The organism is Burkholderia arboris, assembly GCF_038723655.1.
In the GTDB taxonomy this organism is placed as follows: domain Bacteria; phylum Pseudomonadota; class Gammaproteobacteria; order Burkholderiales; family Burkholderiaceae; genus Burkholderia; species Burkholderia arboris.
On record NZ_CP109821.1, the window covers coordinates 3,457,477 to 3,513,137 of the forward strand.

General features: G+C 67.9%; 55 protein-coding genes and 2 pseudogenes (2 of these 57 only partly in view). 26 read left to right on the forward strand and 31 right to left on the reverse strand.

Annotated elements, in window-relative coordinates; genetic code table 11:
* The 3 genes in view from glmS to OHZ10_RS16205 are tightly spaced (at most 49 nt apart) and all read left to right on the forward strand, a layout consistent with a single transcriptional unit that may run on beyond the window.
* Positions 1-473: the 3' portion of a glutamine--fructose-6-phosphate transaminase (isomerizing) gene (gene glmS, locus OHZ10_RS16195; protein WP_342703028.1), read on the forward strand. Its footprint begins 1,345 nt before the window's first position; the window shows 473 of its 1,818 coding nt (coding positions 1,346-1,818); its start codon lies off the left edge, out of view; its stop codon occupies positions 471-473.
* A 49-nt stretch (positions 474-522) separates the two neighbouring features.
* On the forward strand, positions 523-1,020 hold the full coding sequence (locus OHZ10_RS16200) for a hypothetical protein (RefSeq protein WP_256085333.1): 498 nt from the start codon (positions 523-525) through the stop codon (positions 1,018-1,020).
* The gene (locus tag OHZ10_RS16205) at positions 1,020-1,238 is read left to right on the forward strand and encodes a hypothetical protein (protein WP_059233009.1); all 219 of its coding nucleotides are present in this window, start codon (positions 1,020-1,022) and stop codon (positions 1,236-1,238) included. The genes OHZ10_RS16200 and OHZ10_RS16205 overlap by 1 nt, the downstream gene beginning before the upstream one ends.
* A gap of 78 nt (positions 1,239-1,316) precedes the next feature.
* Here the strand turns inward: OHZ10_RS16205 and OHZ10_RS16210 are convergent, their stop codons facing one another.
* Both OHZ10_RS16210 and OHZ10_RS16215 read right to left on the reverse strand, forming a co-directional pair.
* Positions 1,317-2,153 (reverse strand): FTR1 family iron permease, encoded by an 837-nt coding sequence (locus OHZ10_RS16210; protein ID WP_059233008.1) that lies wholly within the window; start codon positions 2,151-2,153, stop codon positions 1,317-1,319.
* Between the two features lie 12 nt (positions 2,154-2,165).
* Positions 2,166-2,498, reverse strand: a complete 333-nt coding sequence (locus OHZ10_RS16215; RefSeq protein WP_011353437.1) for a cupredoxin domain-containing protein — start codon at positions 2,496-2,498, stop codon at positions 2,166-2,168.
* Between the two features lie 330 nt (positions 2,499-2,828).
* Here OHZ10_RS16215 and OHZ10_RS16220 point away from each other — a divergent pair, with 330 nt between their 5' ends.
* On the forward strand, positions 2,829-3,029 hold the full coding sequence (locus OHZ10_RS16220; protein WP_059233007.1) for a heavy-metal-associated domain-containing protein: 201 nt from the start codon (positions 2,829-2,831) through the stop codon (positions 3,027-3,029).
* A gap of 58 nt (positions 3,030-3,087) precedes the next feature.
* Here the strand turns inward: OHZ10_RS16220 and OHZ10_RS16225 are convergent, their stop codons facing one another.
* Both OHZ10_RS16225 and OHZ10_RS16230 read right to left on the reverse strand, forming a co-directional pair.
* Entirely contained in the window at positions 3,088-4,578 is a 1,491-nt protein-coding gene (locus OHZ10_RS16225; RefSeq protein ID WP_174994730.1) for an aldehyde dehydrogenase, read from the reverse strand.
* An 88-nt stretch (positions 4,579-4,666) separates the two neighbouring features.
* Complete coding sequence (locus OHZ10_RS16230) at positions 4,667-5,218, reverse strand: cupin domain-containing protein (RefSeq protein WP_042976781.1); 552 nt, start codon at positions 5,216-5,218, stop codon at positions 4,667-4,669.
* 455 nt (positions 5,219-5,673) lie between these two features.
* Here OHZ10_RS16230 and OHZ10_RS16235 point away from each other — a divergent pair, with 455 nt between their 5' ends.
* From OHZ10_RS16235 to OHZ10_RS16285, 11 genes are all read left to right on the forward strand, one after another.
* Positions 5,674-5,856, forward strand: a complete 183-nt coding sequence (locus OHZ10_RS16235; protein ID WP_006488040.1) for a hypothetical protein — start codon at positions 5,674-5,676, stop codon at positions 5,854-5,856.
* 283 nt (positions 5,857-6,139) lie between these two features.
* The gene (locus OHZ10_RS16240; protein WP_059233005.1) at positions 6,140-6,925 is read left to right on the forward strand and encodes a gamma-glutamyl-gamma-aminobutyrate hydrolase family protein; all 786 of its coding nucleotides are present in this window, start codon (positions 6,140-6,142) and stop codon (positions 6,923-6,925) included.
* A 30-nt stretch (positions 6,926-6,955) separates the two neighbouring features.
* Positions 6,956-8,293, forward strand: coding sequence for a glutamine synthetase family protein (locus OHZ10_RS16245; protein ID WP_059233004.1), 1,338 nt, complete (start codon positions 6,956-6,958; stop codon positions 8,291-8,293).
* A 35-nt stretch (positions 8,294-8,328) separates the two neighbouring features.
* Positions 8,329-9,762, forward strand: a complete 1,434-nt coding sequence (locus OHZ10_RS16250) for an aspartate aminotransferase family protein (protein ID WP_342703035.1) — start codon at positions 8,329-8,331, stop codon at positions 9,760-9,762.
* Positions 9,763-9,824: 62 nt separating this feature from the next.
* A complete protein-coding gene (locus OHZ10_RS16255) occupies positions 9,825-10,940 on the forward strand; it encodes a polyamine ABC transporter substrate-binding protein (protein WP_059233002.1) in 1,116 nt (371 codons plus the stop codon).
* Positions 10,941-11,128: 188 nt separating this feature from the next.
* Entirely contained in the window at positions 11,129-12,283 is a 1,155-nt protein-coding gene (locus OHZ10_RS16260) for an ABC transporter ATP-binding protein (protein ID WP_059233001.1), read from the forward strand.
* Positions 12,284-12,293: 10 nt separating this feature from the next.
* Positions 12,294-13,280, forward strand: a complete 987-nt coding sequence (locus tag OHZ10_RS16265) for an ABC transporter permease subunit (protein ID WP_342703037.1) — start codon at positions 12,294-12,296, stop codon at positions 13,278-13,280.
* On the forward strand, positions 13,277-14,116 hold the full coding sequence (locus OHZ10_RS16270) for an ABC transporter permease subunit (protein ID WP_059232999.1): 840 nt from the start codon (positions 13,277-13,279) through the stop codon (positions 14,114-14,116). Before OHZ10_RS16265 ends, OHZ10_RS16270 begins: the two co-directional genes overlap by 4 nt.
* A gap of 116 nt (positions 14,117-14,232) precedes the next feature.
* A complete protein-coding gene (locus OHZ10_RS16275; RefSeq protein WP_059232998.1) occupies positions 14,233-15,819 on the forward strand; it encodes a DUF3138 family protein in 1,587 nt (528 codons plus the stop codon).
* Between the two features lie 98 nt (positions 15,820-15,917).
* Entirely contained in the window at positions 15,918-17,237 is a 1,320-nt protein-coding gene (locus OHZ10_RS16280) for an FAD-binding oxidoreductase (protein WP_342703042.1), read from the forward strand.
* 25 nt (positions 17,238-17,262) lie between these two features.
* On the forward strand, positions 17,263-18,564 hold the full coding sequence (locus tag OHZ10_RS16285; protein ID WP_059232996.1) for an NAD(P)/FAD-dependent oxidoreductase: 1,302 nt from the start codon (positions 17,263-17,265) through the stop codon (positions 18,562-18,564).
* A gap of 72 nt (positions 18,565-18,636) precedes the next feature.
* Here OHZ10_RS16285 and gor read toward each other — a convergent pair whose 3' ends face one another.
* From gor to OHZ10_RS16305, 4 genes are all read right to left on the reverse strand, one after another.
* Complete coding sequence (gene gor, locus OHZ10_RS16290; RefSeq protein WP_059232995.1) at positions 18,637-19,992, reverse strand: glutathione-disulfide reductase; 1,356 nt, start codon at positions 19,990-19,992, stop codon at positions 18,637-18,639.
* A 244-nt stretch (positions 19,993-20,236) separates the two neighbouring features.
* The gene (locus OHZ10_RS16295) at positions 20,237-20,461 is read right to left on the reverse strand and encodes a hypothetical protein (RefSeq protein WP_043185162.1); all 225 of its coding nucleotides are present in this window, start codon (positions 20,459-20,461) and stop codon (positions 20,237-20,239) included.
* Between the two features lie 373 nt (positions 20,462-20,834).
* Positions 20,835-21,956 (reverse strand): porin, encoded by a 1,122-nt coding sequence (locus OHZ10_RS16300; RefSeq protein ID WP_039369128.1) that lies wholly within the window; start codon positions 21,954-21,956, stop codon positions 20,835-20,837.
* Between the two features lie 347 nt (positions 21,957-22,303).
* A complete protein-coding gene (locus OHZ10_RS16305) occupies positions 22,304-23,020 on the reverse strand; it encodes a YoaK family protein (RefSeq protein ID WP_059232994.1) in 717 nt (238 codons plus the stop codon).
* A gap of 288 nt (positions 23,021-23,308) precedes the next feature.
* Between OHZ10_RS16305 and OHZ10_RS16310 the strand changes: the two genes are divergently transcribed.
* On the forward strand, positions 23,309-23,647 hold the full coding sequence (locus OHZ10_RS16310) for a hypothetical protein (protein ID WP_059232993.1): 339 nt from the start codon (positions 23,309-23,311) through the stop codon (positions 23,645-23,647).
* Between the two features lie 19 nt (positions 23,648-23,666).
* On the opposite strand, the gene OHZ10_RS16315 is transcribed toward OHZ10_RS16310, so the two are convergent.
* Positions 23,667-24,194 (reverse strand): chromate transporter, encoded by a 528-nt coding sequence (locus tag OHZ10_RS16315; RefSeq protein WP_006477572.1) that lies wholly within the window; start codon positions 24,192-24,194, stop codon positions 23,667-23,669.
* Positions 24,191-24,817: a chromate transporter gene (locus tag OHZ10_RS16320; protein ID WP_342703067.1), complete on the reverse strand. Its 627-nt coding sequence runs from the start codon at positions 24,815-24,817 to the stop codon at positions 24,191-24,193. The genes OHZ10_RS16315 and OHZ10_RS16320 overlap by 4 nt, the downstream gene beginning before the upstream one ends.
* A 96-nt stretch (positions 24,818-24,913) precedes the next feature.
* Between OHZ10_RS16320 and OHZ10_RS16325 the strand changes: the two genes are divergently transcribed.
* On the forward strand, positions 24,914-25,798 hold the full coding sequence (locus OHZ10_RS16325) for a transcriptional regulator GcvA (protein WP_059232991.1): 885 nt from the start codon (positions 24,914-24,916) through the stop codon (positions 25,796-25,798).
* A gap of 39 nt (positions 25,799-25,837) precedes the next feature.
* On the opposite strand, the gene OHZ10_RS16330 is transcribed toward OHZ10_RS16325, so the two are convergent.
* The 14 genes and pseudogenes from OHZ10_RS16330 to flgB form a co-directional block, all read right to left on the reverse strand.
* The gene (locus OHZ10_RS16330) at positions 25,838-27,145 is read right to left on the reverse strand and encodes a solute carrier family 23 protein (protein WP_059232990.1); all 1,308 of its coding nucleotides are present in this window, start codon (positions 27,143-27,145) and stop codon (positions 25,838-25,840) included.
* A gap of 260 nt (positions 27,146-27,405) precedes the next feature.
* Positions 27,406-28,641: a flagellar hook-associated protein FlgL gene (gene flgL, locus OHZ10_RS16335; RefSeq protein ID WP_059232989.1), complete on the reverse strand. Its 1,236-nt coding sequence runs from the start codon at positions 28,639-28,641 to the stop codon at positions 27,406-27,408.
* A gap of 17 nt (positions 28,642-28,658) precedes the next feature.
* Positions 28,659-29,051, reverse strand: a pseudogene (locus tag OHZ10_RS38640) (flagellar basal body rod C-terminal domain-containing protein); the annotation flags it as partial.
* Positions 29,052-29,225: 174 nt separating this feature from the next.
* Positions 29,226-30,590: pseudogene (flgK, locus tag OHZ10_RS16340) on the reverse strand (flagellar hook-associated protein FlgK); the annotation flags it as partial.
* Between the two features lie 194 nt (positions 30,591-30,784).
* Positions 30,785-31,540 (reverse strand): flagellar brake protein, encoded by a 756-nt coding sequence (locus OHZ10_RS16345; protein ID WP_059232987.1) that lies wholly within the window; start codon positions 31,538-31,540, stop codon positions 30,785-30,787.
* A 220-nt stretch (positions 31,541-31,760) separates the two neighbouring features.
* Positions 31,761-32,744, reverse strand: a complete 984-nt coding sequence (gene flgJ, locus OHZ10_RS16350; protein WP_059232986.1) for a flagellar assembly peptidoglycan hydrolase FlgJ — start codon at positions 32,742-32,744, stop codon at positions 31,761-31,763.
* The gene (locus OHZ10_RS16355; protein ID WP_233464381.1) at positions 32,745-33,929 is read right to left on the reverse strand and encodes a flagellar basal body P-ring protein FlgI; all 1,185 of its coding nucleotides are present in this window, start codon (positions 33,927-33,929) and stop codon (positions 32,745-32,747) included.
* 5 nt (positions 33,930-33,934) lie between these two features.
* Positions 33,935-34,624: a flagellar basal body L-ring protein FlgH gene (flgH, locus tag OHZ10_RS16360; protein WP_059232985.1), complete on the reverse strand. Its 690-nt coding sequence runs from the start codon at positions 34,622-34,624 to the stop codon at positions 33,935-33,937.
* A gap of 21 nt (positions 34,625-34,645) precedes the next feature.
* Positions 34,646-35,434, reverse strand: a complete 789-nt coding sequence (gene flgG / locus OHZ10_RS16365; RefSeq protein ID WP_059232984.1) for a flagellar basal-body rod protein FlgG — start codon at positions 35,432-35,434, stop codon at positions 34,646-34,648.
* 34 nt (positions 35,435-35,468) lie between these two features.
* The gene (flgF, locus tag OHZ10_RS16370; protein ID WP_059232983.1) at positions 35,469-36,227 is read right to left on the reverse strand and encodes a flagellar basal-body rod protein FlgF; all 759 of its coding nucleotides are present in this window, start codon (positions 36,225-36,227) and stop codon (positions 35,469-35,471) included.
* Between the two features lie 19 nt (positions 36,228-36,246).
* The gene (flgE, locus tag OHZ10_RS16375) at positions 36,247-37,488 is read right to left on the reverse strand and encodes a flagellar hook protein FlgE (protein WP_059232982.1); all 1,242 of its coding nucleotides are present in this window, start codon (positions 37,486-37,488) and stop codon (positions 36,247-36,249) included.
* Between the two features lie 27 nt (positions 37,489-37,515).
* Entirely contained in the window at positions 37,516-38,277 is a 762-nt protein-coding gene (locus OHZ10_RS16380; protein WP_059232981.1) for a flagellar hook assembly protein FlgD, read from the reverse strand.
* A 55-nt stretch (positions 38,278-38,332) separates the two neighbouring features.
* A complete protein-coding gene (gene flgC, locus OHZ10_RS16385) occupies positions 38,333-38,758 on the reverse strand; it encodes a flagellar basal body rod protein FlgC (RefSeq protein WP_034190310.1) in 426 nt (141 codons plus the stop codon).
* A 37-nt stretch (positions 38,759-38,795) separates the two neighbouring features.
* The gene (gene flgB / locus OHZ10_RS16390) at positions 38,796-39,284 is read right to left on the reverse strand and encodes a flagellar basal body rod protein FlgB (RefSeq protein WP_342703076.1); all 489 of its coding nucleotides are present in this window, start codon (positions 39,282-39,284) and stop codon (positions 38,796-38,798) included.
* A gap of 204 nt (positions 39,285-39,488) precedes the next feature.
* Here flgB and flgA point away from each other — a divergent pair, with 204 nt between their 5' ends.
* From flgA to OHZ10_RS16410, 4 genes are all read left to right on the forward strand, one after another.
* The gene (flgA, locus tag OHZ10_RS16395; protein WP_342703078.1) at positions 39,489-40,715 is read left to right on the forward strand and encodes a flagellar basal body P-ring formation chaperone FlgA; all 1,227 of its coding nucleotides are present in this window, start codon (positions 39,489-39,491) and stop codon (positions 40,713-40,715) included.
* A gap of 118 nt (positions 40,716-40,833) precedes the next feature.
* Positions 40,834-41,163 (forward strand): flagellar biosynthesis anti-sigma factor FlgM, encoded by a 330-nt coding sequence (gene flgM, locus OHZ10_RS16400; RefSeq protein WP_059232978.1) that lies wholly within the window; start codon positions 40,834-40,836, stop codon positions 41,161-41,163.
* A gap of 74 nt (positions 41,164-41,237) precedes the next feature.
* Positions 41,238-41,678 carry a flagella synthesis protein FlgN gene (locus tag OHZ10_RS16405; protein ID WP_059236580.1) on the forward strand — a complete coding sequence of 147 codons (441 nt, stop codon included), beginning with the start codon at positions 41,238-41,240 and terminating at the stop codon, positions 41,676-41,678.
* A 160-nt stretch (positions 41,679-41,838) separates the two neighbouring features.
* Positions 41,839-43,194: an SGNH/GDSL hydrolase family protein gene (locus tag OHZ10_RS16410; protein ID WP_059232977.1), complete on the forward strand. Its 1,356-nt coding sequence runs from the start codon at positions 41,839-41,841 to the stop codon at positions 43,192-43,194.
* Between the two features lie 19 nt (positions 43,195-43,213).
* On the opposite strand, the gene OHZ10_RS16415 is transcribed toward OHZ10_RS16410, so the two are convergent.
* Positions 43,214-45,064: a M24 family metallopeptidase gene (locus OHZ10_RS16415; RefSeq protein WP_059232976.1), complete on the reverse strand. Its 1,851-nt coding sequence runs from the start codon at positions 45,062-45,064 to the stop codon at positions 43,214-43,216.
* Between the two features lie 376 nt (positions 45,065-45,440).
* On the opposite strand from OHZ10_RS16415, the gene OHZ10_RS16420 reads away from it, so the two are divergent.
* The gene (locus OHZ10_RS16420) at positions 45,441-46,220 is read left to right on the forward strand and encodes a helix-turn-helix domain-containing protein (RefSeq protein WP_174994169.1); all 780 of its coding nucleotides are present in this window, start codon (positions 45,441-45,443) and stop codon (positions 46,218-46,220) included.
* A gap of 38 nt (positions 46,221-46,258) precedes the next feature.
* Here the strand turns inward: OHZ10_RS16420 and OHZ10_RS16425 are convergent, their stop codons facing one another.
* The 4 genes from OHZ10_RS16425 to OHZ10_RS16440 all read right to left on the reverse strand — a co-directional run bounded on the left by OHZ10_RS16425 (position 46,259) and on the right by OHZ10_RS16440 (position 51,180).
* Positions 46,259-47,500 (reverse strand): multifunctional CCA addition/repair protein, encoded by a 1,242-nt coding sequence (locus tag OHZ10_RS16425; RefSeq protein WP_059232974.1) that lies wholly within the window; start codon positions 47,498-47,500, stop codon positions 46,259-46,261.
* Positions 47,497-48,144, reverse strand: coding sequence for a glutathione S-transferase family protein (locus OHZ10_RS16430; RefSeq protein WP_059232973.1), 648 nt, complete (start codon positions 48,142-48,144; stop codon positions 47,497-47,499). The genes OHZ10_RS16425 and OHZ10_RS16430 overlap by 4 nt, the downstream gene beginning before the upstream one ends.
* 66 nt (positions 48,145-48,210) lie before the next feature.
* Positions 48,211-49,170: a complex I NDUFA9 subunit family protein gene (locus OHZ10_RS16435; RefSeq protein WP_174994168.1), complete on the reverse strand. Its 960-nt coding sequence runs from the start codon at positions 49,168-49,170 to the stop codon at positions 48,211-48,213.
* A gap of 57 nt (positions 49,171-49,227) precedes the next feature.
* Positions 49,228-51,180, reverse strand: coding sequence for a lytic transglycosylase domain-containing protein (locus OHZ10_RS16440; RefSeq protein WP_256085341.1), 1,953 nt, complete (start codon positions 51,178-51,180; stop codon positions 49,228-49,230).
* Positions 51,181-51,188: 8 nt separating this feature from the next.
* Between OHZ10_RS16440 and OHZ10_RS16445 the strand changes: the two genes are divergently transcribed.
* Positions 51,189-51,797 carry a 5-formyltetrahydrofolate cyclo-ligase gene (locus OHZ10_RS16445; RefSeq protein ID WP_059232970.1) on the forward strand — a complete coding sequence of 203 codons (609 nt, stop codon included), beginning with the start codon at positions 51,189-51,191 and terminating at the stop codon, positions 51,795-51,797.
* Positions 51,798-51,871: 74 nt separating this feature from the next.
* Here OHZ10_RS16445 and OHZ10_RS16450 read toward each other — a convergent pair whose 3' ends face one another.
* Positions 51,872-52,384, reverse strand: a complete 513-nt coding sequence (locus OHZ10_RS16450; protein WP_006483173.1) for a winged helix DNA-binding protein — start codon at positions 52,382-52,384, stop codon at positions 51,872-51,874.
* 148 nt (positions 52,385-52,532) lie between these two features.
* Here OHZ10_RS16450 and pxpB point away from each other — a divergent pair, with 148 nt between their 5' ends.
* From pxpB to pxpA, 3 genes are read left to right on the forward strand one after another with little or no spacing between them, the layout of a single operon-like run.
* Positions 52,533-53,189, forward strand: coding sequence for a 5-oxoprolinase subunit PxpB (gene pxpB / locus OHZ10_RS16455; RefSeq protein WP_342703092.1), 657 nt, complete (start codon positions 52,533-52,535; stop codon positions 53,187-53,189).
* Positions 53,186-54,253, forward strand: a complete 1,068-nt coding sequence (locus tag OHZ10_RS16460; RefSeq protein ID WP_059232968.1) for a biotin-dependent carboxyltransferase family protein — start codon at positions 53,186-53,188, stop codon at positions 54,251-54,253. The genes pxpB and OHZ10_RS16460 overlap by 4 nt, the downstream gene beginning before the upstream one ends.
* Before the next feature lie 56 nt (positions 54,254-54,309).
* Positions 54,310-55,074, forward strand: coding sequence for a 5-oxoprolinase subunit PxpA (gene pxpA, locus OHZ10_RS16465; RefSeq protein WP_034190296.1), 765 nt, complete (start codon positions 54,310-54,312; stop codon positions 55,072-55,074).
* Between the two features lie 557 nt (positions 55,075-55,631).
* Here pxpA and OHZ10_RS16470 read toward each other — a convergent pair.
* On the reverse strand, positions 55,632-55,661 hold the final stretch of the coding sequence (locus tag OHZ10_RS16470) for a TraB/GumN family protein (RefSeq protein ID WP_174994166.1). It continues 1,116 nt past the right edge of the window; the window shows 30 of its 1,146 coding nt (coding positions 1,117-1,146); its start codon lies off the right edge, out of view — the gene reads right to left on this strand; it ends in the stop codon at positions 55,632-55,634.

Genomic DNA, 55,661 nt, shown 5'->3' on the forward strand with positions numbered 1-55,661 from the left:
CGCAGATCATCGCGTGGTCGGAAGAATTCGCACGCAAGGAAAACGCGCTGTTCCTCGGCCGCGGGCTGCACTACCCGATCGCGCTCGAAGGCGCGCTGAAGCTGAAGGAGATCTCGTACATCCACGCCGAGGCCTATCCGGCCGGCGAACTGAAGCACGGGCCGCTCGCGCTCGTCACGGAAGCGATGCCGGTCGTCACGGTCGCGCCGAACGACACGCTGCTCGAGAAGCTGAAGTCGAACATGCAGGAAGTGCGCGCGCGCGGCGGCGAGCTGTACGTGTTCGCCGATGCCGATACGCAGATCGTCAACGACGACGGCCTGCACGTGATCCGGATGCCGGAGCACTACGGCCAGCTGTCGCCGATCCTGCACGTCGTGCCGCTGCAGCTGCTCGCGTATCACACCGCGTGTGCGCGCGGCACCGACGTCGACAAGCCGCGGAACCTCGCGAAATCGGTGACGGTGGAGTAAGGCGAAATGCCGGTCGGCGCGGCGCGCTGACAAGACAGACGGAGAGACAATGGTAAGACTGTTTGGATGTGGCTTGCTGGCGCTGACGTTCGCGTCGACTGGCTGGGCCGCCGAGCACTATGTCGAGGTCTGGAACCCGCCCGAGGCGCGGCATCCCGCGGCACGCACACCGGATGCCCGTACGCCGGATGCCCGTATGCCGGATGCCCGTATGCCGGCCCCGCACACGGGCGCCGACGTACGCACCGGCAAGGGCGCGGAGAAGCACGCGAGCGCCACGCCGAAAGCCGCCGCGAAACCGCACAAGCGCCGCGTCGCGCAGGCCGTGAAAGCCGGTTCGCATCGCCCGGCAGCCACCGCGACCGACACGCCGGCTGCACCGCGCCCGGTCGCGCAACCTGCGCCTGGCCGTCTCACGGTGATGCACCCTGCCGGCGCCGACGAGACGCACGCGCTAAGCTTCTCCAACATCCCGCGTCAATACACGCCGGACGGCAACGTGCTGCAGGTCGGCACGCACGGCCGCTCCGCGGAGGTGACTCGATAATGGAAGCGCAGACCTACCACGGCTACCAGATCTGGGGCCACGCGATCCTGCAGCAGGACGAGATCATGCAGCCGGAACGCTTCGCGGCAAGCGGCACGATCACGCAGAACAACCGGCTCGTGGAAGCGTCCGGCGTACTCGGCGTGTTCGACACCGAAGACGACGCGCGCAATGCGGGGCTCGAATGGGCCCGCGCGTGGATCGACAACCACAGTTGACCGAACCCGGTTGCACGCATCGCACATGAAAGAAGGGGCGTCCATGACGCCCCTTCTTTCATTCGAACCCGGGAAAACTCACGCAGCGGCGCGCGGCGGCCTCACCGTCTCCTGCGGCCGGCCGACGAGCCGTGCCAGCACGAGAATCGCCACCAGCGTCGCGACGTACGCGGCAATCTGGATGCCCGCAGGACGCGCGGTATAGCCGATCAGCGTATGCAGTGCCTTGCCGACGATGCTCGATTCCTTGAGCAGCCACGACGTATCCCAGACCGCATCGCCCCACGACGGCACGAGGCCCGCAGCCAGCAGGAAGCCGACGCACTGGCTCGCCATCCCCGCCGCGAGCAGCACGATCAGCGCGTTGGTCACGGAGAACAGGCGCTTCAACGGAATCTGCAGCAGGCCCGCATACATCGCATAGCCGAGCCCGGCGCCGCCGAGCACGCCGAGCAGCCCGCCGGCGATCATCTGCGGCGTCTGTCCCGGATCGCCCGCCGCGATCCCGTACAGGAACAGCACGGCCTCGGAACCCTCGCGCAGCACCGCGACGCCGACCACGATGGCCAGCCCCGTCAGCGGCCGGCTGCCGGCCGCCACCGCCCGGCCGACCTCACCCATGTGCAGCGCCATCTCGCGGCCGTGCCGGCTCATCCAGATGCAGTGCCACGCGAGCATCAGCGTCGCGACGAACATCACGCCCGCGTTGAAGACTTCCTGCCCCATGCCGGACGCCCATTGCGAGATCACGTCGGCGAACGCCGCGATCAGGCCGGCGCCGATCACGCCGCCGGCCAGCCCGCCGCTCACCCACCAGCCGCGTCGCGGCACGCCCTTCGTGGCGGCCATCACGATCGAGACCACCAGCGCGGCCTCGAGCACTTCACGAAAGACGATCAGGGCAGTAGACAGCATGTCGGTATCGGCTTACTTGACGGTCAGGTGCGTCTTCGACTGCGCTTCGTGATACTCGTCGTGGAATTCGTAAGTACCGGCCTTCAGCGGCCCGACCAGGATCTCGACCGACTTGCCGGCCGGCACGACCTTCTCCGCCTTGAAGTCGTCGCTCTCGAATTCCGCGGGCGTCGCGTCGAGGTTCTTCACGACGAATTTCACCTTCTTGCCGGCGGGAATCGTCACGCCGTCGGGCGAAAACTTGTGGTCCTTCAGGGTCAGGTTGACGACGTCGTCGGCAGCGAATGCGGACGTTGCCGATGCGCCCAGCAGGGCCAGCGCGAAGCCAAAAGCAAAACGATTCATGGTCGGAAACGGAGAACGGATCTTGAGGGGAATCGATACTAAGAGCGATTCGCATTTCCTCATTGAATGCCCGCGTTGCCGCTATGGGGATCGCGCTTCATACCGTTTCGCCGAGCGTTGTCCGGAAAGGCTTTTCCCGGCGCGCGACACGGCACGGCCGCGGTCAATCGGGCCAAACACCGACCGGCATGCGCGGCAGCGCGCCGATTCGTCCGATTACAGCCATACGCATCATCGGCCGCAAGGTATCCTGCACACAACGCTTGACCTTCCCACCATGGCAAACTTCATGCTGACGGTGTTCGTCAATCGTCAACTCAGGAGAACACGATGGAATTCGAAGTCCAGGACATGACCTGCGGCGGCTGCGCCAATGCGATCACGCGCGCGGTGACGGCCGCCGATCCCGCCGCGAAGCTCGACATCGACGTCGCGGCGAAGATCGTCAAGGTCGAATCGGCGCAAGGCGCGCAGCGCGTGCAGTCGATCATCGAAGCCGCCGGCTTCCACCCCGCGCTGCGCAGCGCATAACGCGCGCACGATGGCTGGCGCACCGCCGAACGGCGATGCGCCGGCGCCCGGCATCGCGTCAGCGCAGCCGGATCAGCGTCGACTTCAGCTCGGTGTACTTCTCGAGCGCGTGCAGCGACTTGTCGCGGCCGTTGCCCGACTGCTTGTAGCCGCCGAACGGGAAGTTCATGTCGCCGCCCTCGTCATAGCAGTTCACCCACACGGTGCCCGCACGCAGCCGGCGCGACACGTCGTGCGCGGTCGTCAGGTTCGACGTCCACACGGCCGCGGCCAGCCCGTATTCGGTGTCGTTCGCGATCCGCACGGCCTCGTCGACGTCGTCGAACACGATTACCGACAACACGGGCCCGAAGATCTCCTCGCGCGCGATCTTCGCATCGGGCTTCACCTCGAACACCGTCGGCTCGACGTAGAAGCCGCCCGTCTCCTGCTTCACGCGCGCACCGCCCGTGACGAGCCGGCCTTCGCTGCGTCCTGCGTCGATATAACCGAGCACGCGCTCGAGCTGGATGCCGTCGACGATCGCCCCCATCGACACCGACGGATCGAGCGGGTTGCCCGGCACGTATGCGCGTGCAGCCGCGACGAGCTTCTCGATGAACGCATCCTTGATGTCGCGATGCACGAGCAGCCGCGAGCCGGCCGTGCACATCTCGCCCATGTTGTAGAAGATCGCACCGGCCGCGGTCTGCGCCGCGCGGTCGAGGTCGGGGCAATCGGACAGCACGATGTTCGGCGACTTGCCGCCAAGCTCGAGCCACGCGCGCTTCAGGTTCGACTGCGCGGCGTACTGCATGATCAGCTTGCCGACGGCCGTCGAGCCCGTGAACGCGATGCAGTCGACGTCGCGATGCAGCGCGAGCAGCTTGCCCGGCTCGCCGGCGCCCGGCACGACGTTGAACACGCCGGCCGGGATACCGGCTTCGAACGCGAGCTGCGCGACGCGGATCGCGGTCAGCGGCGATTTCTCCGACGGCTTCAGCACGACGCTGTTGCCGGCCGCGAGCGCGGGACCGAATTTCCATGCGGCCATCAGGATCGGGAAGTTCCACGGCACGACGGCCGCCACCACGCCGACCGGCTCGCGCGTGACGAGCCCGACCAGATGATGGTCGGCCGGCGCGACCTCGCCGCCGACCTTGTCGATCGCTTCCGCAAACCATTCGACACAGTACGCGGCGCCCGGCACGTCGACCGTCGTCGTGTCGCCGATCGGCTTGCCGGCGTCGAGCGTCTCGAGCAGCGACAGCTCGTCGAGATGCTCGCGCATCAGCGCGGCCCAGCGCAGCAGCACGGCCTTGCGCGCGCGCGGATTCAGGCCGGCCCACACGCCTGCGTCGAATGCGCGGCGTGCGGCCGCGACGGCTGCGTTCACGTCCGCTTCGCCGCAGTCGGCGACCTTCGCCAGCACGCGGCCGTCGATCGGGCTCACGCAGTCGAACGTCTTGCCGCCGTGCGCGTCGCGCGACGCGCCGTCGATGAATGCGCGCCCTTCGATCTCGAGCGACGCCGCCTTGTCCTGCCAGTCAGCCAAAGTCAACTTGTTCATCAGGATGCCTCAATGTTGTGACATTCGCGATGCGGCACGCCGCGCGCGTCGCGCGCGGCCGGCCGTCAGCGAATGCGGTGACGCGCGGTCAGAAGGTCGCCGGCGAATTGGCCGAGACGACCTCGCAGATCAGATCCGCGCTGGGATTGCGAAAACGGTGCGGCAAACGGCTTTCGAAGTAGTAGCCGTCTCCGGGGTCGAGCAGCCACGTCGCGCCGTCGACGGTCAGCTCGAGCCGGCCCGACACGACGACACCGCCCTCGTGCCCCGCGTGCACGAGCATCTCGGGCCCCGTGTCGGCGTGCGGCTGATAGATCTCGCGCAGGATGCACATGTTGCGATCCTTCACGCTCGCGCCGACCAGATGAAACGCGAGCGTGTCGTTGCCGAGGTTCGGCATTTCGTCACGGCGCGACACGACCGAGCGCGATTCGACGAGCTCGAACGTGAAGAACTCCGCGAGGCTCATCGGGATGCATTCGAGCAACTTCTTCAGCGAGCCGACCGACGGGCTCACGCGCCCCTGTTCGATCAGCGAGATCGTGCCGTTGGTCACGCCGGCGCGCTTCGCGAGTTCGCGCTGCGACAGGCCATGCTTGTTGCGCACGAAGCGCAGGCGCTCGGCGACTTCGGTGGACATCGATTCGGTTTCGGACACGATAAGTGCGATGACAAAGTGAAACGACGCAGTGGACAGCCGTTGAATATTCTAATCACTTTATGCCGCAGATCAGCGGGGAAAACCCTGAAAGGCGTTCGAAATAATGAACACCAAGTCGATTATTCGTTTTACGAATCTTTTATACGCACTGCTCGGGAAACCCCTGATGCAGGACCGTTAAAAAACATTTGACGCCGTTTTTGGCTCGTATATGCTGGCTCTCAGGTCAGCGTCATCAGGCTTTCACAGGCATCGAAAAGCGTTATCGCAACGCAACAATTGATGCCCGTCAATGTAAGTGGCGCAGGACCGGCGCCTTGATTATTTTAAACGCCCAGTGCGTTGAAACGGTCGGGTGTTCAATACTTTCAACAACCCAGTCGAGTGTAATCGTGAGAGTCCGTGGCCCTCTGGTGAGGTGGGATCGAGGCGATGTGCGAAGTTTGCGCAGCGCCGTTCCCGCTTCCGACGGCAGTTGCGGCTGGCATAGTCCTCGCCTGCTTCACCTGTCGATCTACACCATCCTGTCCCGTCGTTCCGTTCGGCGCCACAACGCCGTTTCCGCACGCGCATTCGTCGCCGTCGATACCGACGAAGTGGCGTCGCTGCTGCCGTAGCGCCTCTCCTTTCTTCACGTCGTTCGTTTTGTTTGCCGATTCGCCAACCGCATCGTCCGTGCGGTGACGGAACGCGTTCGCGCATTCGTTGCCGCGTCGCGTATCGCAATGAAACGAACGACGGCCTGATCGTCGCGCGCAGCGCGGATCGCCACGCCATCCCGTTGCGCCCACTCACCAGCGGCCTTGCGCTTTGCGCCAGGCTGCGGGGTCGTGTCGTGCCTGCGTTTTGCCGCATTCATCCCGGCGCACGCCACATCCCTACGGATTACTGATTGACGTCATGGAAAGGAAACCTCTCGTCGGCCTCACCGCCGACCTCACCCAGATCGGCGCTCACGCGTCGCATACGGTCGGCGACAAGTACGTCGCCGCGATCGTCGACGGCGCGCATGCGCTCGCGATGGTGCTGCCCGCACTCGGCGAACGCCAGCCGGTCGACGACGTGCTCGACGCAGTCGACGGCCTGCTGTTTACCGGCAGCTATTCGAACGTCGAGCCGCACCGGTATGGCGGCGATCCGAGCGCGCCCGGCACGAAGCACGATCCGGCACGCGACGCGACGACGCTGCCGCTGCTGCGCGCGGCGATCGCTGCGGGCGTGCCCGTGCTCGCCGTCTGCCGCGGCTTCCAGGAGCTGAACGTCGTCTGCGGCGGCACGCTGCACCAGCACGTGCATGACGTGCCGGGCCTCGCCGACCACCGTGAGGACGACGACGCGCCGATGGACACGCAATACGGCCCCGCGCACGTCGTGCGGCTGACGCCCGGCGGCAAGCTGCACGCACTCGCCGGCGGCCGCGACGAAGTGCACGTGAACTCGCTGCACAAGCAGGGCATCGCGCAGCTCGGCTCCGGCCTCGCCGTCGAAGCCGTCGCACCGGACGGCCTGATCGAGGCCGTCAGCGTCGTCGACGCACCGGCGTTCGCACTCGCCGTGCAGTGGCACCCCGAATGGCGCCATGCGCAGGACCCGCTGTCGAGCGCGATCTTCCGCGCCTTCGGCGACGCCTGCCGCGCCCGCCGCACGGCCCGCACGCGCGCCACGGCCGCCGCCGCGCTCGCCTGAGCGCGCCGACCCAAACTAACGAGAACAGACATGCACGACATCGAAGACTTTCTGAAACAACACCGGATCACCGAAGTCGAGGCGATCATTCCCGACATGGCCGGCATCGCGCGCGGCAAGATCACGCCGCGCAACAAGTTCACGTCCGGCGAGTCGATGCGCCTGCCGCAGGCCGTGATGGTCCAGACCGTCACCGGCGAATATCCGGAAGACGGCTCGCTGACCGGCGTGACCGATCCCGACATGGTCTGCGTGCCCGACGCATCGACGATCCGCCTGATCCCGTGGGCCATCGACCCGACCGCGCAGGTGATCCACGACTGCGTGCACTTCGACGGCTCGCCGGTCGAGATCTCGCCGCGCTACGTGCTGCGCCGCGTGCTCGACCTGTACAAGGCGAAGGGCTGGAAGCCCGTCGTCGCGCCGGAACTCGAGTTCTATCTCGTCGACATGAACAAGGACCCGGACCTGCCGCTGCGTCCGCCGGTCGGCCGCACGGGCCGCCCCGAAACGGGCCGCCAGTCGTATTCGATCGAGGCCGTCAACGAGTTCGACCCGCTGTTCGAGGACATCTACGAGTACTGCGAAGCACAGAACCTCGACATCGACACGCTGATCCACGAAGTCGGCGCCGCGCAGATGGAGATCAACTTCATGCACGGCGACGCGCTGTCGCTGGCCGACCAGGTGTTCCTGTTCAAGCGCACGGTGCGCGAGGCCGCGCTGCGTCACAACATGTACGCGACGTTCATGGCCAAGCCGATGGAAGACGAGCCGGGTTCGGCGATGCACGTGCACCAGAGCATCGTCGACGAGGAAACGGGCCAGAACCTGTTCACGTCGCAGGAAACCGGCGGCGCGACGTCGATGTTCTACAACTACCTCGCGGGCCTGCAGAAGTACACGCCGGCGCTGATGCCGATCTTCGCGCCGTACATCAACTCGTACCGCCGCCTGTCGCGCTTCATGGCCGCGCCGATCAACGTGCAGTGGGGCTACGACAACCGCACGGTCGGCTTCCGCATCCCGCACTCGGGCCCGGCGGCACGCCGCATCGAGAACCGCATCCCGGGCGTCGACTGCAACCCGTACCTCGCGCTCGCCGCGACGCTCGCGGCCGGCTACCTCGGCATGACGCAACGCCTCGAGCCGACCGAGCCGCTCGTCAGCGACGGCTACGACCTGCCGTACCAGCTGCCGCGCAACCTCGAGGAAGGACTGACGCTGATGGCCGCATGCGAACCGCTCGGCGAGATCCTCGGCCACAAGTTCCTGAAGGCGTATTTCGCGCTGAAGGAAACCGAATACGAAGCGTTCTTCCGCGTGATCAGCTCGTGGGAACGCCGCCATCTGCTGCTGCACGTCTGAGCGCGCACAACCGAATACGGAATCACGGAGGAAACATGACTTACCGCAACGAATCTGCCTGGATCCAGCCGGCCGCGCCGGCCGCCGCGCCGCGCGCGACGCAGGCACGCTCGACCGCCGAATACCGCGCGCTCGACGCCGCGCACCACATCCACCCGTTCTCGGACATGGGCGCGCTGAACCGCGCGGGCAGCCGCGTGATCGTGAAGGCCGACGGCGTCTACCTGTGGGATTCGGACGGCAACAAGGTGATCGACGGGATGGCCGGTCTCTGGTGCGTGAACGTCGGCTACGGCCGCAAGGAACTCGCCGACGCCGCATACCGCCAGCTGCAGGAACTGCCGTTCTACAACACGTTCTTCAAGACCACGCACCCGCCGGTGATCGAGCTGTCGGCGATGCTCGCGGAAGTGACGCCGGCCGGCTTCAACCACTTCTTCTACTGCAACAGCGGCTCGGAAGGCAACGACACCGTGCTGCGCCTCGTGCACCGGTACTGGCGCGTGCAGGGCAAGCCGCAGAAGAAGTACGTGATCTCGCGCAAGAACGGCTACCACGGCTCGACGATCGCGGGCGGCACGCTCGGCGGGATGGGCTACATGCACGAGCAGATGCCGTCGAAGGTCGAGCACATCGTGCACATCGACCAGCCGTATTTCTTCGGCGAAGCGCAGCCGGGCGAAACGCCGGAAGCGTTCGGTCTCGCGCGTGCGCAGCAGCTCGAAGCGAAGATTCTCGAACTCGGCGCGGAGAACGTTGCCGCATTCATCGGCGAGCCGTTCCAGGGCGCGGGCGGCGTGATCTTCCCGCCGTCGACCTACTGGCCGGAAATCCAGCGGATCTGCCGCAAGTACGACATCCTGCTCGTTGCCGACGAAGTGATCGGCGGCTTCGGCCGCACCGGCGAATGGTTCGCACACCAGCACTTCGGCTTCGAGCCGGACCTGATCACGATGGCGAAGGGCCTCACGTCGGGCTACGTGCCGATGGGGGCGGTCGGCATTCACGAGCGCGTCGCGCGGCCGATCATCGACAACGGCGAATTCAATCATGGCCTCACGTACTCGGGCCACCCGGTGGCAGCGGCCGTCGCGGTCGCGAACCTGAAGCTGCTGCGCGACGAAGGCATCGTCGAGCGCGTGAAGAACGACACGGGCCCGTACTTCCAGGCGTTGATGCGCGAGACCTTCGCGCGTCACCCGATCATCGGCGAGGTGCATGGCCACGGCCTCGTCGCGAGCCTGCAGCTCGCCGAATCGCCGGCCGATCGCCGCCGCTTCGCGAACGGTGGCGACGTCGGCACGATCTGCCGCGACTTCTGCTTCAACGGCAACCTGATCATGCGTGCCACCGGCGACCGGATGCTGCTGTCGCCGCCGCTCGTGATCACGCGCCAGGAAATCGATGAACTCGTGTCGAAGGCGAAGAAAGCCGTCGATGCAACCGCCCAGCAACTGGGTATTTCGTAACGGTTTTGCCTACAGGCGTGCGGCGGGCGCCGCACGCCGCCATAACCCAAGGGAATTCCACCATGCGTGCCTGCTTTCTTCGCCAAGCCTGTTCTGTTGCCGCCCTTGCCGCCGCGGCAGCGTTCACGTCGGTCGCCAGCCCGTCGGCGCATGCCGACGAGCTGAATGTCTACAACTGGTCCGATTACATCGCACCTGACACGATCCCGAACTTCCAGAAGCAGACGGGTATCCACGTCAAGTACGACAACTACGACAGCGACGACACGCTTCAGGCGAAGCTGCTTGCCGGCAGTTCGGGTTACGACATCGTCGTGCCGACGTCGAACTACATGGCCAAGCAGATCCAGGCCGGCGTGTACCAGAAGCTCGACAAGTCGAAGATTCCGAACCTCGCGAACCTCGACCCGCTGCTGATGAAGATGATCGCCGATGCCGATCCGGGCAACCAGTACGGCGTCCCCTGGGCCTACGGCACGGACGGCATCGGCTACAACGCGCAGGCAGTGAAGAAGGCGCTCGGCGACAAGGCACCGGTCGACAGCTGGGCGCTGGTGTTCGACCCGGCCAACATGGAAAAGCTGAAGGGATGCGGCGTGTCGTTCCTCGACCAGGCCGTCGACGTGTTCGCCGCGACGCTGCAATACATGGGCAAGAACCCGAACAGCACCAACCCCGGCGACTACCAGGCAGCATTCGAAGTCCTGAAGAAAGTCCGCCCGTACATTACCCAGTTCAACTCGTCCGGCTACATCAACGACCTCGCGAACAACGACGTGTGCGTTGCGCTCGGCTGGTCGGGTGACGTCGGCATCGCGCACCGCCGCTCGTCCGAAGCGAAGCGTTCGTACGACATCAAGTTCGCGAATCCGAAGGAAGGCGGCCTGCTCTGGTTCGACGTGATGGTGATCCCGAAGGATGCACCGCACCCGGAAGCCGCCATGAAATGGATCAACTACGTCTCCGATCCGAAGGTCAACGCGGCGATCACCAACACGGTGTTCTATCCGACCGCGAACAAGGCCGCGCACCCGTTCGTCACGCCGTCCGTCGCACAGGACCCGACCGTCTACCCGCCGGAAGACGTGCTGAAGAAGATGGTGCTGATGAAGCCGATGCCGGCCGACATCCTGCGCCTCGAGAACCGTCTGTGGGCCCAGCTGAAGACGGGCCACTGACCGTCATGCATCACGGCGGCGCAGGCATCGCGGTACGCCTGCCCGCCTGAGATCCGCGGACCTCCGTCCGCCCGCGCGCACCGCGCGCCCTGTTCCATCCGGCACGAGCCGTTGTCCGTGAGTCGCATTGCGCGCCTCGCGCGGGGACGCTCACGCCTGCAATCCGTGAAGAACGAATGGTGACTCCCATGCAATCGATACCCTCTTCCGCTGCTGCACGACAGACCCAACCGGCCGCCGTGGCCCGTCCGCAAAACGACGCGTTCGTACGCATCGAAAACGTCGTGAAGAAATTCGGCGACAGCACGGCCGTCGACAACGTGAACCTGACGATCGCGAAGAACGAACTGTTCGCGCTGCTCGGCAGCTCCGGCTGCGGCAAGTCCACGCTTCTGCGCATGCTCGCCGGGCTGGAAACGGCCACCTCCGGCAAGATCTTCGTCGACGGCGAGGACCTCGCGTCGCTGCCGCCGTACCGCCGCCCGGTGAACATGATGTTCCAGTCGTACGCGCTGTTCCCGCACATGACGGTCGAATCGAACGTCGCGTTCGGCCTGAAGCAGGAAGGCACGCCGAAGCATGAGATCAAGGAGCGCGTGGCCGATGCGCTCGCGCTCGTGCAGATGAGCAAGTACGCGCAGCGCAAGCCGCATCAGCTGTCCGGCGGCCAGCAGCAGCGCGTCGCGCTGGCCCGCTCGCTGGTCAAGCGCCCGAAGCTGCTGCTGCTCGACGAGCCGATGTCCGCGCTCGACAAGAAGATCCGCCAGAAGACCCAGCTCGAACTCGTGAACATCATCGAGAAGGTCGACGTGACCTGCGTGATGGTCACGCACGACCAGGAAGAGGCGATGACGATGGCCAGCCGCCTCGCGGTGATGAGCGAAGGCAAGATCGTGCAGATCGGCGCGCCGGGCGAGGTGTACGAGTTTCCGAACAGCCGCTTCTCGGCCGAATTCATCGGCTCGACCAACCTGTTCGAAGGCCGCGTCGTCGAGGACGAGCCCGACCACATCTTCGTCGAGAGCGACGACCTCGAAGCGCGCATGTACGTGAGCCACGGCGTCACCGGCCCGCTCGGGATGCCGGTCGGCATCTCGGTGCGCCCGGAACGCGTGCACGTGTCGCGCGAGAAGCCGGGTTCGAAGCACAACTGGGCACGCGGCGTAGTCACCGACATCGCGTACATGGGCAGCTACTCGCTGTACCACGTGCGGCTGCCGAGCGGCAAGACGGTCGTGTCGAACCTGTCGAGCTCGCACCTGATGAGCGACAACGCGCCGGCGTGGAACGACGACGTGTTCGTGTCGTGGTCGCCGGCCAGCGGCGTCGTGCTGACGCAGTGAGGACGACACGATGAGAACCTCTGCTTCCACGCCTTCCGCGCCGGTGTCGACCGGCGCCGCGAGTACGGGCGCCGGCCGCGCCCGCCCGGGCCGCTTCGCCGCGCTGTCGCGTTTCCTGCCGACGGGCCGCAGCGTCGCGATCGGCGTGCCGTTCCTGTGGCTTGCCGTGTTCTTCGCGCTGCCGTTCGTGCTGGTGCTGAAGATCAGCTTCGCCGACCAGGTGATGGGCATTCCGCCGTACACGTCGCTCGTCGAGATCAAGGACGGCGTCGTGCACTTCGCGCTGCAGCTGTCGCACTACGCGTTCCTGCTGCAGGACGACCTGTACATCGCGACCTACCTCAGCTCGCTGAAGATGGCCGCCGTGTCGACGGTGCTGTGCCTGCTGATCGGTTACCCGATGGCGTACTACATCGCACGCTCGGAACCGAACCGCCGCAACGTGCTGATGATGGCCGTGATGCTGCCGTTCTGGACCTCGTTCCTGATCCGCGTGTACGCATGGATCGGCATCCTGAAGGACGACGGCCTGCTGAACCACACGCTGATCGCGCTCGGCGTCATCCACACGCCGCTGCGCCTGTATCACAGCGATGCGGGCGTCTACATCGGGATGGTCTATTCGTACCTGCCGTTCATGGTGATGCCGCTGTACGCGCACCTCGTGAAGATGGACCTGACGCTGCTCGAAGCCGCGTACGACCTGGGCGCGAAGCCGTGGGTCGCGTTCACGCGGATCACGCTGCCGCTGTCGAAGAACGGGATCATCGCCGGCAGCCTGCTGGTGTTCATCCCGGCGGTGGGCGAGTACGTGATTCCGGAGCTGCTCGGCGGCGCCGACACGCTGATGATCGGCCGCGTGATGTGGGATGAATTCTTCAACAACATGGACTGGCCGATGGCGTCCGCGGTGACGGTCGCGATGGTGCTGCTGTTGCTGGTGCCGATGGCGCTGTTCCAGTACTACCAGGTCAAGGAACTGGAGGAAGCGAAATGATCAAGCCGAGCAAACCGCTGTCGACGGGCGTTCTCGCCTTCGGCTTCCTGTTCCTGTACATCCCGATCATCAGCCTGATCGTGTACTCGTTCAACGAGTCGAAGCTGGTGACGGTGTGGTCGGGCTTCTCGCTGAAGTGGTACGCGGCGCTGCTGGAGGACGACGAGCTGCTGACGGCCGCGTGGCTGTCGCTGAAGATCGGCCTGCTGACGGCGACCGCGTCGGTCGTGATCGGCACGTGGGCGGGCTTCGTGCTCGCGCGCTTCGGCCGCTTCAAGGGCTTCACGCTGTACACGGGGATGATCAACGCGCCGCTGGTGATTCCGGAAGTGATCCAGGGCATCTCGCTGCTGCTGCTGTTCGTGGCGCTGGAGCAGATGTTCGGCTGGCCGAAGGGTCGCGGGATGGTGACGATCTGGATCGGTCACGTGATGCTGTGCGTGTCGTACGTGGCGATCATCGTGCAGTCGCGCGTGAAGGAGATGAACAAGTCGCTGGAGGAGGCCGCGCTGGATCTGGGTGCGACGCCGCTGAAGGTGTTCTTCGTGGTGACGCTGCCGCTGATCTCGCAGGCGCTGCTGTCGGGGTGGCTGCTGTCGTTCACGCTGTCGATCGACGATCTGGTGCTGTCGGCGTTCCTGTCGGGGCCGGGGTCGACGACGTTGCCGCTGGTGGTGTTCTCGCGCGTGCGGCTGGGGCTGAACCCGGAGATGAACGCGCTGGCGACGCTGTTCATCACGGCCGTGACGATCGGCGTGATCGTCGTGAACCGGATGATGATCGCGCGCGAGCGGCGCCGCATGGCCGACCTGAAGGCGGCGTTCGCGGCGGCGTGAGCACCGCCCTCCTGCTTCAAAGATAACAAGCACTGCAGACAAGCAAGACGCGCTGCCCCAGGGGGGGCGCGCGATTCGATCCCGATTTGACAGGCGCACGACAAGGAGAATCCGCAATGAAGAAGAAACTGATCTGCCTGCTGGTGGCCGGCGCGTTGCCGGGCATCGCGCTGGCCGGTTCCACATCCGCCGAGATCAAGGCGCTGCAGGCGCAGGTCGCGGCGCTGCAGAAGCAGATGAAGGCGATGCAGGCGCAGCTCGCCGCGAAGCCGGGCGGCGCGGCAGTCGCGACGTCCGGCGCGAGCGCCGGCACGGCGGGCGGCAGCAAGGCCGTCGCGGTGGCCGCCGACCCGGGCTCGCCGGATTACGGCAAGGCGCAGGCCGCGCTGACCAACGACGAAGTCAGCGAAATGAAGCAGCAGATCGCGAACCAGCAGCTGAAGGTCGATTCGCTGACCGACGCGGCCAACACGGGCCCGCTGGCCGGCCTGTCGGTCACGGGCTATATCGATCCGACCTACATGTACAACCGTGCGGCCGGCACGTCGTCGTTCCTGTTCGCGAACCACGAGAACGCGTACAACTACTTCAACAGCACGTTCGGCGACCTCTACCTCGACATCAAGAAGACGTTCGGCGTCGGCCCGATGGCGCCGTCTGCCGAGATCACGCTGATGCCGAACCGCGGCAACGGCATCACGCTGCTGCAGAACTCGCGCGGCTCGATCACCGACAACCTGCTGAACACGGCGGTCGTCAACGTGCCGATCACCGCCGAAACGACGCTGGTCGCCGGCCTGATCCCGAGCTTCGGCGGCTACGAGGTGCAGCAGTCGAACCAGATGCTCACGCTCACGCACAACCTGCTGTACGATTTCTCCGATCCGGGCAGCTACGTCGGTGTCGGCGCGAACTACACGAAGGGCAACTGGGCGTGGAAGTTCTTCCTCGGCAACGAGCAGTACCGCACGTACGGTTCGGTCACGACGACGGGCACGAACGCGCTCGGCGATCCGATCACCACCAGCAACAAGGTGCCGACCTTCACCGCGCGCGCGGACTACACGTGGTCGAGCGCGCTTGACCTCGGCGGCTCGTTCAACATCGGCCGCCAGACGCTGTCGAGCGCGATCGATGCGAACGGCGTCGTCCACTACGGTCCGGGCGGGGCGGCACCGAGCGGCTACGGTTCGTTCTTCTTCGGCGAACTCGATGCGACCTACACGCTCGCCGATATTCAGTACAACGCGGAAGTCGACTACGGCCGGCAACAGCATGCGGCGTTCAACGGCGGGCTCGCGCAGTGGTACGGCCTGTCGCTGCTCGCGCACCGCAAGTTCAACGCGCCGGTGGTCGGCCGCATGGGCGTGACGCTGCGCTACGACCTGCTCGCCAACTCGAAGAACGGCGGCGGCGGCGGCGGCATCGCGCTGAACGGCAACGGGATGGATCCGAGCAACGGCTTCGGCGTCGACGCGGACTGCCTCGCGCAGTCGAAGGCCGGCGGCGGCCTGGGCTTCGAGTGCAAGGGGGCGGTACGCCAGGATGTGGCGCTCGACCTGTTGTTCTATCCGACCCAGCAGATCACCGTGAAGGTCGAATACCGGCACGACTGGGCGAACAACAAGGTGTTCCTGCGCAACGACGGGTCGTACGGCAAGTCCAACGACCTGCTCGCCACGCAGTTCATCTATTCGTTCTGACGCAGCACACGCGGGACGCCGTGCCGCGCGCACGGCGTCCCGCGCCGTTTTCCGGGCGGCTGCGTGCAGGTTGCAGCCTTTTCGAGGGAGTCGTTTTCATGACGCAGTCTTTCACCCGCCGCGCCGATGCGCTCGCGCGCGACTCGTACTACGAAGCAACGGTCACGCGGCCCGATGTCGACGATCCCGCGGCCGGCGCGCCGGTGCTCGAAGCGGCCATCGACGTCGACGTCTGCGTGATCGGCGCCGGCTTCGCGGGCCTGTCGACGGCGCTCGACTGCCGCGCGCGCGGGCTGTCCGTCGCCGTGATCGATGCGCACCGGCCCGGCTGGGGCGCGTCGGGCCGCAACGGCGGCCAGGCGATCACGGGCTTCGCCAAAGACGAGGTGATCGAGCAGCAGCTCGGCGCCGACGGCGCGCGGGCCGCATGGTCGCTGTCGCTCGACGGCGTCGCGCTGATCGCCGAGCGCATCGCGCACTACGGAATCGACTGCGATTTCACGCGCGGCTACCTCACGGTCGCGACGAAACCGCGCCGCATCGACGACCTGCGCGCATGGATGAATGCCGCGACGTCGCGCTGGGGCCATCCGTCGCTCGAATGGCTCGACACCGGCGCGATCCAGGCGCGCATCGCATCGACGCGCTATCTCGCCGGCGTTCACGATCCGCTGTCGGGCCACCTGCATCCGCTCAAGTACTGCCTCGGCCTCGCCGACGCGGCGCGCCGCGAAGGCATCGCGCTGTATGCGCACACGCCCGCGCTCGACGTCGTACGCGGCGCACGGCCCGTCGTACGCACGCCGTCGGGCGAGGTGCGCTGCCGCTACGTCGTGTCGTGCTGCAACGCGGGCCCCGGCGGCGTGCTGCCGGCCGCGACCGCCGCGCGCATCGCGCCGATCGCGTCGTACATCATCGCGACCGAGCCGCTCGGCCAGGCGCGTGCCGACGCGCTGATCGCACAGCGCGAAGCCGTGTGCGACAACAACTTCTTCCTCGACTACTTCCGGCTGTCGGCCGACCACCGGATGCTGTTCGGCGGCCGCGCGAACTCGGCCGGCGCGTCGCCCGCCACGCTCGCCGAAGCGATCCGGCAGCGCATGGTCGGCGTGTTCCCGCAACTGGGCGACGTGCGCGTCGACCACGCGTGGGGCGGGTTCGTCGACGTCACGCGCAACCGCGCGCCGGACTTCGGCGCGCTCGATCCGAACTTCTTCTACGTCCAGGGCTTCAGCGGGCACGGCGTCGCGCTCACCGGCATCGCCGGACGCGCGGTCGCCGGTGCGATCGCGGGCGACACGCGCGCGTTCGACCTGTTCGCACGCATACGTCACCGGCGCTTTCCCGGCGGCGACGCGTGGCGGCAACCCGCGCTCGAACTCGGGATGCTGTACCACCGCGTGCGCGAGCTGTTCTGAACCCTCCTTTTCCGTTCTCCCGACCATGCAGACATTCGCCAACCAGCCGCACGTCGCGTCCTACTACGCGGCGACCGCCAACGATACGACCCGCTACGCGCCGCTCGCCGGCACGATCGACGCCGACGTGTGCGTGATCGGTGCGGGCCTCACGGGCCTGTCCGCCGCGCTCAATCTCGCCGAGCGCGGCCATTCGGTGACCGTGCTCGAAGCGTCGCGGGTCGGATGGGCGGCGAGCGGCCGCAACGGCGGCCAGCTGATCGGCGGCTTCGCGTGCGACATCGACACGTTCGGGCAATTCATGCCGGAAGGCGACGTGAAGCGCATCTGGGACATGGGGCTCGAAACGCTGTCGCTCGTGAAGTCGCGCATCGCGCGGCACGACATCGACTGCGCGCTGGTGCCCGGCTACCTGACCGCCGCCAACACCGAGCGCGACGCGGATGCCTTGAAACGCTGGCGCGACGAAGCCGCGAAACGCTTCGGCTATGACCGCTTCCATTTCGTCGACGCCGACGAACTCGGCGACTACGTGCAATCGGCCCGCTATTGCGGCGGCCTGTACGACCCGGACAGCGGCCACCTGCATCCGCTCAACTACACGCTCGGCCTCGCACGCGGGGCAATCGATGCAGGCGTGCGCATCCACGAGGACAGCTGCGTGACGCGCGTGCGCGACGTATCCGGCGGCCACGTCGTCGAGACGAGCGGCGGCAACGTGCGCGCGCGCTTCGTCGTGCTCGCATGCAACACCTACGTCGGCACGCTGGCGCCCGCGCTGGCGAAGAAGATCATGCCGGTCGGCACCTACGTGATCGCGACCGAGCCGCTCGGCGAAGCGCGCGCCGCCGCGCTGATGCCGGCACGCGCGGCGATCTGCGACAGCCGCTTCGTGCTCGACTATTTTCGGCCGGCGCCCGACACGCGGCTGGTGTGGGGCGGCAAGGTCAGCTATTCGACGCGCGAGCCGCGCGACCTCGCGGCGGCGATGCGTGCGGACATGCTGAAGACATTCCCGCAGCTCGCGGACGTGAAGGTCGACTATGCATGGGGCGGCTTCGTCGACATCACGATGAACCGCGCGCCGCACTTCGGCCGCATCACGCCGACGACGTACTTCGCGCAGGGGTTTTCGGGGCACGGCGTGAACACGACCGCGCTCGCGGGCAAGCTGATCGCCGAAGCGATCAACGGACAGGCGAGCCGCTTCGACCTGTTCGACAAGATCCGGCATCGCGACTTCCCGGGTGGCGAGGCACTGCGCACGCCGGCGCTGGTGCTCGCGATGAGCTGGTACCGGATGCTCGACGCGTTCGGCGTGCATTGAGCGGCGGGCACGCCAACGGGCCACGGCCGCGCCAGAACGCGGCCGTCCCTTCCCGCCGGTGCGCCGCTCCCGCTAGTCGGCCACCTTCTGCCGCATCGTCACGAACTCCTCGGCCGCGGTCGGATGAATGCCGATCGTGTCGTCGAACTGCGCCTTCGTCGCGCCCGCGCGAATCGCGATCGCGATGCCCTGGATGATTTCCCCCGCGTCGCGGCCGACCATGTGCGCGCCGACCACGCGCTGGCTGTCGCGCGCGACGACGAGCTTCATCATCGTGCGCTCGTCGCGCCCCGACAGCGTATGGCGCAGCGCCTTGAACGACGTGCGGTAGAGGTCGACCTCGCCGTGCGCGTGACGCGCATCGGCCTCGGTCAGGCCGACCGTCGCGACCTCGGGCTGGCTGAACACGGCCGACGGCACGGACGCGTGATCGGCCGCGACGCGCGACCCGCCGAACAGCGTGCGCGCGAGCAACCCGCCGTCGCGCGTCGCAACCGGCGTGAGCTGCGGCCGCGACGTGACGTCGCCGATCGCATGGATCGACGGCACCGACGTCGCCGAATACGCATCGACGGCAATCGCGCCGCGCGCGTCGAGCATCACGCCCGCCTGTTCGAGCCCGAGCCCGTCGACGTTCGGCACGCGGCCGGTCGCATAGAGCACCTGGTCGTACGGCCCGTGCCGCGCATCGCCGACGCGCACGCTCAGCGTGCCGTCGTCCGCGCGCTCGATCGACTCGACCACCGCGCGCGCGTGGATCGCGACGCCCTGCTTCGTCATCTCGTCGGTCAGGAACTGGCGCACGTCGCCGTCGAAGCCGCGCAGGATCTGCTCGCCGCGATAGAACAGGTCGACATGGCTGCCGAAGCCGTTGAAGATGCCCGCGAACTCGACCGCGATATAACCGCCGCCAACCACCGCGATGCGCTTGGGGCACGCCGCGAGCGACAGCGCCTCGCGCGACGTGATCGCGTGCTCGATGCCGGGCCGCGACGGCAGCGACGGGCGCGAGCCGGTCGCGATCGCGATGTGGCGCGCGCGGATCGTGCGTGCGCCGATCGCGACCGTGTGCGCATCGACGAGCGTCGCGCGGCCCGCGTGCATGTCGACGCCCGATTGCCGCAGCAGGTTGATGTAGATGTCGCTGAGCCGGTTGATCTCGCGATCCTTCGCGGCGATCAGCGCGGGCCAGTCGAGCGTGCCGGCGCCGAAGGTCCAGCCGAAGCCTTTCGCGTCCTCGACTTCATGCGGGTAGTGCGACGCGTAGACGAGCAGTTTCTTCGGGATGCAGCCGCGCAGGACGCAGGTGCCGCCGATCTGCTCTTCTTCCGCTATGCCGACGCGTGCGCCGTATGACGCGGACATCCGCGCGAGCCTCACGCCGCCCGAGCCGGCGCCAATGACGAACAGGTCGTAGTCGAAATCCATCGCATTCCCTCATCGCAGTTCGGATGAAGGCACGATAGCAAGATTCGGGAATTCGTGCGGCGCACGGCGCGACGCGGGCGCGCCCCAATAAAAAACGGCGAGAGACGTGGCCTCTCGCCGGTCAAACCGACTGCCGGGTGTGCCATGCGTCACCGATCGACCGCATGCCCGACCTGCCGGCTGCGCGGCACCGGTCCGCCCGGGCGCGCGAAGGGCGCACCCGCGGCCGGACCAGCCGCCATGCTCATGCCTGCGACGTGTCGCTGCCGTCCGTCGCCTGCGTATCGTCCGCCTGCTGGGGCTGCTCTTCCTTCTTCTCGAGCATGCCTTCGATGGCTTCGGCGCCCTTGAAACCGGCGACGGCCGCGGCCGCCTTGGTCAGCAGGCCCGCATCCGGATCCAGCTTTTCCGCGCCTTCGACAGCTGCGACTGCGCCAGCGATTTCACCCACGGTGTTCAGGATACCCATCGTCATCCCCTTTCAAGAAAATCGTGAGCGCATCGTCCCACGAAAGAAACCGGCGAACCGCGATTGTCATCACCGGATACACAAGTTACGCACCAGGCCGGCCGCGCTCGCCGAGCGCCACCGGAACGACGCACGCGCGCGCCTCACGGCACGCAACGGGCGATGCACGCAGCGTAGCGGAAAGCCTTCGCGCGTACTGTAAAAGTATGTTCTGGAATGCCGACGGAACGCTTACGGCGCGGGACTTTCGCAATGGAGCGATTGCCGAATAGTCGGGCGCGCGTATGAAGGTCGCGTGACGAAAAAAAAGGCGCCTCGCGGCGCCTCTTCGATGCGCGCCGGGCGAATGCCGGCGCATGCGTTCCGACGTTCGTCAGAAGATATTGCGCAGACCGATCGCGATGCCCGTCTGGTTGCTGCGACCCGGCAGCTCGACGTTCGCCGCGCCGTTCGTCTTGTTGAAGTCGACGGTGCCGTAGACTTCGGTGCGCTTGCTCAGCGCGTACTCGGCGATACCGACGATCGCGTAACGGTTGCCGCTCGCGAGCGTGCCGTTGGTGGTCATCGCATTGCGCATGTGGTCGTAATAGAACGCACCCGTCAGCGTCAGCGGCGCGCTGACCTGCCAGCTCACGCCCGCGAACGGACCGTCGTCGATCCGGCCCGTGCCCTTCGCGACCGGAATCGTCTGCTGCGCGAGCAGGCTGTCGACGAAGCCGGTGTCGTCCTTCGAGCGCAGGTAGCCCGCGTAGATCTTCGCCTTGCTGAACGCGTACACGACGTTCGCGTGGTAGATCGTCTGCTTGCGTGCCGAGTTGTCGCTGTTCTGCTGCGCGCCGGCCGCGATGCTGAGCGGGCCCATCACGTACGACAGCGACACGCCCCACGCATTGCCCTTGCCGAGCGAGCCCGGGATCTGGCCCGAGAAGCCGCCGGCGCCGGTCGATTCGTAGTTGGTGCCGGTCGAGTACATCGCCTTCGCGGTCAGGCCTTCGAACTTGCCCGTGTACTTGATCTGGTTGTCCGCATACAGGCCGCCGCCGAGTGCGACCGGCAGCCACGCGTTTTCGAGGTAGTTGCCGACCGTCAGCGGATCGTAGGTATCCGACAGCAGGTCGAACAGCGGCGTCTTCTGGCGGCCGAGGGTCACCGTGCCGTACGGGCTCTGCAGGCCGACGTACGCTGCGCGGTTGAACAGGCGGCCGCTGTCGGCGAATGCGCCGTTCTGCAGGTTCACGCCGCTTTCGAGGTTGAACACGGCCTTCAGGCCGCCGCCGAGATCTTCCGTGCCGTAGATGCCGAAGCGGCTGTTCGTGATCGCGCCGTTGGTCATCGACAGCAGGCCGTCGTTCTTGGCGTTGGCGTTGGTGAGGTAACGGATGCTGGCGTCGGCGACGCCCCAGAGCGTGACCGAGCTTTGTGCGGCCGCGTACTGGCTGGCAAATGCGAGCGCGGCGCCCCCTGCGATGGCTGCGAGTCGGGTGGTCTGCTTCATGAGCTTTCCTTTTTGTAGGTGTCTCCATTCATGGCCGGCCGCGTGCGCAGCCGGGTGGCGATCGCTCACGTTCTTGGCGCGCGCGATGTGGCCTGAATCATATGACGAGTGCGATCGCTGAAAGAAATTGAAATGCGCGGCAACGGCGCGTTTGTCGTCCGGGAACAACGTTTCCCGCGCCAGGCCTGTCTCGCAAGGCGGCGGGACAGGCGCGACGGCGCCGGCATGCGCGCGCGGCGCTGTAAGGATCGCCGAGGGTGCGGCGCGGGAACGTGGAGCGTGGAGCGTGGCGAAACAGCCGGCGCATTCGTTGCGACCGGCTACCGCGTGCTACGTGCCGCGTACCGTCAGGCCGTTTGCGCCGCCCCGTCGCCGCCGCCCTCGCCACCGTTCCCCGCGCGGCGCCACGCGCGCCGCACGATCTCCGCGAATGCGCCGACGAGCAGCAGCACCGCGCCCCACAGCGCGATGTCCGGTACGAGCCGCGTCACGAGGCCGCCGACCACCGCGCCGGCCAGGAAGCAGAAACTGATCGTCGCGAGCAGCGCCGAGTCGTGCAGCGCACCCGCGTCGTAGCGCGGGATCAGCCCGACGAACAGCTTCTGCGCGGCGCGCCGCAGGTTGCCGGTCGTCATCACCGACGTGTACGACAGTTCCTCGAGATGGGTGAACGACAGCGTCTGCAGCGTCGCGACGAACGAGATGCCCGGAATCAGCCACGCGCTCGATGCGCCGACGAGGCCGCTCGCGGCAACGCCGAGAAACGCAATCTCGACGATCAGGCTCGCGAACGCCGTATGCCGCATCCAGCCGCGTTGCGCGGCAAGACCGAGCAGGTGTGCGACGAACACCGCGATCACGAAGCCGACGAGCGGCGGCACGTGATGCAGCGCGGCCGCCCATTCGCCGGCCGACAGGTTGATGCCGAGCAGCGCGACGTTGCCGGTCATCGTGTTCGCGAACACGTGGCCGTGGCCGACGTACGTGTACGCGTCGAGGTAGCCGCCGGACAGCGTCAGCAAGGCGGCGACAGTGAGATTGCGGCTGGCGCCGTCGAGATCCATCGATCCTCCCGTGGTGCGCACCGCCGGGCCGCGTACGGCGGGCGATGCGAAATTCGGTCCTGCCGGCGGGCGCGAGCACCGCCGTCGGCGCCGCGCGGCCGGGCCTCGCCGCATGCCGCGCGCCAATATAATGCTCGTCGCAAGGGTACGGGCTCGCGCTGGATAGCGCAGCCGGCCTGAACGGGTCGACAGCGCGGGTTTCACCGCCGCAGGACCGGCCGAGTATACCGGGCCGACCGGACGCGACTGCAGCCTGGCCGCCCCCGCTTCTCTTCACCGAACCGTCGCATGACACTCGCGAAGTTCTTCCTGCGCTATACGGTCATCCCGTTCGCCGCGATCGTGCTGGTGGCCGTCTGGGCGTTCAACCGCGAATCGGGCGAGATCGATGCGCGCCAGTACGCGGCGCTGGTGGCCGCCTATCCGTCGTTCACGCCGAAGCTGAAGCACGAGGTGGCCGACGCGTTGCGCGACGGCCGGATCGGGAAGGCCGATTACGGCATGCTCATGCGCGATGCGCTGGAGGCGGGTTTCGTGGTCGACTGGCCGACCGTGACGGACGACGTCGGCAGCGAGCGCGGCCGGCTGCTCGGCCTCGTGAACAGCGACCTGCCGGCATCGCGGTAGCCGGCTTGCCGCAGGCCGCTCACTGCCCGATGCCGGTGAGCCCGATCAGCGCGCCGCCGGCGAGCAGCCACAGCGGATGGATGCGCGTACGCCACGCGAGCACCGCGCACGCGGCCGTGATGCCCCACTGGATGGCCGTGCGGTTCGACGCCTCGGAGATCAGCACCGCGCTTGCCGCGACGAGCCCGGCCGTGACGGGCATCATCCCCTGCTGCACATAGCGGCGCCACGGCCGGTCGCGAAAGCGCTCCCACGCATGCAGCGCGAGCACGGTGACGATCGACGACGGCCCGAACTTCGCGAGCGACGCGACCAGCAGCCCCGCCCAGCCGGCCACATGCCAGCCGACCAGCGACACGATCATCATGTTCGGCCCGGGCGCCGCCTGGGCCAGCGCGAACAGCGCGGTGAACTCGTGCGCGCTCATCCAGTGATGCACGTCGACGACCTGCCGCTGCATCTCCGGCAGGATCGTGTTGCCGCCGCCGAATGCGAGCAGCGACAGCTGGCTGAAGATCGTCGCGATGGCGATCAGCGTATCGCTCATGGCCGCCCCCCCGGCTGCGTATCCCGCGCGGCAGCCTGCGCCGGTTGCGGCGTGCCCGGATCGCGGCGACGCGACGCGAGCCATATGCTGACGGGCGTCAGCACGAGCATCGTCGTCAGCAGGGGCATGCGCAGCACCGCGATCGCGACGAATGCGAGCGCCGCGATGCCGGCCGCGGCGCGTGCGTGCCGCAGCGGCTTCGCGACCTTCACGGCCATCGCGACGAGCAGCCCGGCGGCCGCGGCGGCGAGCCCCGCGAACAGATGCTGCACGTGCGGATCGTTCTGCGTCTTCGCGTACAGCACGCCGAGCGCGACGACGACGAGCGTCGGGCCCGCGATCAGCCCGAGAATGCCGGCGAACGCGCCGGCCACGCCGCGAAAGCGCATGCCGACCGCGACCGACAGGTTGATCACGTTGCCGCCCGGCAGGAACTGGCACAGGCCGAGCAGATCGGTGAATTCATCGGCGGAGAGCCACTTGCGTTCGTCGACGATCGTGCGCCGCGCGAACGGCAGCGCGCCGCCGAACGACATCAGGCCGAGCGACAGGAAACCGGTGAACAGCTCGGCGAGGCCGACACTGCGGGGCGCCGCGGCAGACGGCGGGGATACGGATTGCATGGTGCGCCTCACTAAACGGTGAACCGAGGGTACCGCCGTTCCGGATTGTGGCAAAACGATTTTATCGGTGCGCCCTTGTGATCTAGAATCACAAGCATGGCACGCGACCTCCCGCCCTTTTCCGCGCTTCGGGCCTTTGAAGCCGCGGCACGTCATGAAAGCTTCAGCGCCGCCGGCGACGAGCTGCATGTGACTCACGGTGCCATCAGCCGGCAGATTGCCGGGTTCGAGGCATGGCTCGGCAAGCCGGTGTTCCACCGCTACGGCAAGCGCGTGAAGCTCACCGACGAAGGCCGCCGCTACCTGGACACCGTGCGCGCGGCGTTCGACAGCATCGCGCATGCGACCGAGCAGTTGCGCAACACCGGCGCGGCGCGCGTGCTGCGCATCAATGCGCTGCCGACCTTCGCGATGAAATGGCTGCTGCCGCGCCTGTCGCGGTTCCAGCGCGACGTGCCGAACGTCGAGCTGAAGCTGTCCACGTCGAATGCGCCGCTCGACACGCTGAACGGTTTCGACGTCGCGATCCGCCGCGGCCCCGGCCACTGGCCGAACTGCACGAGCGGCCACTTCCTCGACGAAAGCGTGATCCCGGTCTGCAGCCCCGCGCTGCTCAAGCGTGCGCCGATCGCGCGCGCGGACGATCTCGCGCGGCACGTGCTGCTGCATTCGGATACGCGGCCGGAGGGCTGGCGCGACTGGTTCGCGGCGGCGGGCGTGACGATGAAGGGCCGCAAGCGGCAGTCGTTCGACCACTTCTACCTGGCGCTGCAGGCGGCCGTCGACGGGCTGGGTGTCGCGCTCGGCCCGTTGCCGCTGATCGACGACGAACTCGCGAGCGGCCGGCTCGTGATGCCGCTCGACGGGCCGCGCATCGCGACGCGCAGCTACTGGTGGATCGCGCCGCGCGCGCCGGCCGACGATCCGCTCGTCGCGCAGTTCTGCGCGTGGCTGCAGGCGCAGTCGAATACCGGCGCGTGAGGGCGCGCCGGCGGGCGGCGTTGCGCCGCCCGCACCCGGTCAGACCACCGGGCCCGGTTCCTTTTCCTTGCGCAGGATCGCGTACAGGATGATCGCGCCGAACGTCGCGGTGCCGATCCCGCCGAGGCCGAAGCCGCCGATCTTCAGCGAGAAGTCGCCGGCGCCGAGCACGAGCGTGACGGCCGCGACGATCAGGTTGCGGTTGTCGGAGAAGTCGACCTTGTTGACGACCCAGATCCGCGCGCCCGTCACCGCGATCAACCCGAACACGACGATCGACACGCCGCCGAGCACGGGGCCCGGGATCGTCTGGATCACCGCGCCGAACTTCGGCGAGAAGCCGAGCACGATCGCGATCACCGCGGCGACCGCGAACACGAGCGTCGAGTAGATCCGCGTGACGGCCATCACGCCGATGTTCTCCGCGTAGGTCGTCACGCCCGTGCCGCCGACGCTGCCCGACACGATCGTCGCGAGCCCGTCGCCGATGAACGCGCGGCCCACGTAGCGATCGAGGCTGGTGCCCGTCATCGCGCTGACGGCCTTGATGTGGCCGAGGTTCTCCGCGACCAGGATCACCGCGATCGGCGCCAGCATCAGCATCGCGTGCGGATCGAACACCGGCGCGCGGAAGCTCGGCACCCCGAACCAGGCCGCGTGCCCGACGATCGAGAAATCGACCGGCTTGCCGAGCCCCATCCCGTTGGTCGCGACCGCATAGATCGCGTAGGCGATCACCAGCCCGACGAGGATCAGCAGGCGCTGCACCATGCCGCGCGAGAACACCGCGACGCCGCCGACGCACAGCACCGTGACGAGCGCCATCACCGAGTCGAAGGTCGACGCCGACACGCCCTTCACCGCGATCGGCGCGAGGTTCAGCCCGATCACCGCGACGACCGCGCCGGTCACCACGGGCGGCATCAGCGTCTCGATCCAGCGCGTGCCGATCGCCTGCACCAGTGCGCCGAGCGCGACGTACACGACACCGCACGCGACGATCCCGCCGAGCGCGACCGGGATGTTCGGGTTCGGGCCGCTGCCGCCGTAGCCCGTCACCGCGATCACGAGGCCGATGAACGCAAAGCTCGAGCCGAGGTAGCTCGGCACGCGGCCGCCGACCAGCACGAAGAACAGCAGCGTGCCGATGCCCGACATGAAGATGCACAGGTTCGGGTCGAAGCCCATCAGCAGCGGCGCGAGCACGGTCGAGCCGAACATCGCGACAACGTGCTGCACGCCCATCGCGACCATCTGCGGCCATGGCAGGCGCTCGTCGGTGCCGACCACGCGCGAGGCCGCGCCGGTCGATTGGACCCGCCAGCGCGGGAAATAGGAATCGGACATGGGGAAAGGGCTCCTGTCGGTCGCCGGCTGCCAAGGGTGCGCCGGTCTGGAATCTGGCGCGAGTTTACGGAGCGGAAATGGGGCTGGCAAGCGGACTGATACGGCGGGCCGTCATGCGCGGGGCGCGGCTTGCCGTGTGGGGAAACCGGTGCGCGACCGCGCGGCCCGGCGAAGCGCCCGTCCGCGCGCGATGCACGGCTGGCGGCTGGCGCCGGCGGCGAGGTAAGCATGCGCTCACATCGCCGCCGGCGCGTCGTGCATCAGGGGTTGATGTACTGGAACAGCGACAGGTTCTGCAACTGCGCGTACGCCTTCTGCGAACCCGTCAGCGCGTTCTGCATCTGCAGGAACTGGCTGATCGTCGTCACCATGTTGGTGCTCGTCAGGTCGGCCAGGTTGCTGCTGACCTGCAGCGTGACGGTCTGGTTCACGGTCTGCATCGCCTTGATCTCCTGCTCGCGGCCGCCGACCGACGCCTGAACGGTGAGGACGTTCGTCATCATGTTGTTCAGCTTCGTCGTGCCGGTGGTCATCGCGTTCGCGAGCGCGGTCGCGGCAGTCGTGTTGCTGCTGATCGGCACCTTCAGTGCCGCGATCATCGTGTCGAGCGCGCCGAACACGTCGGTGCCGGCCTGCGGCGCCGGCGTGACCGTGTACGTGTCGCCCGGGGCCGGCTTGCCCGACACGGGCACCGACAGGCCGTTGCCGAGCGCGATCCCGGCGCCGTTCGAATACGGCTGCGCGGCGGTCGTGGTCGGCGGCACGACGGTATTGTCGGTGACCGTATAGGTCGGCGCGGCGGCGGTGCCGCCGAACGCGATCGTGAACTGGTGCGCATTGGTCGCGGCCGACGGGCTCGTGATCGTCACCCCGCCGATCGTGCCCGTGCCCGTGTTGCCCGCACCTGCGAGCGGTACCGGCTGGCTGCCGAGCATCGGCACCGACAGGAACACGTTCGCGCCGTTGTCGCCCTGCGAGATCGCGCGCGTGTCGGCGATCTGCACCTGGCGCACGCCCGTGTCGCCGCTGTAGGTCACGCCGCCGCCTGGCGCGTTCGAGAACGGCGGCGTGGCCGACTGGAAGCCCGAGAACAGGTAGTTGCCCGAGCCGTCGGTCGAGTTCGCGAGCGTCAGCAGCTGGTCGCGATAGCCCTGCAGCTGCGTCGACAGCGCGGAGCGATCGCTGTCGGACAGCGAGCCGTCGCCGGCCTGGATCACGACCGTGTGAATGCTGTTCAGCAGGTTGTTGACGCTGATGAGCGTCTGGTCTTCCTTCTGCAGCGACGACAGCGCGCTGTTCTGGTTCGACGCGTACTGCGACAGCGTCGCCGACGTCATCGACAGCTGCACGGCCTGCGCCGCGCCGAGCGGGTTGTCGGCAGCCGTCGCGAGGCTCACGCCGCTCGAGATCTGCTGGTACAGCTGCGAGAGCTGCGCCTGCTGATCGTTCATCTGCGCGACGTTCATCTGGTAGAACTGCGTGGTGGAAATCCGCATGGCTTCGATCCCCGAAATCAGTTGAACAGGCCGAGCACGGTCTGGAACAGCGTCGACGCCGTCTGGATCACCTTCGCGTTCGCCTGGTAGAGCTGCTGATACTGCATCAGGTTGGCCGCTTCCTCGTTCTGGTTCACGCCCGACACCGACTGCTGCGCCTGCGTGATCTGCCCGATCAGCGAAGTCTGCGCGGCGCTCGACGACTTCAGCTGGGACGTCGTGTTGCCGATGCCGTTCACGTAGTTCGCGTACGCGCCCGTCAGCGTGGTCGTGCCGTTGCCGAACGCCGTCGAATTGACGAGCTTCGACAGCGCGAGCGCGTTGCTGCCGTCGTTCGTGCCGCCCGTGTTCGGCGCGACCTTGAACGTGTCGCCAGCCGCCGGCGTGCCCGACACCGTCACCGTGACGCCGGCCGTCAGCGTGATCGGCGAACCGGACTGGTACGGCTGCGCGGCGCTGGTCGTCGGCGGCACGACCGTGTTGTCGGTGACCGTATAGGTCGGCGCGGCGGTGGTGCCGCCCATCGTGATCGTGTAGTTGTGCGCGTTGGCCGCGGCCGCCGGGTTCGTGACCGACAGCCCGCCGATCGTGCCGTTGCCCGTGTTGGTCGTGGCGGCCGACGGCACGTAAGGCGCGGCCGCCGCGATCGCGGAGCCGTTCGACGTCGTGAGGCCGAAGCCGTTCAGCGCGCCGCGCGTCGGCTGCACGGTGAACTTGTCGCCGGCGTTCATCGCACCGGACGAGAACGAGAAGTTCAGCCCGCCGATCGATCCCGGCATCGACGTCGACGTGCCGACCACCGTGCCGCTCGCGCGGTCGGTCAGCGTGTATTTCGCGCCGTCGTACGCGAGCGTGTAGTCGCCCGTGGTCGGCTGCGACGCGTTCGTGAACGACACGGACAGCGCCGCGTTGCCGGTATTGCCCTGGTTCGCGTAGGTGATCGGCGCGCCGGTGGTGAACAGGTTGCCGCCGGGCTTGCCCGACAGGTCGACGCCGAGTGCGTTCTGCGCGTTGACCTGCGCGGCGAAGCTGGTCGCGATCGCGCCGAGCTGCGCTTCGGCCGGGTCGAGCGTCTGGCTGCGGAACGCGAGCAGGCCGCCGAGCGTGCCGCCCGACAGCGACGCGTCGGACAGGAACTGGTTCGGCCCCTGCGGGTTTGCGCCTGCGATGCCCTGCGACACGACGGTCAGCTCGCTCGGATCGGACGGCGACGCGACGGTCGCCAGCTGGTAGCTCTTGTTCGCGACGACGAGCGGCGTGCCGCCCGACATGAACACGCTGTAGCCGTCGCTGTTGCGCACCACCTGCACGCCCGCGAGGTTCGACAGGTTCGACACCGCGAGGTCGCGCTGGTCCATCAGCTGGTTCGGCGGCTGGCCCTGGCTGCTCGCGGACGCGATCTGCTGGTTCAGCTGCGCGATCTGCGCGGTGTACGCATTGATCTGCGTGACGGTGTTCGTCAGCTGCGTGTTCACGCTCTGGCGCAGCGCGTCGTACTGCTGGCCGGCCGCCGTGATCTGGTTCGCGAGCGTTTGCGCATTGCTCATCGCGGTCTGCCGCACCGACGAGTCGGACGCGCTGTTCGCGACGTTCTGCATCCCGGTGAAGAAGCTCGTGATCGCGGTCGAGATGCCGGCCGTCGGGCTGCCGATGTAGTTGTTCAGCTGCGTGACGAGCGAAAACCACGTCGACAGCGCGCCGCTCTGCGTCTGCGCGCCGTTCAACTGGTCGCTCAGGTACTGGCTGTACTGACGCTGCACGGTGACGGTGTTCACGCCCTGCGGCATGTAGCCGCTGCTCGTGTACTGGCCGCTTGCCTCGGCATAGACGGGCCGCTCGACCGAATAGCCCGGCGTCGCGGCGTTGCTGATGTTCTGGCCGGTCGTCGTGAGGCCCCAGAGCGCGGCATTCAGGCCGCTGACGCCGAGGTTCATGAGTGAATTGGACATGCGCGATCCTGATGAGCCGGCCGCACTGCGGCCGCCGGGTTGCGTGACTCCCGGTATAACGGCCGCGAATTGAAAAAATTGAGGAAAAAATGCGCGCGCGACGCACGCGCGTGCGTCGCCGGCCGAAGCGGCCGGCGGGAGGCGCCGGCGGCCGTGCGCGGGCGGCCCGTGCGGGGCCGGCCAACGCGTGCGCGTCAGGCCCGCGCGAGCGAGCGGCGCTTCATTTCGAGCTGCGTGATCAGCCGCTGCAGCGTGTTCTCCGCGCTGCCCGGCAGCGACATGTAACGGAAGCCCAGCTGGTAGCGCCGCGACCCGTTCGGCATCTGCGTCGAACGCTGCGACACGAGCTGCAGGTCGAGCGACAGCTTGCCGTGGCCGGTCAGCTCGAGCTCGACGTCCGGCAGCAGCGTGCCGACCTCGAGCGCCTCGACGCGCTCGTCGGCCGTGCGCAGCCCCACGCCGCCCAGCGACAGGTTGTGGACCTCGAACAGGAAGCTTTCGCCGTCCGGCAGCTTGCCGCGGCACAGGAACGGATCGACGATCGGCGCGTCGACGCGAAAATATTCACGGCGCTGGATGCAGACCAGCACGTCGGGGAAATCGGCGACGAACGCGGGCAGCCCCTCGTAGCGCGTCTCGCGCGGCGTGCCCGTGGTGAATTCGACCCGCACGCCCTCCGGCGCGGCCGCGAACGTGCAGTGCGACGCGCCGAGGATGCTGGCGTTCTGCTCGGACAACGCACCCCAGTCGAACGTGAAGGTCCGCGCGCCGACGTCGACCTCGAGCAGGCGCGTGACGAGCTGGCCGCCCGGATACTGGACGGTCAGGAAATCGCCGCGATTCACGAGGTTGCGCAACTGCACGCCGATTTCCAGTGGATTGCGGCGGGCATAGTCGGGCCCGGAGTGGCCTGCATCCAGGCTGGGGTCCGTCGACGTTTCGATATTCATGGCTAGCCGGTCTTTCTTGTCATGGGCGCCCGGGGCAACCGGGGCGCAGTAAAACCGGGCCAGAACGGGGGCCCGGTCGCAGGTCTCTCACACTTAGCGGCAGTGCTGACCGAAAGTTTAGATCGAATTGGCGATTTTTTTCGCGCAAACGTTGAAACCGCGCGCGGCGGGGTGCCGGGCGCGGTCCGAGAGAGCCATGAACCGGTTGCGGGCGGGCCCGTCAGCCGATCTGCTGCATGATCGAGATCAGCTTTTTCGCGTAGTTCGGGTCGGTCGCGTAACCGGCCTTCTGCATGCCGTGCGCAAACCCCTCGACGCTGCGGCTCGCGCTGAGCACGCCCGAGTAGCGCGGGTTGTTCTTCAGCAGGTTCGCGTAATCGGTCATCGCGTGCTCGTACGAGTCGTACGCGCGGAATTTCGCGACCACGCGGCGCGGCGTGCCGTTCACGTATTCGGTCGTCAGCGCCGATACCGTGCGGCCCGTCCAGCCCTTGCTCGCCTTGATGCCGAACACGTTGTAGCTGGTCGAACCGTCGGTCGCGCGGATCTCGCGCTTGCCCCAGCCCGATTCGAGCGCGGCCTGGCCGACGATGAAGCGCGCCGGGATGCCGGTCGTCGCGCTGGCCGCCTGCGCGGGGCCCGCGAGCCGGTCGACGAACGCGTCGGCGTCCTGCACGCCGCTCGCGCCCTTCAGCGGCGGCGTGAGCGCGCTGCCGGCCGAGTAGCCGCGCGCGCCGGCGAGCCCGCCGTTGTTCGACGCGTTCGCATAGGCCTTCGCCATCGCGTTCATCGCGGCGAGGCTGCCTTCGTTGCCGGCCGTGCCGAGGCCGCCGGCACCCATGCCGCCCGCGCCGACGTCGGCCGCGGTGTCGCTGCCCGCGCCCACGCCCGCGTTGCGCATCAACTGCTTCATCAGCGCGTCGGCCACGCCGATCCCGTGCTTCGACATCTGCTGCGCGAGTTGCTGGTCGAGCATCGACGTGTACATCTTCGACGTGTGCGAATCGAGCAGCCCGCCGTCGGGCGTCGCGTCGCGCATGCTCTTGAGCATCATCTGCGTGAACATCGCGTCGAACTGGCCCGCGACCGCCTTCGCGCCGGCCTGCGGCGACTGCTTCGCCTGCGCGCGCAGCGCGTCGAAACCCTGCACATCGAGCGCGAAGCGCTGCGTGAGGTCGTTCGCGTTAGGAAGGTTCGCTGCCATTTAGATGACCTCCAGGTCGGCGCGCAACGCGCCGGCCGCCTTCATCGCCTGCAGGATCGACATCAGGTCCGCGGGCGTCGCGCCGAGCGTGTTCAGCGCCTTCACGACGTCGGCGAGGTTCGCGCCGGCCGTCACCATCTTCAGCGCGCCGTTGTCCTGCTTCAGCTGGATCTGCGACTGCTGCGCCACCACCGTCTGCCCGTTCGAGAACGGCCCCGGCTGCGACACCACCGGCTGCGTGTTGACGACGACCGACAGGTTGCCGTGCGCGACCGCGCAGCTCTGCAGCGTGACCATCTGGTTCATCACGATCGAGCCGGTGCGCGCGTTCAGGATCACCTTCGCCGCGGCCTTGTCCGGGCTCACGTCGAGGTTCTGCAGCCGCGCCATGAACGCGACCTGCTGCGCCGAGTCGGCCGGCGCCGCGAGCTGGATCGTGCGGCCGTCGAGCGCCGTCGCGGTGCCCGGGCCGAAGCTCGAGTTGACCGCGGACACGATCCGCTGCGCGGTGCCGTAGTCCATGTCGTTCAGCTGCAGCTGCAGCACGCCGTTCATCTGCGCGATCGCGTTCGGCACCGAACGCTCGACGATCGCGCCGCCGACGATCCGGCCGGCCGCGAGCTGGTTCACCTGCACGCGGCTGCCGTTCGCGCTGGCGCCCGCGCCGCCGACCGCCATGTTGCCCTGCGAGAGCGCGTACACCTGCCCGTCCGCGCCCTTCAGCGGCGTGAGCAGCAGCGTGCCGCCGCGCAGGCTCTTCGCGTTGCCGAGCGACGATACCGTCACGTCGAGCGCTTCGCCCGGCCGCGCGAACGGCGGCAGCGTGGCCGTCACCATCACGGCCGCGACGTTCTTCAGCTGCATGTTGCTCAGCGACGACGGGCCGCCGTTCGCCGAGCCGTTGTTGATCGAGATGCCGAGGTTCGCGAGCATGTTCGCGAGCGTCTGCGTCGTGAACGGCGTCTGCATCGTCTGGTCGCCCGTGCCGTCGAGACCGACGACGAGGCCATAGCCGATCAGCGGGTTGTCGCGCACGCCCTGGATCTGCGCGAGGTCCTTCAGACGCTCCGCATGCGCGGGCGCCGCGCCGAGCACGCACGCGGCCGCCACGGCCGCGAACGCGACGGCGAGCCGCGCGGCGGCATGCGCGCGGGCCGACAGGCGGTGGATCGGGGTCGTCTGCATCGTCATCACCACGGCGCGATGTTGAGGAAGAAGCGCTGCAGCCAGCCCATCGTCTCGGCTTCGTTGATGTAGCCCTTCGACGAGTATTCGATCTTCGCGTCGGCGACCTGCGTCGAGTAGACCGAGTTCGCGCCCGAGATCGTGTTCGGGTTGACGACGCCCGAGAAGCGCACGAATTCGTTGCCCTGGTTGATCAGCATCTGCTTCTCGCCGCTGACCACGAGGTTGCCGTTCGGCAGCACGTTGGTGACGGTCACCGTGATCGTGCCGTTGAACGTGTTCGCCGCGCTCGCGCCGCCCGTCGCCGCGAACTTGTTGTTGCCGGTGGCCGACAGGTTCGCCTTCGCGAACAGCCCGCCGAGGAAGCCGGCCGTCGGCACGTTGAAGTCGGTGTTGCCCTGCCGGTTCGTGTTCGCGCCCGACGACTTGGTCGCGTTGATGTTCTCCGCGATCATGATCGTCAGGATGTCGCCGATGTTGCGCGGCCGCTGATCCTCGAACAGCGGCCGCCCCGCGTAGCCGGGGTTGTAGATCGAGCCGGGCGCCTGCATCGACATCGGCGTCGGCGGCTGCGCCGTCATCGGCTGCTGGATGATCGGATCGCGCGGGATCTGCGCGCAACCGGCGAGCGCCGCCACCGCGACCGCGCACGCGGCGCGGACGGTGGCTGACGGGAGGAGGCGAACCTGCTTCATGGCGACGACGGGACTTTCCGGTTAGCTCTTCATCTGCGTGACGGTCTGCAGCATCTGGTCGGACGTCGTCACGGCCTTGCTGTTGATCTCGTAGGCACGCTGCGTCTGGATCATGTTGACGAGTTCCTGCACGACGTTCACGTTCGACGCTTCGACGTAGTTCTGGTTGAGCACGCCCGCGCCGTTCAGGCCCGGCTGCGACACGTTCGGCGCGCCCGACGAGGTCGTCTCGGAGAACAGGTTCTCGCCGCGCGCCTCGAGGCCGGCCGGGTTGATGAAGGTCGCGATCTGCAGCGAGCCGATCTGTACCGCGTTGCTCGAACCCGGCTGCGTGACCGACACGACGCCGTCCTTGCCGATCGTCAGCGACTGCGCGTTCTGCGGAATGGTGATCGCCGGCAGCACCTGGTAGCCGCTCGACGTGACGAGCTGGCCCTGCGCGTTGGTCTGGAACGAGCCGTCGCGCGTGTAGGCGTTCGTGCCGTCCGGCATCAGCACCTGGAAGAAGCCCGCGCCGTTGATCGCGACGTCCTTCGAGTTGCCGGTCTGCGTGAGGCCGCCTTGCGTGTACAGGCGCTCGGTCGCGACCTGCTGCACGCCGGTGCCGAGCTGCAGGCCCGACGGCAGCTCGGTCTGCTGCGTCGAGTTCGCGCCCGGCTGGCGGATGGTCTGGTACAGCAGATCCTCGAACACCGCGCGCGACGCCTTGAAGCCGTTCGTGCTGGTGTTCGCGAGGTTGTTCGAAATCACGTCCATCTGCGCTTGCTGCGCATTCATGCCGGTGGCGGCGATGTAGAGCGAACGGTTCACTTGTAAGGTCTCCTGCGTAGGCTGGCGCGGGCGCTCAGCTGAAGTTGAGCAGCTGGTTCGCCGACTGCTCGTTCTGGTCGGCCGTCTGGATCAGCTTCGACTGAAGCTGGAACGCGCGCGCGTTGTCGATCATCGCGACCATCGCGGTCACCGGGTTGACGTTGCTGCCTTCGAGCGAATTCGGCGTGACGACCACGTTCGGGTCGGCGTCGGCCGGATTGCCGTCGGCGGTACGGAACAACCCGTCGTTGCCGCGCGTGAGCGTGGCCGGATCGGGATTGACGAGCTTCATCTGGTCGACGATCGCGACCGCGGTCGGCGGGTCGCCCGGCATCAGCGCGGACACCGTGCCGTCCTTGCCGATCGTCACTTCCGCGTTCGGCGGCACCGAGATCGGGCCGCCGTTGCCGACCACCGGCAGGTTGCTCGCGTTGACGAGCTGGCCGTTCTCGTCGACGTGCAGGTTGCCGGCGCGCGTGTATGCCTCGCTGCCGTCGGCCGCCTGCACCGACAGCCAGCCGGCGCCCTGCACCGCGACGTCGAGCGGATTGCCGGTGCGCGTGATCGGACCCGGCGCGTAATCCGCGCCAGGCGTCGACGAGAGCACGTAGGTGCGCGTCGTCGTCGGGTCGATCTTGCTGCCGTCGCCGAAATTCATCGGCACCGCGCGATACGTCGCGAGCTGCGCGCGAAAGCCCGTCGTCGAGGCGTTCGCGAGGTTGTTCGCGACGACCGCCTGCTGGTCGAGCGACTGCGACGCGCCCGTCATCGCCGTATAGATCAGTCGGTCCATGGCTGCCGGTTATCCGCGCTTACAGGTTGATGAGCGTCTGGTCGACGGTCTGCTGCGTCTTGATCGTCTGCGCGTTCGCCTGGTAGTTGCGCTGCGCGGTGATCAGGTTGACGAGCTGCGACGTGAGGTCGACGTTCGAGTTCTCGAGCGCGCTGCCCTGCAGCGTGCCGTGGTTCGTGCTGCCCGGCGCCGAGACCTGCGGCACGCCCGACGCGGCGGACTCCGCATACTGGTTGCCGCCGAGGTTCACCAGCCCGTTCGGGTTGTTGAAGTTCGCGAGCGCGATCTGGCCGAGCACGGCGGTCTGGCCGTTCGAGTAGTTGCCGGTCAGCTTGCCGTCGGTGCCGATCGTGTAGGTCGTCAGCGTGCCGCTCGCGTAGCCGTCCTGCGCGAGGTTGTTCACGCCGTCCTTGCCGCCGTACTGCGTCGTGCCGGTCAGGTCGAGCGTGAGGCTCTGCGGCGTCGCCGAGCCGTCGGTGTTCGGCACCGTGAACTGGAACTGGCCGAGCGACGTGGTCGGCGTCGGCGGCGTGCCCGTCGTCGTGCTCTGGATGCCGCCCGACGAATTGAACGTGACCGTGCCGAGATCGGTCGTCGCGCCGCCCTGGACGCCCGCGTACGCTTCCCACGTACCGGCCGCCGACTTCACGAAGTACATGTTGACGGCCTGCGAGCCGCCGAGCGAGTCGTACACCTGGATCGACGTCGAGTAGTTGTACGTCGTGTTGTCGGTCGCGCTGAACGGCGTCTTGGCCGGCACCGTGTCCTGCGAGTTCAGGTTGAACTGGCCGACGATCTTGGTCGTCGCGGTCGGCGCGATGTTGTTGGTCGGCGCCTGCAGCGGCACGGTCTGCGCGGTGTTGATCACGCCGCCCGCGTTGGCCATGTAGCCCATCAGGTTACGGCCCTGCGAGTCGACGATGTAGCCGTTCTTGTCGCGCTGGAACGTGCCGTCGCGCGAGTACGTCGTCACGCCGTTGTTCGACATCTGGTAGAAGCCGTTGCCGTTGATCGCGACGTCGAGCGACGAGTTCGACGAATTGATCGTGCCCTGGCCGAAATTCTGTTCCACCGAGTTCAGCGCCGTGCCGATGCCGATCTGCGTGTTGACCGACGTCGCGACCGAGTTCGCGTACATGTCGGCGAACTGCGCGGTGCTCGACTTGAAGCCGACCGTGTTCGCGTTCGCGATGTTGTTGCCGATCACGTCGAGCGCGTTCGAGGCGCCGGCGAGGCCGCTCAGACCCTGTTGATAACCCATTTCGGTCTCCGTTTCGAGAAAGCTCGATCAGTTGGTGGTGGTGTCGCCGGACGAGGACGAAGATGCCGTGGACGACTTGATGTTCGGGAAGATCGACGCGACCTGGGTGAGGCCCACCGTCGTGCCGTTCGACAGCACGAGCCCCGCCGTGCCGTCCGCCTGCTTGACCACGCTCTGCACCTGTGCGGCCGCGAGCGTCGTGGCCACCTGCGGCGTGCCCTTGCTGTCGGTGTAGGTCGCGCTGACCGTGTACTTGCCGTCCGGCAGCGCATTGCCGGCCGTATCGGTCGGCGTCCAGTTGAACGGCACGGTGCCGGCCGACTGCGCGCCCGCGTTGATCGTGTTCACGACGGTGCCCGCCGAGTTCTTCACGGTGATCGTCAGGTTCGACACCGAGCTCGCGAGCGACACGCCGAACGGCGACGCCGCGCCGCTCTTCACCGCGACCGAATTGCCCGGCGCGAGCACGTTCGTGCCGATCAGCAGCGCAGCCTGCGTCTGCTGGCCGGCTGCGAGCTGCGTCGACAGCGACGTGAGCGACGTGTTCAGCTGCGCGATGCCGCTCACCGTGTTGATCTGCGCGAGCTGCGACGTCATCTGCGAGCTGTCGACCGGGCTGGTCGGATCCTGGTTCTGCAGCTGCGTGACGAGCAGCTTCAGGAACGTCGCCTGCAGGTCGCTCGCCGACGTGCCGTTGGTCGACGACACGTTGTTGGTGTTCATCGTGTCGGTCGGCAGGTTCGACACGTTGGTGCCGTTGCCGCCGATCGTCGTGTTGGAGGAAGTCATCCTGGGTGGCCTTCTGTCGGAACTGTCGAGTCTGTAAGGTCGGTCGGCGTGCGGCTTACGAGCCGATCGTCAGCGTCTTGAGCATCAGCGTCTTCGCGGTGTTCAGCGTCTCGACGTTGGCCTGGTACGAGCGCGACGCCGAGATCATGTTCACCATTTCCTGCACCGGATCGACGTTCGGCATCTGCACGTAGCCGTTCGCGTCGGCGGCCGGGTTCGCCGGGTCGTAGGTCGACTTCATCGGCGACGGGTCGTCCATCACCTTCGTCACGCGCACGCCGCCCACGCCCTGGCCGGACGCGGTGCGCGCGCCGCCGATCGGGTCGGTCGCGAACACGACCTGCTTGGCCTTGTACGGCTTGCCGTCGGGGCCGGTGGCGCTGTCGGCGTTCGCGAGGTTCGACGCGGTGACGTTCAGACGCTGCGATTGCGCGGACAACGCCGAACCGGCGACGCCGAAGATGTTCATCAACGAAGGCATGGTGGCTCCTGGTGCTTGTGCTCGGGTTCGGTGGCGCTTACGAGTTCGTCGAGATCGCGGCGATCATCGCCTTGATCTGCTGGGTCATCACGGTCATCCCGGTTTCGTAGTGCAGCGCGTTGTTCGCGAACTGCACGCGCTCGACGTCGAGATCGACCGTGTTGCCGTCGAGCGACGGCTGCAGCGGCATCCGGTACTGCGCGCGGCCGTAGTCGTCCGACGGGCCGCCCGTCGGGATCAGCCTCGCGGTGCCGGCCATGTGGCCCGCCGCCGTCGACACCATCGACATGCCGCTCGTCACGCCGGCCGGCTGCGCCATCGGCAGTTGCCCGGCGTTGCTCGGCGCCAGGCCGCCGCCCGTCTGCTTCAGCGAGCGCGCGAGCGTCGACGCGAAATCGACGTCGCGGGCCTGGTAGCCGGGCGTGTCGGCGTTCGCGATGTTCGACGACAGCAGTTCCTGCCGGTAGGCGCGCACGTCGAGCGCCTGGCGGCCGAACGCGAATTCCGCATCGAGTTTGTCCAGCATGTGTGCGTCTCTCCGTATGAAGCGCTGCACGCCCCTCGCGCCGGATGGCGACCCAAGAGGCTTTTTTCCATGACAGCGATGGTAGGCGCGGGACGCAACCGGCAATCGGGCGAATAACGCGGCAAAGGCCCCCTCTATTCATCGTTTGCGCGACGGCCCGGCTCCCTAGAATGCAAAGCGGATCAACGGATCGAGGACACGGCGATGACTGGCAGCGCACTTCGCGACAGGAACGGGCGGCTCGCGCACGTCCGGCGTGCGGTTGCGCTCGCCGCGGCGCTGTGGATCGCCGCCCCTGCGGTACAGGCGGACGACGGGATGATCGTGATTCCCGGACGCGGCGAGACGGCCGAAACCGCGCTCGCGCACGCCAATGCGGCGAATGGCGGACCGTTCGGCGGGAATGCGGGCGTGGCTTCGGGAGCGGGCATCGCGCCGGAAGCGGGTCGCGCGGCGTCGGGCGCAGGTGCCGCGGCCGGCGCGGCCGCCGCCGGTTACGCGGCGCAACCGGCCGGCGCGATGGTCGTGACGACCGTCCCGCCGCCGGCGCCAGCCCCCGCGTACGCAGCCGCCCGCGCGAACGCCGGCTATCGCGCGCAGCCGCGCGTGGCCGACCCCGCCGCAATCGCGACGGTCGTCGCCGGCACCGCCGAGCCCGCGTCGAACGTTCGGCCGGCACCACCGTCGGCAGCCGTCGCACGCGTGGTGGCGGCCCGCGCCGCGTCAGCCGCGCCGGCGCCGCGAGCAACGGCGGTTTCCGCGAACCCGGCTGCGGCGGCTTCCGCGGCCCAGCCCGCGACGCCGCCCGGCCAGCAGGATCCCGAGACGATCCGCCGCGCGGCCCTCGCATTCCTGCAGCAGCAGATCGCCGGCCTGCCCGGCAAGACCACCGCGACGGTCACGACCGCGTTTCCGCGCGGGCTCGTCGCGTGCACGACACTCGAGCCGTTCCTGCCGACCGGCGCGCGCCTGTGGGGCCGCACGACGGTCGGCGTGCGCTGCGCGGGCGAGCGGCCGTGGACCGTCTACCTGCAGGCGAAGGTCACCGTGCAGGCCACCTACTACGTCGCCGCGCGCCAGATCGCGCCCGGCGAGCCGCTCTCCGCGGCCGACCTGGTTGCCCGCGACGGCGACCTGACGGTCATGCCGCTCGCGGTGATCACCGATCCGGCGCAGGCGATCGGCTCGACCGCGCTCGCGCGCATCTCGGCCGGGCTGCCGCTGCGGCAGGACATGCTGAAGAGCGCGGCGTCGGTCTCGGCCGGCCAGACGGTGCGGGTCGTCGCGGCCGGGCCCGGTTTCACGATTTCAGCCGAGGGCAGCGTGCTCGCGAATGCGGCGCCGGGCCAGTCGGTAAGGGTGCGGATGGCGGCGGGCCAGATCGTCACGGCGATCGTCAAGGACGCCGGAACCGTGGAAATTCCGCTGTAGGGACGGATCACGCCGCAAGAATGTAAAGAATTGTTTATTCGGAGCATTTCGGGCTCGCGATGCTAAAGTTCGGGCCGACCCGGCCGTTATCTGGGTCAAACCGTACAGGAAACCCATCGTGAAGATCGATTCCACTCCGAACCCGAGCCCCCTTGCGCCGACCGGCAACGGCGCGACCCGTGCGCAATCCGGCACGGCCCAGTCGTCCGCACCGGCGGCCGACGCAGGATCGACCGGCGGCGACACGACCGTGAACCTGTCGGGTCTGTCCGGCCAGCTGCGTTCGATATCCGCGTCGGGCAACGCCGATATCGACACGGGCCTGGTCCAGTCGATCAAGGACGCGCTGAACAACGGCACGCTGACGATCGACGCGAACAAGATTGCCGACGGCGTATTGAACACCGCCCGCGAGCTGCTGCAGCAACAGCGCCCGCAGGGTAACTAAGCCGGCCTCGCGGCCGGTTCCACCGGTTTGCCGGCGCGCGCCACCGCGTGCACCGGCGCGACGAGCATGACGCGATGAGAGAAGAGCTGCTGGCCACGGTCAACGACGAACATGCGACGATCGAAGCGTTCGCGTCCCTGCTCGTCTACGAGGAAAAGGCGCTGACGACGGCCGAGCCGCTCGAGATGCTGCCCGGGATCGTCGAAAAGAAGAGCGAACTGATCGACCGGCTCGCGCAGCTCGAACGCACGCGCGACACGCAGCTCTCCGCGCTCGGTTTTCCGGCCGGCAAGAAAGGCATGGACCAGGCTGCCGAGCGCGATGCGCGCCTCGCCGGCCGCTGGCAACTGCTGCAACAGGCCGCCGAACGCGCGCGCCAGGCCAACGCGAACAACGGGATGCTGATCCGGATCCGGATGGACTACAACGAGCGCGCGCTCGCGGTACTGCGCTCGGCGCCCGCACCGGCCGGCGTCTACGGTCCGGACGGGCGCGTCTCGGCGCTGACGCGCTGACCGGCCGGCTCCGCCGCCACCGCACCAACCGCCTCCCGCCGCCGTCCGCGGCATTTCAGGTTTCGACAGACCGGGCCCGAGCCCGGCACTCACGGTCCCTTCCGATACACGGCCGCGCAGCCGCGCCGCCGTCCCGTCACAACAATCAGAAGAGGGCCGCATGTCTTGTTTCCGCATTCCGTTGTCATCCCGTGTCGTTGCCGTTTCCGCCGTCGCGGCGCTCGGCGCCGCACTGACGCTCCCCGCCGCCCATGCCGCCGGCTCCGCGCCGCTGCCCACGCCGACGGGCAACATGTCGTTGTCGCCGGCCGGCCCCGACGTCGCGCCGCCGGCCGCTTCGAGTGCGCCTGGCGCGTCACTGCGCGCAGCGCGACGCGGGTCCGACACCTACACGTACCTGCGCTGCTGGTACCGGATCGACGCGGATCCGCTGAAGCCCGCCGCGACCTACGAATGGGCGCGCGACCCCGCCAGCGGCGACTGGTATCGCGTGCCCGGCTACTGGTGGGCCGACGGCGTCACGCAGTGGAAGAACATGTTCTACAGCACGACGTCGCAGGACACGCTCGCCGACGTGTGCCGCAAGACGCTGGCGGCGAAAGGCATCCAGTCCGGCCTCACGCAGGCGGTCGCGGCCAACAACGCGCTGTCGTTCAACTACACGGTATGGACCATCGATGCCGCGCAGCAGGACGCGCGCGTCAACAAGCTGATCGTGTTCGGCGACAGCCTGTCCGACACCCAGAACATGTTCAACGCGAGCCAGTGGAAGCTGCCGAACGGCACGAGCTGGCATGCGGGGCGCTTCAGCAACGGCCCGGTGTGGGCCGAATATCTCGCGAACGCGCTGCGGCTGCCGTTCTACAACTGGGCGATCGGCGGTGCGGCAACCGACCAGCACCTCGTCGTGCCGGGCCTCGTGCAGCAGATCGACTCGTGGCGCGAATACATGGAGCGCGCACCGGACTACCGGCCGGCCAACACGCTGTTCGCGGTGTTCGCGGGCGGCAACGATCTCGTGAACTACGGGCGCTCGCCCGAGCAGGCGGCGAATGCGGTGCGCGACAGCCTCGAACGGCTCGCCGCGGCCGGCGCGACGCGGATCATGCTCGTCACGCTGCCCGACGTGTCGCGCGCGCCGGTGTTCGCGACCCGCGCCGACACGGCGAGCGTCGCCGCGCAGGTCAAGGACTACAACCGGCGCCTCGCCGACGCGGCCGCCGCGCTGCGCGCCCGCTACGGCGCGACGCTGCGGCTCGAGGTGTTCGACGCGTATGCGCTGTTCGACGACCTGCTGAGCCATCCTGCCACATTCGGCTTCGACGACGCGAAGCGCTCGTGCCTCGACATTCCGAAACCGTCGTCGCTCACCTACATGGCCGCACAGACGCCGCGTGCGGACTGTCGCGATCCGGCGCGCTTCGTGTTCTGGGACACGCTGCACCCGACGACGCGTACGCACGCGTGGCTCGCCGAGCAGATCGCGCCGTTCGTGCGCGCGCGCCTGCTGAACTGATCGACGCGGGCGGCTGCGCTTACAACAGCGGACACGCGGTGACCTGCGTGCCGCGCTCCACGCACAGCCGCTCGTAGTCGCGCAGGTACGCGCGCTCGCCATCGTCGAGCAGGTCGAGATCGATCAGGTCCCAGTCGTAGCCGACCGTCACGATGTTCTCGAAGGTCACGGTGTCCGGCTGCGCGTCGTCCGGCCGGACGATCACGATGTTCTCGATCCGCACACCGCCCTTGCCCGCCAGGTAGATGCCCGGTTCGACCGAAATCACCGCATTCGGCACCAGCCCGTACTGCGCGCCCGGCGCGAACCGCACGCCGCCCTCGTGGACGTGAATCCCGACGCCGTGCCCGGTGCCGTGGCCGAAATCGTGGCCGTGGTCGCGGCACACCTGCCGCACGAGCGCATCGACGTCGCCGCCCTTCGCGGTGGCCGGAAAGCGCGTGACGAGCCCCTTGATGCAGGCCTTCAGCGCGACGGTGTAGATCTCGCGCTGCCACGGCTGCGCGACCGTCTCCGGATGCGTCCGGCGCAGCACGACACGCGTGCAGTCCGTCGCGAAACCGGCTTCGTAGTACGCGCCGCTGTCGAGCAGCACGAGTTCGCCTTCGGTCAGCTCGACGCTGGCGCTCGCCGCCGTGTAATGCGCGAAGGCGCTGTTCGCGCCGTTCGCCGCGATCGACGGGAACGTCAGCGCGACGGCCGAGCGCGCGCCATACGCGTCGTTGATCGTACGCGCGAGGTCGTATTCCGTGTGGCGCGCGCCCGGCTCGCCGGCCTTCGCCCAGCGCATCGTTTCGGCGATCGCCGCGGAACTGCGCGCAAACGCGTCGCGAAACCGGTCGAGCACCGCCGGCGTCTTGCTCGCCCGCATCGCCTCGACCGGGTTGAAATCGGCATGCCGCGCGTGCGGCCACACACGCCGCACCGCGTCGACGAGCGCGCAGTTCACCGATTCGAAGCCGTAGCACACGTGCTCGACCGCGAACGGCGCGAGAAAGCGCTCGAGCGCCGCCACATCGCGCCGGATCACGTGCAGCGCCGGATACGAATCAAGCGCGACCTCGCAGCGGTCGCAGCCTTCCGGCAGGAACAGCGCCACCTGCCCGCCGACCGCGAACAGGAAGCCGAGGTGCGACGACGCATTCGGGATGTGATAGCCGCGGCTGTTCAGCAGATACGCGAGATCGTCCGATGCGCACGAGAAGAACGCGGTCTTGCCGTCGGCCGCGCCGGTATGCGCGGCGAGCCGGCGGTTCAGCGTGTCGAGGTTCTGGGCGACGCTCAGGCCGGTCATCGCTTCCGGCACCTCGAAGATCGGCCGTTCGACGATCCAGCCCGGCAGCGCGATCGCGCGGTCGATCTCGCGACCGGCGAGGCTCGTCCAGTCGAGCGATGCGGCCTGCGTCTGCGCGAACAGCCGGTCGCGCTGCCCGACGCTGATCCGCAGCGCGTCGTAGCCGACTCGCGCGAGCCGGCTCGCATGCGCGACCAGCCAGTCGGCCATCGCCTGCCAGATCGTCACGTTCATCCCGAGCTTCTCGATACGCACGCGCGCCGGATCGCACTGCTGCTCGGCCTGCAGGTGATAGCGGCCATCGACGAACAGCACGAACGGCGGCAGGTCCAGCGCCTGCGCGGTCGCCGCGCTCAGGAAGATCCCGCAGCCCGCCGAGCCGTCGAAGCCGGACACCGCGTAGCGCGGGTTGTTGCTGCGCGGCAGGTACTCGGTCACGTACTCGTCCTGCGACGTGACGACCACCGCGTCGAGCCGCGCAACGTCGAGCAGGCGCGACAGGCCGGCTTGCGTGTCGGCGACGGACGCGTCGTACGGGGGAAGGCCGGAGAAGCTGTATTTCAGTCGATCGATCATCGGATGCCCGTTATTCGTTGTAGTCGGCGGCTGGCGGCGTGTCGTGGCATGGCGCATGCCTGAAACGACACGCCGACGCGGCGCGGATGACGCCCGGCCCGGCGCGCGGCCGGGCTGCGGTGCCGTTCCGGCGGCAGGCCTTTGGGGGATTTTTGTCTCACTTAACTTTGTTTGATGCGCGACAGAATCTAGAGCACGCGGAAATTGAGGTCAAGCTGAAATTTTCGTAGGACTAAAATCGGCGTGATGCCTGCGCATCCGGGCACAACGTGAATTCGCCCGGCGGCACCGCGCGGTACAATGCGCGCGCCTCGTCGTCCCGGCGGCTGCACCGCCCTTCCGCCCGCGTCCCGACTCGTTGCCACGAAAGAGATTCATGGATTCAGACATCATGCGTATCGGCCAGCGCATTCGCCGCCTGCGCCGGGAAGCGAAGAAGACGCTGCTGGAAGTCGCGACCGAAGCGAAACTGTCGGTCGGGTTCCTGTCGCAGGTCGAGCGCCATCTCACGGGCATCTCGCTGTCGTCGCTCGTCAACGTCGCGAAGGCGCTGGGCGTGCCGCTCGGCGCGCTGATCGACCAGCCGCGCCAGGCGCAGCCCGATTCGCATGAAGGCAGCCGCGAGCCGTACGCGCTCGACGCCACGTCGCAGTGGTACGAGCGGCTCTCCACCACGTTCGACGGCAGTCAGATCAACGCGCTGAAGGTGCAGATGATGGAAGGCTACCGCTCGGAATGGGTGGCGCACGGCGGCGACGAATTCGTCTACGTGCTGGCCGGCCGCATCTGCTACACGGTCGGCAAGAAGGATTACCCGCTGACGCCCGGCGACTCGCTGCACTTCGACGCGCGCAAGCGGCATCGCGTGGCCAACGTCGGCGACGGGCCGGCCGAGCTGATCGCGGTCAGCACGCTGCCGCTGTTCGACGACAGTTGCGCAAAATTCTTGTCCGCGACGACGGAAATCCGGCAGTCGAAGCCCGGCGAGCCGCGTGTGAGCCGCCGCGCGCCGCTGCCCAAACAGGGCGATCGCGACGCGGATGCGGCACGGCCGGCCAAAGCCGGCGCGGCGGAAAAGAAGGCGTCGGCAAAGCCGCGCGCCGCCGCCGGCAAACGCCCGGCCGCCGCCACCCCGTCACGCAAGAAGAAATCGTAACGGCTGGCGGGCGCGCACGCCGCGCGCCCGTCCCGCGCCTATTCGCCGATCGCAAGCGCCTGCGCGACAGCCTGGATCCGCGCGCGATGCACGGCCTCCTTGATCTTCTCGGTATCGTTGCCGATGCCGCGCGCGATCGCGCCGGCGTCGACGCTGCGCGCGGCCGCGAGCGCGACGCGCAGCCGCTCGGCCTGCGGATACGGCTGCGCGTCGAGCCCGAGCCGCCCGCGCGCATCCGATTCGCATGCCTGCAGCAGCTCGGCGAAACGCGCCGGCTTGCGCAGCGCGTCGCTGCGCTCGAACAGCCGCACCAGCGCGGCCGCGCCCATCTCCATCACGCGATGCAGGTTGCCGTGCTCGCGCGCGACCACCAGCGCGAGATCGCGGCATTCGTTCGGCACCCGCAGCCGCTCGCACAACGGCTTGAGCAGATCGACGCTGCGCCCCTCGTGACCGACGTGGCGCGGCAGCACGTCGGCGGGCGTCGTCGCCTTGCCGAGATCGTGCGTGAGCGCCGCGAAGCGCACCGCCAGCGAATAGCCCTGCTTCGCCGCATAGTCGACGACCATCATCACGTGCACGCCGGTATCGACTTCCGGGTGGTAATCGGCGCGCTGCGGCACGCCCCACAGCGCGTCGACCTCGGGCAGGATGCGCGCGAGCGCGCCGCATTCGCGCAGCACCGCGAACATCCTCGACGGCTTCGCCTCCATCAGCCCGCGCGCGATTTCCTGCCACACGCGCTCGGGCACGAGCGCGTCGACTTCGCCCGCATCGGCCATCCGCCGCATCAGCGCGAGCGTTTCGTCCGCCACCGTGAAATCCGCGAACCGTGCGGCGAAACGCGCAATGCGCAGGATCCGCACCGGATCCTCGACGAACGCGTCGCTGACGTGCCGGAACACGCGCGCGCGCAGGTCGGCCTGCCCGTCGAACGGATCGATCACGGGCCCGACCAGCGCGCCTTCCGGGCTCACCTCGCGCGCCATCGCGTTGACCGTCAGGTCGCGCCGCGCGAGATCCTCGTCGAGCGTCACGTCCGGCGCGTAATGGAACTGGAACCCGTGATAGCCAGCCGCCGTCTTGCGCTCGGTGCGCGCCAGCGCGTACTCCTCCTGCGTCTGCGGATGCAGGAACACCGGGAAATCCTTGCCGACCGGCCGGAAGCCCTGCGCGGCCATCTGCTCGGGCGTCGCGCCGACCACCACGTAGTCGCGGTCCTGCACAGGCACGCCGAGCAATTCGTCGCGGATCGCGCCGCCTACTGCGTAGATATTCATGGCGTCGGCTCGTATTCGGCGATCACGTTCGTTTCGCGGCGCGCGGCGTCGATCCAGCGCTGCACGGCCGGCAGTGCCGTCACGCGTGCCGCATAGCCGGCCGCGTCCGGTGACAGGCCCGGCGCGTACGTGTTGAAGCGCATGACGACAGGCGCGTACATCGCATCGGCGATCCCGAATTCGCCGAACAGGAACGGCCCGCCCGACGCCTCGAGGCACGCGCTCCACAGCGCATCGATGCGCGCGACATCGGCGAGCGCGTCCGGCGTCGCGCCGCGCCCCGGCATCGACGCGCGCACGTTCATGCCCATCTGCGTACGCAGCGCCGCGAAGCCCGAATGCATCTCGGCCGACACGCAGCGGGCATGCGCGCGCTCGAGCGGATCGGCCGGCCACATCGGGAACTGCGGATAGCGCTCGGCGAGCGTCTCGGCGATCGCGAGCGAATCCCAGATCGCGATGCCGTGGTCGTCGATCAGGCACGGCACCTTGCCGGTCGGCGAGTATTCGCGGATACGCGCGGCCGTATCGTCGCGGCGCAGCTCGACCGCGATCTCGTCGAACGGGATACCGAAATGCGCGAGCAGCAGCCACGGCCGCATCGACCACGACGAGTAATTCTTGTCACCAATGACGAGTTTCATGACGGGGTTCCGGACAACGCGAAAAGGAAAGGGAAAGGGGCCGGACGGCGGCGCTCCGCGCGGGCGCTAGCGGCGCGAGCGGAACCAGTCGAACCGCGAGCGCTTCGTGGCTTCGCCGAGATACGCGGGTGCAATGCTTTCGAGACTCGCGGGCGAGATCCCGAGTTCCGGCGCGAGCGGCCCCGACAGCACGTTCGGCACCGACAACGTCGCGAGATTGTCGCGCGTGAGCACGGGCTCGCCCGGCAGGCATTCGAACACGCTCGCCTGCAGCCGCGCGAGCGCGTCGGGCAGCCGCACGATGCGTGCCTGCCGGCCGACCAGCGTGCCGCAATAGCGCACCAGCTGCTCGAGCGTATAGACGGTCGGGCCGCCGAGTTCGTAGGTCTTGCCGTGCGCGGCCGCGAGATCGAGCGTGTTCACGAACGCGCGTACGACGTCGCCGACGAACACCGGCTGGAAGCGCGCATCGGGCATCGCGAGCGGCAGCACGGGCACCGTGCGCTGCAGGTTCGCGAACGTGTTGAGGAACGCGTCGCCGGGGCCGAACACGACCGACGGGCGGAAGATCGTCAGCGCGAGCGAATCGGTCGCCGCGATCGCATGCAGCGCGGCCTCGCCGTCGCCCTTCGAGCGCTGGTACATGCTCGGGCCGTGCGAATCGGCGCCGAGCGCGCTCATGTGCAGCAGGCGCCGCACACCAACCTCGGTGCAGGCGCTCGCCAGCGCGGCCGGCAGCGCGACATGCGCGCGCTCGAAGCCGGGCCCGTACGGCGTACCGCGGCCGCCGTGCAGCACGCCGACCAGGTTGATCGCCGCCTGCGCGCCGGCGACGAAGCGCGCGAGCGTGCGCGTGTCGAGGGCGTCGAGTTCGACGATCTCGACCGGCAGCATCTGCAGGTGGCGCGCGTGGTCGCGCCGGCGCGTGGCGATCCGGACCTGCTTGCCGGCGTCGATCAGCGCATTGACGAGCCGGCTGCCGATGAAGCCGGTGCCGCCCAGCAGCGCGACGGTCTGGCGATCCATGTTCGGGACCTCAAAAGAACACTGCCGCGTCTCGCGCGGCAGTGTGAAGATTGCGTATCAGGGCGAGATCATGCCTAGGCGTTTCTTCAACGACTGCGGTTTGCCCTCGAAGAGCGCCGCGTAGTAGACGGTGTTCGACAGCACGTTCTTCACGTAGTCGCGCGTCTCGTTGAACGGAATCGTCTCCGCGAAGATCGCGCCTTCGACGGGCTGCGTCAACACCTGGCGCCACTGGCGCGGCCGGCCGGGGCCCGCGTTGTAGCCGGCGGTGGCGAGCACGGGCGAGCTGTCGAAGTTGTTGTAGATGTCCGCCAGATACCAGGTGCCGAGCTGGATGTTGGTATCGATGTCGTGCATCTGCGCGCGCGTGATCGTGCCCATGCCGAGCTTCTTCGCGACCATCTGGGCCGTTGCCGGCATCAGCTGCATCAGGCCGCCCGCGCCCACCGACGAACGCGCGCTGATGATGAAGCGCGATTCCTGGCGGATCAGCCCGTACGCCCATTCGACATCGAGGCCCGTCGATTGCGCATAGCGCTCGACGATATTGCGGTACGGCGACGGATAGCGCAGCGTGAAGTCGTGCTCGGCCTTCGTGCGGTCGGCCGTGTTGACCGTGCGGTCGAGCAGCTCGACGCGCTTGCCGTATTCGGCGGCCGCGAGCAACTGGCGATCGGTCATGCCGCGCAGCGGCCAGTTCCATTCGCGGTTGCCTTCGAGGCGCAGGTTCAGCCCGTAGAAGCGCTGCGCGAGCGCGAAGCCCGGAATCTTGCCCATCGCGTCGATCTCGGCGTCGCTCACCTTCGTGCGCGGCGGGATCGACGTGCGCTGGCCGAGCTCTTCACCGGCAAGCTGCCCGTAGAAGTTGAACTGGCCGGCGACCTGCTCGAATTCCTGGTTCGCCTGCAGCGTGTCGCCGCTCTGCTTGAGCGCGCGCGCATGCCAGTAGATCCAGGCCGGATCGTTGCGCAGCGACGGCGGCATCTGCTCGATCGACCAGCGCACCATCGGCCAGTTGCCGGCGAGCAGCGCGGCGCGCGTGCGCCATTCGTAGCCCGGGTTCGACAGCGGCGCATTCGCGGATTTCGCGTACCAGACCGATGCGAGCGGCGAGCGCTTGATCGCGCCCTGGTAGCCGATCGCACCCCACGCGATCGCCTGTTCCGGCTTGGTCAGCGACGGCGCGACCGTCGTCAGCATGCCGGCGGCTGCATCCGGATCGTTGCGCGCCATGCGGCCGAGCGCGATCAGCGCGAGCTGGTGCGACGTCGCGTCGGCGCCGACGCCGCGCGCGAGGTACAGCGGCGGCGCGCTCGTCGCCTGGTCGAAGCCGACCGGGCGCGGGCCGAGCGCGTCGACGATCTTGCCGCCGAGCGTCGTGTAGTTCTGCTCGTACGCGAGGCGTGCCTGCTGCCACACGTCGTCGCTCGTGAACTGCTGGTTGACGGTCAACGCGGTGATCAGGTCGACGCATGCGTCGCCGTAGTTCTTCGGCTCGACGAGCAACGCTCGCGCCGCATCGGCGACGTTCTCGCCACGCGCCGCGCGCGATTCGAGCGCATAGCACTTGACCTGCGTGTCGTCGTCGAGCACGAAGCGCTTGTACTGGTCGTCGAAGTTGCGCCAGTCGTGGCGCGCGCCGAGCACGAGCAGGTAGTCGTTGCGCAGGCGGTCGGCGATCGCCTGGCCGTCGTAGCGCTGCAGGAACGACTGCACGGGCGCGTCCGGCGCATCGACGCGCGCACGGCCCGTCGAATCGAACAACTGCGGCTTGATCTGGAAATACTCGACGTAGGACGGGACCGGATAATTCGGGATCATCGACGCAAGCTGCGCGGCTTTCGCGGCGTCGTTGCGGCGTGCGGCTTCGCGAAGCTGCACGAAGATCTGGTCATCCCCGGCGACCGTGTCGTCGCCCGGCGCGGCGCACGCGGCCGTACCCGCGACGAGCGCGGCGGCCGAAAGCGTCAGCGCGACCGCGCGATATACTCGGAAAAGGCTGTTCGACATCGTTTTGAATGGAGCACGAATTGAGCGAAAGCATAGCACGCAACCCTGTGCCGAACCCGAAGGTTGCGCTGCGCAAAACGCTGTCCGGCGCCCGTCGCGACGCCGCGTCGCAGCCCGCCGCGAACGCCGCGCTCGATGCGCGGCTGCGCGCGCTGCTCGACCGTCTGGCGCCGCGCACGGTCGGGTTCTACTGGCCGCTGCCGGGGGAATTCGATGCGCGCGATGCGGTGCTCGCGTGGTGCGCGGCGGGTGCCGGCCGGCACGCCGCGTTGCCGGTGATCGGCGAGCGTCACACGCCGCTCGCGTTCCATGCCTGGGACGCACACACGCCGATGCGCGAAGGTCATCACCGGATTCCGGAACCGGCGTCGGGAATCGTCGTCGTGCCCGACCTGTTGCTGATTCCCTGCGTGGGATTCGATCTGCAGCGCTACCGGCTCGGCTACGGCGGCGGCTACTACGACCGCACGCTCGCCGTGTGGCCGGGCGATGCGCTGCCCGTGACGGTCGGCATCGCGTATGACGCGTGCCGCGTCGATGCGCTGCCGGCCGAAGCGCACGATCTCGCGCTGCGCTGGATCGTGACCGACGCCGCGCTCTACCCGGCCGCCGGATGACGCGGCGCGGCGCGCCACGGTCGTCGCCGCTCGCCCGTCAGCGCCTGGCCGCGCGCAATGATTTCCGCAATCGTTTACAGCGACGCCGCCGCGCGTGCAGCCGTGTCGTAGAGGCCCGATGCGTGGCGCAGCAACTGCGCCGCGTCGCCGATCTGCTCGTTGGTGAGGCCGCTGTCCTTCAGCGTCTCGATCAGGCAGTGCTCGCGCACCTCGCGGTACTTCAGGCACAGGTCGCGGCCCGCGTCGGTCGCGAAAAAGAACACTTCCTTGCCGTTCTTCTCGCTCTTCACATAGCCGCGGGCGATCAGTTTTTTCAGCGCATAGGTCGCGACGTGCGTATCCTCGATATTGAGCACGAAGCAGATGTCGGCGAGCTTCTTCTTGCGTTCGCGATGGCTGACGTGATGCAGCAGCGATACCTCGACCGCCGTCATGTCCTTCGCGCCGGCCGCCGACATGCAGCGCACCATCCAGCGATTGAATGCGTTGCCCGCCATGATGAGCCCGTATTCGAGCTCCGACAGCTCCGCGCTCGAATCGGAAACGAGGTGTTCGGATGACACGATCTTGGTCGCAGGACGCTTCATGGAAAGGCGGCGCAAGCCGGGTGACAGGGTGTGCCGAGTGTACGCCAGAAGCCCCGGCATACACGCTAGGCGAAAACGCTTATTGGGAAGTTGTCGATATTTTATTGACAATGTGCGCTAACATTGCCGTCCGAACCGTGCCAGTCCGATGACGCAACCCCGCATTTATCCGCTCGGCGATGCCGCCCTCGTCTGCGAGGTGCCGCCGCCCGCCACGCTCGATTGCCAGCGCCGCGTCTGGGCCGTTGCCGAGGCCGCGCGCGCGTGGCCCGACGTGATCGACGTCGTCCCCGGCATGAACAACCTCACCATCGTGTTCGACGCCCTCGCCACGACCGCCGAATCGCTCACGCCCGCGCTGCGCGACGCGTGGGAGACGGCCGACGTCGAGCACGCGGACGGCCGCGAGGTCGAGATCCCGGTCGAATACGGCGGTGCCGCCGGCCCCGACCTGGCAGCCGTTGCCGCGCATACGGGCCTGGCGGCCGACGAGGTCGTCGCGCGCCATGCGGCCGGCGAATACGTCGTGTTCTTCGTCGGTTTCCAGCCGGGCTTCGCGTATCTGGGCGGCCTCGCCCCATCGCTGCACACGCCGCGCCGCGCGGCGCCGCGCCTCGAGGTGCCGGCCGGCTCGGTCGGCATCGGCGGCGCGCAGACGGGCATCTACCCGGCCACGTCGCCGGGCGGCTGGCAGCTGATCGGCCGCACGTCGCACGTGCTGTTCGATCCGGCGCGGCCGCAGCCGACGCTGCTGCTGCCCGGCGACCGCGTGCGCTTCACCATTGCCGGAGTCGACGCACGATGACCCAGAGCAACGCACCGGGCACCATCGAGGTGGTGCGGGCCGGCCCGCTGTCTACCGTGCAGGATCTCGGGCGCCGCGGCGCGCGCCATCTCGGCGTCGCGCAAGGCGGCGCGCTCGACGGGCTCGCGCTCGAGGTCGGCAACCGGCTCGTCGGCAACCGCCCCGACGCGGCAGCCGTCGAGATCACGATCGGCCCCGCCACGTTCCGCTTCACGCGCGCGACGCGCATCGCGATCACCGGCACCGAATTCGGCGCGACGCTCGACGGCCAGCGCGTGTATTCGTGGTGGAGCCTGCCGGTCGAGGCCGGACAGACGCTCGTGCTGCCGGCCGCGAAACGCGGGATGCGCGGCTACCTGTGCATCGCGGGCGGCATCGACGTGCTGCCGATGCTCGGCTCGCGCAGTACCGATCTCGCATCGCGCTTCGGCGGCCTCGCCGGCCGCACGTTGCGCGACGGCGACCGGCTCCCGGTCGGCGTGCCGCCGTCCGGCGCCGGCTGCCTCGCGGCCGATGCGCCCGAATTCGGCGTGAAGGCGCCCGCGTGGTGCGCATTCGTGCGCGTCGACGAGCCGCCGCGCCGCCACCGCCCCGCGCATGCGCCGTGGGCGATGCCGGTGCGGGTGCTGCCGGGCCCCGACTACGCATCGTTCGCGGCCGATTCGCAGCAGGCGTTCTGGGACGAGGAATGGCTCGTCACCGCGAACAGCAACCGGATGGGCTATCGCCTCGCCGGCGCCGAGCTCGTGCGCGAGCAGCCGGTCGAGCTGCTGTCGCACGCGGTGCTGCCCGGCACGATCCAGGTGCCGCCCAACGGCCAGCCGATCGTGCTGATGCACGACGCGCAGACCACCGGCGGCTACCCGAAGATCGGCACGGTGATCCGCGCCGATCTGTGGAAACTCGCACAGGCGCGGCTCAACCTGCCGATCCGCTTCGTGCGCACGACACCCGACGCCGCGCGCGCCGCCCTCGCCGCAGAACGTGCCTATCTGCGGCAGATCGACGTTGCGATCGACATGCGAGAAGAAGCGCGCCGCCGCGCCCAATCGCGCGCAGCGTGACAATGGCCGAAGCAGTAACGAAAGACGCGCCACGCAACCAGTGGACGAGGAACATCATGGAAATCGATCTGAATGCCGATCTCGGCGAAGGATGCGGATCTGACGAGGCGCTGCTCGACCTCGTCACGTCGGCGAACATCGCGTGCGGCTGGCATGCAGGCGGCGCGAATGCGATGCGCGACTGCGTGCGCTGGGCCGTACAGAAAGGCGTGTCGATCGGCGCGCACCCGAGCTTTCACGATCCGGAAAATTTCGGCCGCAAGGAAATGCAGCTGCCGGCCGGCGACATCTACGCGGGCGTGCTGTACCAGCTCGGCGCGCTGTCGGCGATCGCGCAGGCCGAAGGCGGGCGCATCGCGCACGTGAAGCCGCACGGCGCGCTGTACAACCAGGCCGCGCGCGACCCGATGATCGCCGATGCGGTGGTGTCCGCGATCCACGACTTCGATCCGTCGCTCGCGGTGTTCGGGCTCGCGAACAGCGTGTTCGTCGCGGCCGCGCGGCACGCGGGGCTCGCCGCGGTGGAGGAAGTGTTCGCCGATCGCGGCTACCGCGCGGACGGCTCGCTCGTGCCGCGCAGCCAGCCCGGCGCATTGATCGACGATGAAGACGCGGTGCTCGCGCGCACGCTCGACATGGTGCGCAACCGGCAGGTGCGCGCGCTGAGCGGCGAATGGGTGCCGCTCAATGCGCAGACCGTCTGCCTGCACGGCGACGGCCCGCATGCCCTGGCGTTCGCGAAGCGGATTCGCGCGGCGCTCGAGGCGGCCGGCGTCGACGTCGTCGCGCCCGGCGCGCTGCAGGCCGACGAAGGCGCGTGACGCGAATTCATCCCGCGCGACACTCGTTGCGCATATCGGCCGCACAAAAGAAAAAAGCGCCCTCGTGGCGCTTTTCCGTTGGCGCAATCGCTGCGGCTTCGCCGTCTGTCGATTCGCCCCCCGAAACCGTCTTTCGACGGTGACCGGAAAAATCTTCCGGATTAAAAAACGTCCGCCGCCGCCCGATCACTGCATTCCCCGGTCAGACGACGGAACGTCGCTTATCTGCAAGTCGGCCTGCATGCATGTGTTATCCGACGATGATTGGCCCCGCCGTGCATGCAGACTCTCCGCGGCCGGCACGTGCTTCACGTGCCGGCGACGCTCACCCCGCGCTTTATTTCTGCTACCCCGTAGAACTTATCTATTCTTTTCATTTTTTCAACTTGTGGGGTGAAGAATAGAGATTGGCAGAACGGGATGTCAATCGTTTTAAACGCTATTTTCCGACAATTCAAGGGTTTTCCTTATCGATTTGCACCGTCGATCAAGTGCCTCACGCAGGGCGCGCGATGTCAATCAAACAGGGGAAGATCAGTGCGAGCCGCCGGGCGCGATCAGTTCGCGTCGACCCGGTACCCTTGCTG

Coding starts and splice junctions, on each gene's coding strand:
- OHZ10_RS16415 (WP_059232976.1), bottom strand. CDS start 45,064: ATGATCGATCGACTGAAATACAGCTTCTCCGGCCTTCCCCCGTACGAC.
- OHZ10_RS16345 (WP_059232987.1), bottom strand. CDS start 31,540: ATGAATATCGAAACGTCGACGGACCCCAGCCTGGATGCAGGCCACTCC.
- OHZ10_RS16270 (WP_059232999.1), top strand. CDS start 13,277: ATGATCAAGCCGAGCAAACCGCTGTCGACGGGCGTTCTCGCCTTCGGC.
- OHZ10_RS16230 (WP_042976781.1), bottom strand. CDS start 5,218: ATGTCCACCGAAGTCGCCGAGCGCCTGCGCTTCGTGCGCAACAAGCAT.
- OHZ10_RS16240 (WP_059233005.1), top strand. CDS start 6,140: ATGGAAAGGAAACCTCTCGTCGGCCTCACCGCCGACCTCACCCAGATC.
- OHZ10_RS16295 (WP_043185162.1), bottom strand. CDS start 20,461: ATGGGTATCCTGAACACCGTGGGTGAAATCGCTGGCGCAGTCGCAGCT.
- OHZ10_RS16225 (WP_174994730.1), bottom strand. CDS start 4,578: ATGAACAAGTTGACTTTGGCTGACTGGCAGGACAAGGCGGCGTCGCTC.
- OHZ10_RS16305 (WP_059232994.1), bottom strand. CDS start 23,020: ATGGATCTCGACGGCGCCAGCCGCAATCTCACTGTCGCCGCCTTGCTG.
- OHZ10_RS16310 (WP_059232993.1), top strand. CDS start 23,309: ATGACACTCGCGAAGTTCTTCCTGCGCTATACGGTCATCCCGTTCGCC.
- flgB (WP_342703076.1), bottom strand. CDS start 39,284: ATGCTGGACAAACTCGATGCGGAATTCGCGTTCGGCCGCCAGGCGCTC.
- OHZ10_RS16300 (WP_039369128.1), bottom strand. CDS start 21,956: ATGAAGCAGACCACCCGACTCGCAGCCATCGCAGGGGGCGCCGCGCTC.
- flgC (WP_034190310.1), bottom strand. CDS start 38,758: ATGCCTTCGTTGATGAACATCTTCGGCGTCGCCGGTTCGGCGTTGTCC.
- OHZ10_RS16275 (WP_059232998.1), top strand. CDS start 14,233: ATGAAGAAGAAACTGATCTGCCTGCTGGTGGCCGGCGCGTTGCCGGGC.
- gor (WP_059232995.1), bottom strand. CDS start 19,992: ATGGATTTCGACTACGACCTGTTCGTCATTGGCGCCGGCTCGGGCGGC.
- flgE (WP_059232982.1), bottom strand. CDS start 37,488: ATGGGTTATCAACAGGGTCTGAGCGGCCTCGCCGGCGCCTCGAACGCG.
- pxpA (WP_034190296.1), top strand. CDS start 54,310: ATGGAAATCGATCTGAATGCCGATCTCGGCGAAGGATGCGGATCTGAC.
- OHZ10_RS16215 (WP_011353437.1), bottom strand. CDS start 2,498: ATGAATCGTTTTGCTTTTGGCTTCGCGCTGGCCCTGCTGGGCGCATCG.
- OHZ10_RS16200 (WP_256085333.1), top strand. CDS start 523: ATGGTAAGACTGTTTGGATGTGGCTTGCTGGCGCTGACGTTCGCGTCG.
- OHZ10_RS16445 (WP_059232970.1), top strand. CDS start 51,189: ATGGAGCACGAATTGAGCGAAAGCATAGCACGCAACCCTGTGCCGAAC.
- OHZ10_RS16425 (WP_059232974.1), bottom strand. CDS start 47,500: ATGAATATCTACGCAGTAGGCGGCGCGATCCGCGACGAATTGCTCGGC.
- OHZ10_RS16255 (WP_059233002.1), top strand. CDS start 9,825: ATGCGTGCCTGCTTTCTTCGCCAAGCCTGTTCTGTTGCCGCCCTTGCC.
- OHZ10_RS16440 (WP_256085341.1), bottom strand. CDS start 51,180: ATGTCGAACAGCCTTTTCCGAGTATATCGCGCGGTCGCGCTGACGCTT.
- flgA (WP_342703078.1), top strand. CDS start 39,489: ATGACTGGCAGCGCACTTCGCGACAGGAACGGGCGGCTCGCGCACGTC.
- OHZ10_RS16220 (WP_059233007.1), top strand. CDS start 2,829: ATGGAATTCGAAGTCCAGGACATGACCTGCGGCGGCTGCGCCAATGCG.
- OHZ10_RS16320 (WP_342703067.1), bottom strand. CDS start 24,817: ATGCAATCCGTATCCCCGCCGTCTGCCGCGGCGCCCCGCAGTGTCGGC.
- OHZ10_RS16205 (WP_059233009.1), top strand. CDS start 1,020: ATGGAAGCGCAGACCTACCACGGCTACCAGATCTGGGGCCACGCGATC.
- OHZ10_RS16435 (WP_174994168.1), bottom strand. CDS start 49,170: ATGGATCGCCAGACCGTCGCGCTGCTGGGCGGCACCGGCTTCATCGGC.
- OHZ10_RS16380 (WP_059232981.1), bottom strand. CDS start 38,277: ATGACTTCCTCCAACACGACGATCGGCGGCAACGGCACCAACGTGTCG.
- OHZ10_RS16355 (WP_233464381.1), bottom strand. CDS start 33,929: ATGCAGACGACCCCGATCCACCGCCTGTCGGCCCGCGCGCATGCCGCC.
- OHZ10_RS16210 (WP_059233008.1), bottom strand. CDS start 2,153: ATGCTGTCTACTGCCCTGATCGTCTTTCGTGAAGTGCTCGAGGCCGCG.
- OHZ10_RS16330 (WP_059232990.1), bottom strand. CDS start 27,145: ATGTCCGATTCCTATTTCCCGCGCTGGCGGGTCCAATCGACCGGCGCG.
- OHZ10_RS16315 (WP_006477572.1), bottom strand. CDS start 24,194: ATGAGCGATACGCTGATCGCCATCGCGACGATCTTCAGCCAGCTGTCG.
- OHZ10_RS16410 (WP_059232977.1), top strand. CDS start 41,839: ATGTCTTGTTTCCGCATTCCGTTGTCATCCCGTGTCGTTGCCGTTTCC.
- OHZ10_RS16285 (WP_059232996.1), top strand. CDS start 17,263: ATGCAGACATTCGCCAACCAGCCGCACGTCGCGTCCTACTACGCGGCG.
- OHZ10_RS16260 (WP_059233001.1), top strand. CDS start 11,129: ATGCAATCGATACCCTCTTCCGCTGCTGCACGACAGACCCAACCGGCC.
- OHZ10_RS16460 (WP_059232968.1), top strand. CDS start 53,186: ATGACCCAGAGCAACGCACCGGGCACCATCGAGGTGGTGCGGGCCGGC.
- OHZ10_RS16405 (WP_059236580.1), top strand. CDS start 41,238: ATGAGAGAAGAGCTGCTGGCCACGGTCAACGACGAACATGCGACGATC.
- OHZ10_RS16430 (WP_059232973.1), bottom strand. CDS start 48,144: ATGAAACTCGTCATTGGTGACAAGAATTACTCGTCGTGGTCGATGCGG.
- flgL (WP_059232989.1), bottom strand. CDS start 28,641: ATGCGGATTTCCACCACGCAGTTCTACCAGATGAACGTCGCGCAGATG.
- OHZ10_RS16450 (WP_006483173.1), bottom strand. CDS start 52,384: ATGAAGCGTCCTGCGACCAAGATCGTGTCATCCGAACACCTCGTTTCC.
- OHZ10_RS16265 (WP_342703037.1), top strand. CDS start 12,294: ATGAGAACCTCTGCTTCCACGCCTTCCGCGCCGGTGTCGACCGGCGCC.
- OHZ10_RS16420 (WP_174994169.1), top strand. CDS start 45,441: ATGGATTCAGACATCATGCGTATCGGCCAGCGCATTCGCCGCCTGCGC.
- flgF (WP_059232983.1), bottom strand. CDS start 36,227: ATGGACCGACTGATCTATACGGCGATGACGGGCGCGTCGCAGTCGCTC.
- flgJ (WP_059232986.1), bottom strand. CDS start 32,744: ATGGCAGCGAACCTTCCTAACGCGAACGACCTCACGCAGCGCTTCGCG.
- OHZ10_RS16245 (WP_059233004.1), top strand. CDS start 6,956: ATGCACGACATCGAAGACTTTCTGAAACAACACCGGATCACCGAAGTC.
- flgH (WP_059232985.1), bottom strand. CDS start 34,624: ATGAAGCAGGTTCGCCTCCTCCCGTCAGCCACCGTCCGCGCCGCGTGC.
- OHZ10_RS16325 (WP_059232991.1), top strand. CDS start 24,914: ATGGCACGCGACCTCCCGCCCTTTTCCGCGCTTCGGGCCTTTGAAGCC.
- pxpB (WP_342703092.1), top strand. CDS start 52,533: ATGACGCAACCCCGCATTTATCCGCTCGGCGATGCCGCCCTCGTCTGC.
- OHZ10_RS16250 (WP_342703035.1), top strand. CDS start 8,329: ATGACTTACCGCAACGAATCTGCCTGGATCCAGCCGGCCGCGCCGGCC.
- OHZ10_RS16280 (WP_342703042.1), top strand. CDS start 15,918: ATGACGCAGTCTTTCACCCGCCGCGCCGATGCGCTCGCGCGCGACTCG.